This is a genomic window from Rhodoferax sp. OV413 (assembly GCF_945881795.1).
Taxonomy (GTDB): domain Bacteria; phylum Pseudomonadota; class Gammaproteobacteria; order Burkholderiales; family Burkholderiaceae_C; genus Allorhodoferax.
Window position 1 is genome coordinate 1 of the sequence record NZ_CAMCVG010000008.1, and the last position, 45,967, is coordinate 45,967.

Sequence of the window (45,967 nt, forward strand, 5' to 3'; positions counted from 1 at the left end):
GGCAACTATGACCAGAGGCTTGGCCAGCAGATGGCCGGGCAGCAGATCTACCGCGCTCAGGCTGGCCCAGGCGGCGGCTTCTACCGCCAGCACCTCCAGCGCGTGCAGGCCCTGCTGCATGAAGCGGCCCAGGGCCCAGACCGCGGCAAACAGGCCTGTGGCATAGAGGGCAGCATCGGCAAAAGGCAGGCCGTCGGCCACCCACAAAAAGGCGGCCACCGCGCCCAGCAGGCCCAGAAACTGCACCGACGCGAACCAGCCTTGCGCGGCCGTGAGCGGCGGGTTGAAGGTACGCACCTGCTCCAGCCGGAAGGCGGGGTGGGGCTGCGCCGCCGCCAGATCGGCAGGCTGCCAGCCGGGCGGCATGAACCACACGCGTAGCTTGTCTACCCAGCGGCGCGTGGCCCAGCTCGCGCAGACCAGACTCCAGTACACCTGGGCATTGGCCCATACCGGGTCCCAGCTGTTGAGCGGGCTGCGGGTACCGTAAACGCAGGGCTCGTCCTCTTCGCGGAAGCTGCCGAACAGACGGTCCCACAGCATCAGGATGCCGCCGTAGTTCTTGTCGACGTAGGCGTCGTTCACTGCGTGGTGTACCCGGTGGTTGCTGGGCGAGCAAAACACCCGGTCAAACCAACCGAGTTTGCCCACCTGCTCGGTGTGTACCCAGAACTGGTAGAGCAGGTCAATCAGCGCCACGATGCCGAAAATCAGCGGCGGCACACCGGCCACGGCCATCGGCAGGTAAAAAATCCAGCCGAAAAACGCACCGCTGCTGGTTTGGCGCAGCGCGGTCGACAGGTTGTATTGCTGGCTCTGGTGGTGCACCACATGGGCCGCCCAGAACAACGCCACCTCGTGGCCAGCGCGGTGCAGCCAGTAGTAGCAAAAGTCGTAAAACACCAGCGCCAGCAGCACTCCGTACCAGGTGCTCCAGAACGCCAGGTCCGGCAGGAGCGCCACCGCATGAAATACGGCGGTGTAAATGCCGACAGTCAGCACCTTAGAGAGCACGCCCCCGACCTGGCTCAGGATACCCAGGTTGATGCTGCTGATGGCGTCATTCAGCCGGTAGGCCAGCGTGGCTGGCACCCGCGCGTTGGCGCGCCGGCTCCATGCGAACTCCAGCGCAATCAGCAGGAAGAAAACCGGCGTTGCAAAAACAATGATTTTGCTCATGCGCCAATTTTGCCGACCCAGAGCGCTTTACGCATCGGGGGAACCCTAGGGGCGCTGCCGTAAATGACAGGTCGGATGACAGGTCGGGTTACAGGTTGGATTCGTCGAGCGCCGCACCGTCGAGGTGCCGCACATCGCCCCAGCCCACCAGCGTGAGGGACTCGGGCGTCCACAGCAGGCGGTTAATCGCCGCATTGCCCAGGTGCCAGGTGCGGGGAGCGTGCAGCTCTTGCCGGGTGGCCAGCCGGTAGAGCATGTCCATCACGCCGCCGTGGGCTACCAGAACGATGTGTTCGCCGGCATGGCGCGCCGCAATGTCATTCACCGTGGCCGACACCCGCGCGAGCAGCTCGGTCGGGGTTTCGCCGCCGGGCGGGGCGAAGTGCGGGTCGCGCTGCTTCCAGCGCATGGACTGATCGGGCCACTTCTGGGCGATATCGGCCCATGTCTCGCCTTCAAAGCTGCCGAAGCCCCGCTCGCGGAGGCCCTGGTGCAGCGCCACTTCGCGGGCGGTGATGTTGCGGGCGTGTCGGGCAATGGCCTGTGCGGTGCTTTGGGCGCGCTGCAGGTCGCTGCTGTAAATGCGGTCGATGGATTCTCCGGCCAGCGCCGCGCCCACGCGCTCGGCCTGCCATTGGCCTTGAGCATTAAGGCCGATATCGAGCTGGCCCTGAATGCGGGTGTCCACGTTCCAGGCGGTTTCGCCGTGGCGCACTGCGATGATGCGGGTGACGCTCATTCAGCGTGGTCCGGCGCCGCGGGCGGGCAGTTCGACCCGGACGGTGCGGCTGGCGGTTTGCGGGTAGTCCTTGAGCGCGGCCTCCAGCATGGGGGGCAGCAGGTTGGCCGTGTCGCTCCAGGGGCCGTCAAATACGGCGGTCGTTTCAAACGCCAGTTGACCATTGGTGCTGTCGCGCAGGGTCAGCTGCAGCCGGTGGCGGAACCAGGGCACTTCCATGTCTGTCATGCGGGGCCAGACTTCCATCAACATCCCGTTGTTGCCCATCACAAAGCGCGGGCTCTGAGGGCGGTAGTACGGGTTGCGGATGTTGTCTACCGAAAAACCCACAATCACCAGATAGCGCCCGCCGGCGTCCCTGCGCAGCAGGCCGGCACGCTCAAGCGCCTCCTGGGCCATGGACTCCAGGGCCTCCTGTTGCTGGTTGTTGCGCTCTTGCGAGGGCAGTCGTTCAAACCGGAAGTCCGTTCCAGCTACCGGTGCGCTGGCACCCGCAAAGCTCTGCACCTCGCTGTCAATCATGCGCGGCAGGGCGCACCCCCCCAGGCTCAACATTCCCAGGATGAGGCCCAAGGCCACCAGCACGCGCCCGGTTTGCGAGGCCATGCGGCAGGGGCTCAGCGATTTCATCATTTCAAAGGCTCACCACGTTGACGCCAGCCAGACCTGCCAGTGCGCCAAGGCCCGCCACTGCGGAAGAGGGCAGGTCGTCCGCATCAAACGCCTTGTCACCCTCGTCATCGGCAATACCGGTGGGGCGGATGTTTTTGAAGTCATGGCGCTTGTGGTCCATCAGGTGCGAGGGCACCACGTTTTGCAATGCGGTGAACATGGTCTCGGCGCGGCCGGGGTATTGTTTCTCCCAGTCCCGCAGCATGTTGCCGATTTGCACGCGCTGCAGGTTGGTCTGGCTCCCGCACAGTGTGCAGGGAATGATGGGGAACTGACGGTGCGCTGCCCAACGGATCAGGTCTTTCTCGGCCACATAAGCCAGCGGTCGGATGACTACAAACTCGCCATTGTCGCTGGTGAGCTTCGGTGGCATGCCCTTGAGCTTGCCGCCAAAAAACATGTTCAGAAAAAAGGTCTGCAGCATGTCATCGCGGTGGTGGCCCAGCGCGAGCTTGTTGCACTTGAGCCGCCGCGCCACGCTGTACAAAATGCCCCGCCGCAGCCGGCTGCACAGGCTGCACATGGTCTTGCCTTCGGGGATGTTGCGCTTGACGATGGAGTAGGTGTCCTGCGTCTCGATATGGAACTCCACACCCAGCTTGGCTAAGTATTCGGGCAGGATGTGGTCGGGAAAACCGGGCTGCTTCTGGTCAAGGTTGACGGCCACAATCTCAAAGCGGATCGGCGCGCGCTGCTGCATCTTGAGCAGGATGTCGAGCATGCCGTAGCTGTCTTTTCCGCCCGACATGCAGACCATCACCCGGTCGCCCTCTTCAATCATGTTGAAGTCCACAATTGCCTGCCCCATCTGGCGGCACAGGCGCTTCTCGAGCTTGTGGGCTTCGCGCTCAATCTTGATGCCTTTTTGGCGTTTCGCCTCAGCGTCCGCCACGGTGGTGTCGGTGCTTGCCGGGTCGTCGGTCCATGCCTCGGTGGCGGGGGCTTCTTCTTCAATCCATGTGGCGCTCATGCACTTCTCCTTGTTGCGTTGCTGACGGCTCGGGGGTGGCTTACCACTGCCCCGTCTCCATGCGGATGGCAACTTCACAGTCTTCAAAAATTTCGAGCTTGGCGATCTTGACCCGCACGCCCAGCACGCCGGGCAGCTGCATCAGCCGGTGGGCCAGTTTGCCGATGAGCGTCTCCAACAGGTTCACATGCTCGGCGGTGCATTCGCTGATGATGATCTGGCGCACCTTGCGGTAGTCGAGCACGTGGTTGATGTCGTCATCGCTGGGAAGCAAAGGCTGGGTGCCCAGGCTCAGCTCTGCATCTACCTGAATCGGTTGGGGCGCTTTTTTCTCTGACTCCAGAATGCCGAGGCTGGCATCGAAGCGCAGGCCGGTGAGCGTGAGGGTCTGGTAGCCTGTGGTGGCTTTCATGCTGTCCTCTGTGGAGTCTTTAAGCATTGACGCCTTTCATGCGGAATACCTCAACGCCCACGCCCGCGCAGTCGGGGTACACATCGGGCTTCTGTGTGGACAGGCGCACCGCGCGCACCTGCGGGTGCGCCAGCAGTTGCTCGATGAGCTCGTCGCACAATGTTTCTTGCAGCTCCACATGGCCGCGGGCAATGCGCCGGGCAATCAGCTCGCGCACGAAGTCGTAGTCCACCACCTCCGACAGGCTGTCGGCCTGCGGCGTGGTGCTGGCCAAAGGCACAAACAGTTCCACATTGAAGATGAGCCGCTGGGTGACGCCCTTCTCGAAGTCGTGGGCGCCGATGCGCACCTGCACCACATGGTCGCGCAGAAAAAGGCGGCGGCATTCGAGTGCCAGAAGGTTGAAGGGGTCTGTGGTCATGAGGGGGCTCTCATAGCGGCGGCGTCCACCGCAAACATCACATCGCGTGCCAAGGGCACCAGATGCTGGCCGTTATCCACGCACAGCGTGCTGCCGGTGATGCAGGGGTTCTCGGCCAGAAACAGGCAGGTGGCGGCCACCTGTGCGGGGTCTATGGCGCGCTGCAGGAGGTTCACCCGCGCGGCCTTGTCAAAGTTTTCCTGCGTTTGCGGACCGCTCAGGAACATCAGGCCCGGCGCCACACCACACACCCGCACCCTAGGTGCCAGCGCCTGCGCTTGCAGGGCCACTGCGCGCTCGAGCGCCAGCTTGCTGACGGTGTAGGAGAAGTAGTCGGGGTTGAGGTTGAAGACCTTCTGGTCCAGTATGTGGATGATGCTGTGCTCGCCGGGCAGCGCGTCTGCGCCCAGGCTGTTGGCCATCCAGCGCGAGAGTGAGAGCGGCGCCAACAGGTTGACTTCGAGTTGCTGGCGTGCGCCTTCGGTGTCGATGGCGGTGCCGCTGTCGGGCTCGAAGCTGGAGGCGTTGTTGACCAGGCAGTGCAGTGGGCCCGACTTGGCCGTGATTTCGGCAATCACATCGCGCCGGCTGATTTCGTCGGAGAGGTTGGCGTGAATCGCGTGGGCTTCATGGCCCTGCGCACGAAGCGTGGCGCACAGGGCCTGCGCCGCATCCGCGCTGCGCCCATAGTGACACCACACCTCCCAACCCGCTGCCGCAAAGCGGGCGCAAAGGAGCGCACCCAATCGATGGGCACCGCCGGTCACGAGTACGCGCTTCAACACAAATGCATCCTGAGAGGGGAGGGGTGTGGGGGAAAGATAATCCTTGGCTAGACGCACCACGAGACCCATGTCCATGCACACGACGCAAAGCGTTCCAGCCCAACTAAACCCAATTATCGCGGATGCCATTGCGCAGGCCGACGGCTGGCTGGGCTTTGACGCCTTTATGCGCCTGGCCTTGTACGAACCCGGGCTGGGTTACTACGCCAACGGCTCCACCAAATTCGGGCAGATGCCGCAGGGGCTGATGGATGCGGCCGGGCAGCTGCAGGGGCAGGGAAGCGATTTTGTGACCGCGCCCGAGATGAGCCCCCTGTTCGGGCAGGCGTTGGCTCGGCAGGTGGCGCAGGTGCTGGACGCCACTGGCACCGGCGAGGTGATTGAGTTTGGCGCCGGCACCGGCGCGCTGGCCCTGCAGGTGCTGGATGCGCTCCACGCGCTGGGGCAGCCCTTGCGCAGCTACACGATTGTGGACGTGTCGGATTCTCTGAAAGACCGGCAGCGCGAGCGGCTGGCGGCCTATGGCGAGCGCGTGCGCTGGGTGGCGGAGCTTCCCGTCCAGATGCGCGGCGTGGTGCTGGGCAACGAGGTACTCGACGCCATGCCGGTGCAGCTGTTGGCGCGGGTGGGCGGGGTATGGCATGAGCGGGGTGTGGCGTGGGAGGCTGGCCGTTTGGTGTGGGCCGATCGCCCGACCAGCCTACGCCCGCCGGTGGAGCTGGAAGGCGGGCACGATTACCTGACCGAGATCCACCCGCAGGGTGAGGCTTTCATCCGCACGCTGTCAGACCGCTTGGAGGCCGGTGCGGCGTTCTTTCTGGACTATGGCTTTCCCGAACATGAGTACTACCACCCGCAGCGCCACATGGGCACCGTAATGTGCCACCAGGCCCACCGCGCAGACGCCGATCCCTTGAGTGACGTGGGCTTGAAAGACATCACCGCCCATGTGAACTTCACCGGCATTGCTGTGGCCGCGCAAGAGGCTGGTCTGGATGTGCTGGGCTACACCAACCAGGCGCATTTCCTGATGAACTGCGGCCTGGTCGAGGCCATGCAAACCCAGCCGCTGCCGGAGCGGGTGGCGGCGCAAAAACTGCTGATGGAGCACGAAATGGGTGAGCTCTTCAAAGTCATCGCGCTGGGGCGGGGGGTGGATGTGCCGCTCATGGGGTTTGTGCGGGGCGACCGCACCCACCGGTTGTGACTGCGGTGTCCGATCCTCTGTCGTCTCCGGTCTCTTGCGTAACAGGCTGGTAACGCCGCGGCGCTGCCCGCCGCTACCATTGGCCCCTTGAACTCCACTGAATTCTCGTTATGACGTCTGCAACCAGCGCCCCTGCCGTACAACTTCCGCCCTCCATGGCGACCGTGGCGTGCGTGGACATCGGCGGCACCAAGGTGGCCGTCAGCATTGCGGATGCCCGTGGCGTGCGTGGCAAGGTGGCCGAGCCCACCGCCAAAGAAGGTGACAACACGGCCCTGGCGCGGCAAATCATCCGCATGGTCGGCCAAAGCTGCGATGCCGCCGGCGTGCCGCTGGCGCAGGTGGCCTCGGTGGGCGTGGCGTCCTGCGGGCCATTTGTGATGCGCGAGGGCCTGATCGAGCTGTCCTCGCCCAACATCTGCGGCGGCATGGCCGGGCGCGGGCGCGGCCTGCCCAATGACTGGACGACCGCCCTGCTCGAAGCGCCCCTGCGCGCCGCCTTTGCCAATGTGCGCGTCGAAAACGACGGCGTGAGCGCGCTGGAGGCGGAGCGCCGCTGGGGTGCGCTGCAGGGTGTGCGCAACTGCGCCTACGTGACCTGGAGCACTGGCATCGGTATGGGGCTGTGCGTGGACGGGCACATTTTGCGCGGCAAGAACGGCAACGCCGGCCATGCGGGCCACACCTTTGTGAGCGATAACGACGCCGCCTTGTGCGGCTGCGGCAACATCGGCGACGTAGAGGCGCTGGTGGCGGGCAACGCCATCCCGCGCCGCTTCGGTGCGGACGGTTTTGCCGACGCTGCTATGCTTTTTGAAGCAGCTCACGCAGGCAGCGTGAGCGCAAACGCCATTATTGATGACCTTTGCAGGGTCATGGGTCGGGCGTTGTACAACATGGTGGTTACGCTGGATTTAGAGCGCATCAGCCTGGGCGGCAGCGTGTTCTGGCACCACCGTGACTTCTTGTTGCCCAAGATCCGCTCGCACGTGGAGGGCAAACTTTCCGCCCTGACCGCCGGCGTGGAACTGGTGCCCGCCGGTCTGGGTGAGCGGGTGGGCGACTACGCGGCTCTCGCGCTGGTGGTGGGAGAAACCCCGCGCTAAGCGTGGTCCGTTGAACCCGCGCCTCAGGGCTTGAACTTCAGCGCCAGCACCTTGTTGGCCACGCACAGGCCCTGCGGTTTGCCGCCCTCGGACGAGAATCGGTAGTGGATGCCGCCGTACACGCGTGACATGGCGGCCTCGTCGGCTGCCGCTTGAAAGCTCTTAAAAGTGCGAGGGCCCCAGCCGCGGTCGTTGTGGGTGTTGTCCACAAACTCGGTATTCGCACCAAACACCCGGCTGAGCACCGCCTGCGCCGAGCTCGATTGCACCGCATGGCCCGAAGGGTAGTCGGGGAACGGTGGGGTGGGCAGCAGGGTAGGCGCCCAGTTGCTGTCGATCACCAGCTGGACGTAGGTCACCGGGCGGATCACGCTGAGCGAATACTTGGTGGCCCAGGCCGCCACAAACGCGTCCGACATGGCGACATTGAGCCGCGCAAAGGTTTCGGCTGCGGTACCCAGGTCGGCCTTTCGGGCCCTCAGCAGGTCGTTGGCGATGTAGGCCCAGTGGCCGGCCGGCGTGGGTGTCTTTCCGGCATCGTCCGCCCAGTACAGGGCAAACTGGCGCTGTTCCTGGGTGGCTGCTTTAGCGATCTGGTACACCTCCAAGCCGTCCTTGTAAAAGCCGGATCCCGGATCTTCCGAGTAGGGCGGCGGCGGTGGCGCGGGGCAGTCGGCCGCGGACTTCAGCACGATGGGGCGGTTCTGGCCCCAGTACGGCAGCAGCGGCGCGGCAAAGGCGGGTGGCGTCGCCGTCCATTTGCCCGTTCCGCTGGGCGGAACATAAATAGCGCGTGAGCGGCGCAACGGCCCCCAGGCTTCGTGCCCGCCATCGGTACGGGCCCAGGTCATGATGGCCATCGCCATCAGCTTGCCGAAGGTTTCCGACCGGTTGGAGATGTCGGCGGTGATGCTGTTGGGATCAAAGTCCTGCGTGTACTTGAGCGGCAGGCTGCGCTCGAGCAGGTCAATGCGGGCCTTGTTGTCGGCACTGGCGGTGGGAAACATCATGCGCACCATGGTCGCCATCGACGCATTGGCCACGGTGGGCCAGTGCAGCGGCTCGTCAGGCTGTGCCCACGGCAGGGAGCTCAGGTCGTTGAGCTGGCCAGCCAAGCTCTGGTAGCCGGGCATGCCGGGCACCACCGACTCATACAGGCTCAACGAAATGTACGCCATGGCGCGCGCCGCCACCGGCGGGCTGAACCCCGGCGTCTGCTGGATCAGCTGCAAGGTCAGCGCGTACCAGTCGTACACCACACCGGAGCTGTAACCCGACGCCGGCTGGGCTGCCACCACGCCTTCAGGCTGGGCTGTGGCAGGCAGAGGCGCCGCTGCCATACAAGCAGCTGCGATCAGGGTCATCAGGCCGCGGAACCAACACGGCGTACACGAAAAAAAATGGGTGCTCATGGTGCCTTCCAAGGACTGGTGCCAGCCTCTTTGTTGACGGTGTAAAAGTTGTTGGCCGCAACCGTCTGCCACTCGCCCCATCCGCTGTGCGGCCAATGCACACGCAGTCTTACTTCGGTGGCCTGGCCCAGGCCGAAGTGCATCCATCCCAGCTGCCCGCTGGCATGGCCGCCGCCGATGGTGAGCTCTTCGCGGATGATCTTGCCCCCCAGGTCCACCTCTACCCAGGCGCCTATGGCGTCACGGTTGCCGCCGGCCTGCTGCAGGCGCAGCTGCAGCCAGCGGCCCATGGGGGCGGGCCTGGCCGCGGTGCCGGAGCCCACATGGCGCCAGAGCTGGGCCTTGTCCCAGCGGTTGACGACGATCATGTCGAGCAGGCCGTCGCCGTTGAGGTCGGCCATCATGCCGCCGCGGCCCCGCTTGTAGCTGGCCACATTGGCGAGCTGGCCGGCCTCAAAAAAACGGCCGTCGGTTTGTTGCAGCAGCAGGTTGTTGGGGTCCAGCGTTGCAAAGTCTGGCATGGTGGAGACATTGCCTTTGACGATAAAGAGGTCCGCCATCCCGTCGTTGTTGGCGTCGGCAAACTGAGCATGCCAAGCGGTAGAGGGGTGGATATCGCCGCCCACATAGGGCCGATGCGCGGTGATACCGCGTTTGTAGGCTTGGTCGATGAAGCTGGGGCGCGCAGCACCGCTTTCGAGCTTCTGGAACTTGTTGTCCGCCATGCTGGTGAGGAACACATCGGGGTAGCCGTCGCCGTCCACATCGTGGCTGGCAATACCCATGCCCCAGATTTGCAGGCGCTTCCAGCCTTCTTCGGTGGTGTACTGCCGGGCCGCCTCACCCGGGGGCACCTTCCAGAGCTGCTCCTGGCCGCCCTGGTAGTACTCGCGGTCGTTGCTTACGCGCAGCGAGGCCTGGCCACTGCGGTTCCAGTCCGAAAACAGCATGGACAGCGCGCAGTAGCTCGGTTTGAGCAACTCGGGCGCTGCGTATTTTTTGCCCGATGCGTCAGGCCGCAAGAGCCAGGCCGGGGTGCAGGTACCCCATGGAAAGTCCGGGCGGCTGCGGTCGTAGTAGGTGCCAAAGGCCAGGGTGGGCATGGTCTGGCCCTTCTCCCAGGTGGCCGAGAACGCGGTGTGCCAGTCGTTGTTGTTGGGAATATTCCAGAGGCTGTTTGCCCGCTCGAACTTGCAGCCGCCCAGCCCCCTGAACACCTCAATCTCGCCCACCCTAAGCACCACCAAGTCAGCATGGCTGTCGCCATCAATATCAATGGGGTAGGCGCCGGTTGCCAGCGTCAGCTCCAGCCCGGAGCGCTCCTCTTGCAGCTTGAGTGGGCCGCCGCGGGTGCTCTTGTTGCGGTAAAACTTGGCCTTGTTCTGCCCGCCGGTGACGTACAACTCGGGCAGACCATCGTTGTCGCAGTCAAACACGGCCACGCCGCCGCCGACCATGAACTCGTCCTGCCCCTCAAAGCGGCTCTGCAGCCCGGCGGTGTCGGTTTCTTCCGAAAAACGGGGAACGGGCGGCGTAGGCGCAAGCCGCGCGCTTGGCGCATCCGCTGCATGGAGGGCTTGCACCACCGGTAGCGCGAGGCCGGCAATGAGCGCCCAGGGAACAACTTTCATCTGCAACTCCAAGTTCCTTAAATGGTGACCCAGGCCCCGGTTTTCTCGGACTCAAACAGGGCGTCAATCACCCGCATATTGCGGATGGCGTCCTCCACACCATAAGGCAGGCTGATCTCGCCGCGCACCACGCGCGAAAACACATCGCCCTGCAGGGTGTACTGGTTGCAGGCCCCAATGGTCTCTGTGGTGGTGGACTGGCCGTCAAGGTGCGAGCCATCGTCGCTGTATACCTCGCAAGACCCGCCCAGCGGAGCGTTGAAAGGGATCTGGATTTCGATGCGCTTCTTGGTGCCGCACACCTGCACCCGCTGGTAGGGCACGGATTGGGTGGACACGGTGAAGTCCAACCGGCGGCCCTCGCCAAAGTCCACCAGCGCGCTGACCATGCGGTCGGTCTTGAAATCGGGGTCGCGGTCCACCAGCGCAATCACCCGCTTGGGCTCTGCGCCAAACAAAAAACGGCCGGTCACGATGGGGTAGCAGCCGATGTCATACAGCGCACCGCCGCCCATGTCGGCCTGGTTGCGGATGTTGTCCGGGTCGCGGTTGAAGTAAGAAAAATACGTCTGCACCGCACGCAGGTCGCCCAGTTCGCCGCGCTGCACTCGCTCGCGCACCGCAATCCACTGCGGGTGAAACCTCACCATAAAGGCTTCCATGATGTGCACCTGGCCGGCGACTTCGCGCAACTCTGCGGCCTGTGTGGCGGTCAGCGCCACCGGCTTTTCGCACAGCACATGCTTGCCGGCGCGGGCCGCAGCCAGGGTGAGTGGCACATGCTGGTCGTTGGGCAGTGGGTTGTAGATGGCCTCGATCTCGGGGTCGGCGAGCAGCGCTTCGTAGCTGCCATAGGCTTTGGGAATGCCCAGCTTGTCGGCCCAGGCGCGGCCTTTTTCGAGGTTGCGTGAGGCGATCGCCCGAATCTCACAGTGCTCGCCTTTTTGCATGGCGGGGATGACTTTTTCCCAGCCGATCTTGGCGGTGCTGAGCACGCCCCAAACAACTTTTTTCATAGGTACCTTGCTCAGATGAAGGAGTTCAACAAGTTCTCGAGGTGTTCCTGGCGGCCCGATACCGGCTTGATGTCGGTGTTACGCGCCAGCACGTGTTGGGCCACCTCATCGAGCGACAGCCTGCCGCCCAGTACCTCTTTGCCAAAGCCGCTGTTCCAGCCGGCATAGCGGTCTTCGGTGTGTTTGGCAAAGCGGCCGTCTTGGATCATGGCTTCTGCAATCAGGAGCGCGCGGGCTGTCACGTCCATGCCGCCAATGTGGCCGTAAAACATGTCTTCGGGGTCGATGGACTGGCGTCGCACTTTGCTGTCGAAGTTGACGCCACCGGTGGTGAAGCCGCCACCCTTGACGATGAGGTACATGGCCAGGGCGGTCTCGGGAATGCTGTTGGGGAACTGGTCGGTGTCCCACTGGCACTGCATGTCGCCACGGTTCATGTCAATGGAGCCGAAGATGCCCAAATCCACGGCGCTGGCGATTTCGTGCTCGAAACTGTGGCCGGCCAAGGTGGCGTGGTTGGCCTCGATGTTGACCTTGATTTCCTTGTCCAGGCCGTGCTTAAGCAGGAAGCCGTGCACGGTGGCTACATCAAAGTCGTACTGGTGCTTGGAGGGCTCGCGCGGCTTGGGCTCGAGCAGGATGGTGCCTTGGAAGCCGATCTTGTGTTTGTGGTCCACTACCATGTGCAGGAAGCGACCCATCTGGTCGAGCTCGTGGCCCATTTTGGTGTTGAGCAGGGTCTCGTAGCCTTCGCGGCCACCCCACAGCACGTAGTTGGCGCCGCCGAGTTGGAGGGTGGCGTCCATGGCTTCTTTGACCTGCAGGGCGCCCATCGCAAAAATTTCGGGATCGGGGTTGGTTGCTGCGCCACCCATGTAGCGGCGGTGGTTGAACAGGTTGGCGGTTCCCCACAGCAGCTTCATGCCGGTCTCTTGTTGCTTGGCGGCCAGATAGTCCACCATCGCGTGCAGGTTGGACACACTCTCGCGCGGGGTGGCGCCTTCGGGGGCGACGTCGCGGTCGTGAAAGCAATAAAAAGGCGCGCCCAATTTGCTGAAAAACTCAAACGCCACATCGGCCTTGGCCTTGGCTGCCGCCATCGGGTCGGCAATGCGCTGCCAGGGGCGCTCGAAGGTGCCGTCGTAGCCGAAGGGGTCAAACCCGTTCCAGCAGAAGCTGTGCCAGTAGCAGACCGCAAAGCGCAGATGGTCCTCCATGCGCTTGCCCAGCACCAGCCGGTCTTTGTCGTACCACTTGAAGGCCAGCGGGTTCTGGGACTGGGGCCCCTCAAAGGCAATGGGCGCGATGGCGTGAAAGTAGATGCTCATGGGTCAAATCCTCGGGTTGGTCAATCAGTGAATGTTTTTCAGGGCGTGGTACAGGGCGCGGAAGCGGGCGTAGCGCGGGGCGAGCAGGGCCTGCTCTGCGGGGTCGGGTCGGTACAGGGCGTGGGTGGCGGGGGGGATGCACACCTGCGCCTCAGTGCCCCCGGTGGCCAGCCACGCCAAGCGCGCAGCACCCAGCGCGCCGCCGGCCGTGGACTCGGCATGCGTCACGATTTCAATGCCCAGCGAAGACGCCAGCTGCTGCGCCCAGAAGGCACTGCGCGCGCCGCCGCCCACCAGCGACAGGCGCTGAATGGTGCAGCCCGCCTCATGGAGCGCTTTCAGCCCGTCGGTCAGGCCGAAGCTCACGCCTTCGATGACGGCATAGGCCAGCGCGGCCGGGTCGGTGCTGCCGCTCAGGCCGTGAAAGCTGCCGCGAATGTGGGCGTCGTTGTGGGGCGTGCGCTCGCCGCTCAGGTAGGGCAGGAACAGCGGCGCCTGTGCTTGTTGCGTGCGGCTCAGGCTGCTGGCCAATGCTTCGAGCGCGCCGGCAGACGCCAGGCCCAAGGCGCCAGCCGCCCACTGCAGGCAGCTCGCGGCAGACAGCATCACGCTCATCTGATGCCAGCGTCCCGGTATGGCGTGGCAGAAGGCGTGGGTAGCGCTGGCCGCGTTGGGCTGGTAACTGGGCGTCACCACAAACAGAACGCCGCTGGTGCCTAAGGACAAAAAACCTTGCCCGGCCTCTACCGAGCCCATGCCGATAGCGCTGGCCGCGTTGTCGCCCCCGCCGCCTGCCACCACGATGCCGGGGCGCAATCCCAAAACCGCTGCAGCACCCGCGCTCAACAGCCCACCCTCGGCGCTGCCTTCAATCAGGCGCGGCATGTGCGATTCGTTCAGTCCGGTCAAAGCAAGCAGTTCGGGAGACCAGGCGCGGCGCGCCACATCGAGCCACATGGTGCCGCTCGCATCGGACAGGTCGGTCACGCATTCGCCGGTCAGCATCAGGCGCACATAGTCTTTGGGCAGGAGCACCTTGTAAACCTTGGCAAACACATCCGGCTCGTGGGTGGCCAGCCAGCGCAGCTTGGGCGCGGTAAAGCCGGGCATGGCCAGGCTGCCGGCGAGATGGGGCAGGGCGGGCAGCGCGTCCATCATCTCGGTGCACTCCGCGGCGCTGCGCACGTCGTTCCACAACATCGCGGGCCGCAACACGGCGAGGTCTTTGTCGAGCAGCACCGCACCGTGCATTTGGCCCGAGAGGCCGATGGCCGATACCTCAGCAAAGGCTTCGGGGTGGCGCGCGCGCAAGGTTGCCAGGGCCGCTTGCGTGCCGGCCCACCAGCTGGAGGGCGCTTGCTCGCTATGACCCGGGGCGGGGAGGGAGACTTCCAGCGGGCTGCCCGCCACACCAACGACCTCATGCGCGTCGTTGAGCAAGAGCGCCTTTACTTCGGAGGTGCCGATATCAATGCCTAAGAACATGGGTGCTTTCAGGGGTTGGCCGGCGCGTTTGCGCCGGAGTCAATGCTCGCGCCCAGGAGCATGGGGCGAAGGAAGCGGTGCAGCACCAGGGCGGCCGCGCCCACCGCGGCGGCCTGCAAGCCGTAGCGCGCCGGGCGTACCTGCGGTGCCGGCAGGCCCGCACCCTTTGCATAGGCCACGAGCGTCTGGCGCGCAGTTTCTACGAGCGAGGGGTTATTCACACACGACCGTCCGCCCAGCACCAGCACGCGGGGGTTGAACATGGCGTCCAGGTTTTGGATGAGCACGCCCAAGTACTGCCCGGCAGCCTGCATATCGGCCTTCCTGCGCAAAAAGCGTGACCCGATGAAGGTCTCAGCACAGCCCTTTCGCCCGCAGGAGCACAGCGGTCCGTTGATTTGCAAAATCGTATGACCGATTTCGCCAGCCGTGCCGACCGAGCCGGTGAACAGCCGGTCGTTGAGCACAATGCCGGCCCCTACGCCCACATCGCAGTTGATGAAGATGAGCGGGTCCTCTCCGTCTTTGGAGCCGAACTCGTATTCGCTCAGGGCGGCGGCATCGGCGTCGTTTTGCAAGTGGATCTGCGTAGCCGGAACGCCCGCTACCCGGAAGGCTTCTGCAATCAGGGGCAAGAAAGCAACGTCGCGCCATTCCAAATTAGGGGCCAGACGCACGAGGCCGGTGTCGTCATTGATGGCGCCGGGCAGGCACACGCCCACGCCAGATAGCAGCAGTCCTTGGGTCTCCAATTGCCCGCACAGCTTTTGCACCATGCCGGCCACCTGGGTGCATACACGCTGCGGCTGCCGGTCTATCAGCGGTGCCTCGGTCTGGGACAAGATATTGCCCTGAATCGTCACGCACACCAGGCGCAGGCATTCCACCGCAACTTCAATACCAATGAGCACGCGCGTGCTGCTGTCGACATGCAGCGGCGTCGAAGGCCGGCCCATTCCCTCGGCGGCCACGGTCGAGTCCGCCTCCACCAGCCAGCGTTCGTCGATGAGCTCCCGCACCAGGCCGCTCACGGTGGATTTGGTCAGCCCGCTCATGCTGGCCAACCGGGCACGCGAGAGCCCGGGGCTGACCAGCATTAAGCGCAGCAGGACGCTGCGGTTGATGCGCTTGAGTAGCTGCAAATCGCCCGTCGTTTTCATGGCATCCGCCGTTGAGGTAAGGGGACCAAGAGGGGCGCGAATCAGCGCGGGCTGCGCGCGGTCTCGGGCTTTCCGTCGGGTTTTTTGCCCAGAATAATCATGCCCAGCACCTCATCTTCGGTGACGTCACCGGTGCGGTAGGTGCCAACTACCTTGCCGTTTTTCATCACCGCCAGCCGGTCGCTCAGTGCAAACACATCGTGCATATCGTGGCTGATCAGGAAGATGCCTACGCCTTCGGCCTTGAGTTGCTCAATGAGCTTGGCCACCATCGCGGTTTCCTCGGGGCCGAGCGCCGCGGTGGGCTCGTCCATGATGAGAATCTGGGCATTGAAATAAATGGCGCGCGAAATCGCCACTACCTGCCGCTGTCCGCCCGAGAGGCGTCGAACGGGGGTGTGGTAGTTCTTGAAGTTCTTGTTCAGGCGCTGAAACACCTTGCGCGCGTCCGCATCCATGCGGTGGTCGTCCAGCGTTTTCCAGGCGGTGAGCAGCTCGCGCCCGAGAAACAGGTTGGCCACCGAATCCAGGTTATCGGCCAAAGCCAGGGTCTGGTAAATCGACTCGATGCCCGCGGCTTGCGCGTCTGCCGGGGTGCGGATGTTGGCCTTGGCTCCGTTGATGATGACCTCTCCGCTGTCAATCGGGTAGGCGCCCGCGAGCATTTTCATCAGGGTGGATTTGCCGGCCCCGTTATGGCCCAGCACTGCAACCACTTCGCCCGGATAGAGGTTGATGCTGACGTTTTCTACGGCATGCACGCCACCAAAAGACTTGTTGATATTGCGCATTTCCACCAGGCATTTGCTGGGGTCCAGCGCGGATTTGCTTTTCGGGGCTTCCATGTTGGCGCTCACAGTACATCTCCAGTCCATTTGCGGTAGGCCACATCGAACACCACTGCGGCAATCAGCACCTGGCCGATGATGACGTAGCGTGTACCGATAGACACATCCAGCAGCAGCATGCCGCTGTCAATGCACTGCATGATCAAGGCGCCTAAAACCGAGCCCAGAATCGTGCCGCTGCCGCCTGCGAGGGCGGTGCCGCCAATCACGGTCGCGGCAATCACCAGCAGCTCCTGGTTGTTGCCCAACGAGTTGGTACCGGCATTGAGGCGGGAGATCGCCACGATCGCCGCAATGGTGGTGAGGACGGCCAGCAACACAAACAGCATCATGGTGACGCGCTTGACCGGAATACCGACCAGAGCGGCTGCGTCAGGGTTGCCGCCCATGGCGAATACATAGCGGCCAAAACGGGTGCGGTGCACGATAAAGGCCATGAGCAACGCCACCGCGCCCCAGATGAGCACAGGAATGGGGATCCCTTGCGCGTCGTCTTTGCCGGGAATTTGGTAGGCGTTCATGACGGCGACAAAGCCCAGCACGAGAACGATGGGAATCATTGCCAGCAACAGATCCAAACCCAGTGAATTGGTCGGCACGTCATAGCGCTGCTTGGAGCGGCGTTTGGCGAACATGGACAACACAATACACAGAGAAATCAGGCCGCCCACAACCCAGCTGGCAGAGGTGCCGATGCCGCCATTGAAGCCACCGCCCAGAGTCAGGAAAAAGGGGTCGGACAGGGGCTGCGTCTTGCCGTCCGCCACCAGATAGGCTGCGCCGCGGAAGGACATTAACCCGCCCAGGGTGACAACAAAGGAGGGCACGCCGACATAGGCCGTCAAAGCGCCCTGGTACATGGCCACCAGAATGGACGCGGCAAGACCTGCGAGGCAGGCGCTGGGCCAGGACCAGTCAAGGGTGTACATCAAAAACGCAATCAACACACCCACAAACCCCATCACCGAACCGACAGAGAGGTCGATGTGGCGGGCCACAATAATGAGCACCATGACGGTCGCCAGAATGCCGACCACCGCCGTTTGTTGCGCGATGTTGTAGAGGTTCTCGGCAGAGAAAAATATGCCTTCGGACAGGACATTAAAAACAACGGTGGTGAGCACCAACACTGCGGTCATCAGCACCATGCGCCAATCGATGGCCGAATGCTTCAAGTTTTTTAAGGCTTGATTCATTGACTTCCCCTAAACGAAACCGGAAAAACGGAGTTTCAAAACGACACCGCGGGCCCCAAGCACAAGCCCGGCCCGCGGTGAGTGACTAAGCTAAGTTAGAAAAGCGCTTACTTGCAGGCAGCCACTTTAGCTGCGCTCACGCCCTTGCAGAGCACGTCTTTCTTGATGTAGCCGGCCTTCAGGACTACGTCCAGGTTGGCCTGGGTCACGGGGATGGGCTTCAGGAAGATGGACTTCAGAGTCATCTTCTTGGGGCCGTTGGCCCAGTCAGCAGCGCCTGTCACGGGCTTGCCGGCTCCCAGTTCCACCGCAGCCTTGGCAGCAGCAGTTCCGAGGTCCTGCGAGTTCTTCCAGACCGACACGGTTTGGGTACCCAGAGCCACGCGGTTCAGTGCAGCGTGGTCACCGTCCTGGCCGGACACGGGAATGCCTTGCAGGCCTTTGGCGGTCAGAGCAGCCACCACACCGCCGGCCATGCCGTCGTTTTGTGCCACAACCGCGTCAACCTTGTTGCCGTTCTTGGTCAGGATCTGTTCCATGTTCTTTTGGGCGTTTTGCGGGTTCCAGCCGGCGGTGAATTCTTCACCGACGATCTTCACATCGCCGCTCTTGATCGCTGCTTCCAGAACTTCGCCTTGACCTTCGCGCAGGAAAGCGGCGTTGTTGTCACCTGGGTCGCCCTTGATGATGGCGTAGTTGCCCTTGGGCTTGACAGCCAGGATGGCGCGGGCAGTCATGCGGCCGACTTCCTTGTTGTCGAAGGTGATGTAGGTGGTGCCGGGAGCTTCGAACAGGCGGTCATACGCGATCACCGGGATCTTCAGTTGGGCAGCCTTGTTGACGGCCGGCAGGATGGCGTCCTTGTCGCGGGCCAGAATGATCAGAACCTTGGCGCCCTTGGCGATCAGGCTGTCGATGTCTGTCAATTGCTTCTCGGTGGAAGAGCCGGCGTCCGACATGATGTACTTGGCACCGGACTTGGCGAGCTCAGCCTTGATGGCGGCTTCGTCAGTCTTCCAGCGTTCTTCCTGGTACGCATCGAAGCTCACGCCGACGGTCAATTGGGCGAAAGAAGAACCCGCTGCCATGGCCAAAGCCAATGCGGTCAGTTGACGTTGATATTTCATACTTGTCTCCAGTTATTGAGAGCCCGGAATGGGCATCGAGTTAGTTTCCTGCCGCGCTCTCCGGTGCGTTGCACCATTTAGTTCGGACGGAAAACCAAGTATCACTGATTGATATCCGCCGGGCACTAGGGAAAACGATTAGTACCCTATTGGTAACCACTCAGATGCTTTGGGGCGCAAGCATCCACTCGTGGGCGGGGTCGTTTTTGAAGACCCAGAACCGGTTGGGCCCGGCCATGACATTGAGGTAATACAGGTCGTAGCCATGGGGTGCGACCACCGGGTGGTAACCCTTGGGCACCATGACGACGTCGTGGTTCTCCACCGCGCAGGCTTCGTCCAGCGAGCGGTCGTCGGTATAGACCCGTTGAAAACCGAAGCCCTGCGGCGGGTTGATGCGGTGGTAATAGGTTTCTTCCAGTTGCGTCTCAACAGGCGGCTGCTCCCTGTCGTGTTTGTGCGGCGGGTAGCTCGACGAATGACCGGCAGGCGTCATCACTTCCACCACCAGAAGGTGCGCCGCAGTGGGGTCATCGTGGGGCAGGATGTCGCAGATGTAGCGGGTGTTGCTGCCCTTGCCCCGGGTGCTGCGGCGCATGGTGCCGGGGTCGATGACCCGCACCTCACGTGCTTGCCTGTCGCAGGGTGCGGTGCACAGCGCAAGCTCGGCAGAGGTGTCAGCCACCACCTCGACATGCTTGCCGCCGGGCACGTAGACTGCCGCAGGCGACTGCGGATCAAACACGCTGTTGCGCGTGCCCATGGGGCCGTAGCGCACGCCATCCACCGTAACAGTGACCGTGCCGGTGAGCACCACCAGGCACAGCTCGCGCGCGCCGGTGTCGACGGTCTCGGACTCCTGCGCCTGCAGGCGCAGCGCCTGAAAGCCCACATACGTCCAGCCCGCGCGCTCGGGCGTGACCGACACAATTTCGCGCCCTTCTGGGGCAGCTTTGGCAAGCAGGCGGCTGACCATGTCAGGCTCCCCGGCTCAGGCGCTGCACGATGCCCGACAGAGTGTCAAAGCCCTTCTTGGCGTATTGGTAGCTGGGGGCGACCGCCGGGTCCTGCTCGGCTTCCACCACCAGCCAGCCTTCGTAACCGGCCGCTTTCAGCGTAGTCAGCACGGCGTCGAAGTTGATGACGCCATCACCCGGCACCGTGAAGGTGCCGTTGATCACGCCATTCAGAAAACTCCAGCCATCGTTGCGGGCCTGCGCAATCACGCTGGGCCGCACGTCTTTACAGTGCACATGGACCACCCGGGCCAGGTGCTTGCGCAGCAGTGCCTCGGGGTTGGTGGCGCCGCCGTAGTAGGCGTGTCCGGTGTCAAACAGCAGACCCACAGATTGCGCGTCGGTCACTTGCATCAGGTGGTCGATGTCGGCGGGGGACTCCACATAGGCGCCCATGTGGTGGTGGTAGGCAAGGGTGATGCCGTAAGTGGCTTGAAGGTGCGCGCCAAAGGCATTGAGGCGCCGGCCATAGGCCTGCCACTGCGCATCCGTCTGAAAGCGCGGGCGCTTGGCCAGCGGGGTGTCGATGTTGCCCTGGATGGTGCCTGCGCATTCGCCGTACACCACCACCTTCACCTTGTTGTATTGCAGGCGGCTCATATGCGCCTTGCAGCGTTCTATCTCTGCGGCTAGCGCATCGGCTTCGCTTTGGCCCTCTGGCACCTCAGCCAGAAAGCCGGAGTACCAGCCCGACACGCAGGCGAGGTTGTATTCGTCGAGCTTGGCCTTGAGGGCCGGGCCGTCTTTGGGGAACTTGTTACCCAGCTCGAAACCGGCGTAGCCGATCTCTTTGCCTTCTGAGAGCGCGGTTTCCAGCGGTGTCTCGCCGCCCAGGGAGGGCAGGTCGTCGTTCATCCAGCTGATCGGGTTGATGCCGATTCGTACATTCCAGGTCATGGCAGATCCTTGTTGGTTCAGAGCGTTTGGTTTTTCTTGGCCTCGGTGTAGCGCGCAAAAGCAGCATTCACCTCGGGGCGATCAGAGACTTCGGGAATAGCCACCTCCCACCACCAGCCGCCGTCATCGGTGGTGCGGGTGTGGGTGGTGTCGATGACCAGCACCTGCGTGGTGGTGGCTGCGCGTGCTCGCACCATGGCGGCTTTGAGCTCGGCGATGTTGGCTACATGCTCCGCGCCGGCGCCCATGCTGCGGGCGTGCATGGCAAAGTCAATGGTGCTGGATGCGCCGCCCTCGGGCACGCAGTTGTCGAGCATGTTGTTGAAATGCGGGCTACCGGTGGCAAGCTGCAGCCGCTGGATGCAGCCATAACCGCGGTTGTCCAGCACCACGATGATGAGCTTTTTGCCCAGCATCACCGAGGTGGCGATTTCCGAGTTCATCATCATGTAGGAGCCGTCTCCCACCATGACGATGACCTCCTGCTCAGGCCGCGCCATTTTCACGCCCAGCCCGCCGGCAATCTCGTATCCCATGCAACTGAAGCCGTACTCCATGTGGTAGTTGCCCGGCTTGCCGGCGCGCCAGAGCTTGTGCAGCTCGGCGGGCAGGGTACCGGCTGCGCACACAACCACGTCGTGCTCGGGGCTGCTCAAGGGCGCAGGCGCGGAGTCGCGCACCGCGCCAATGACCTCGGCGTCATAGGGCAGCTGTGGGGTCGGTACGTTGGTGGGGGGTGTCGTGAGGGTGGTGACACGCTCAACCCAAGCCAGCGCCAACGTTTGGGCGCGCGCGGTCCATGCCGCATCCGCCGCCCATCCGTGCAAGGCGCCGTGGAGCTGCTCCAGCCCGGTGCGTGCGTCGGCCACCAGCGGCGTGCCGTGCTGCTTGCCGGCATCAAAAGCCTGCACGTTGAGGCTCAGAATGCGGGCTCGCGCAAACAGGCTGTGCGAGCCGGTGGTGAAGTCTTGCAGGCGCGTGCCCACCGCCAGCACCAGGTCAGCGTGGGCTGCTATCTCGTTGGCGGCGGGTGAGCCGGTGACGCCCACAGCGCCCAGGTTGAGCGGGTGGTCCCAAGGCAGGCTGCTCTTGCCGGCCTGCGACTCTACGACAGGAACACCGTACGCCTGGGCGAAGTTGCGCAGCGCGTCCCAGGCCAGGCTGTAAAGCACGCCGCCGCCGGCCACGATGACCGGATGCCTGGACGCCCGCAGCAGGGCCACAGCACGGGCGAGTTCGCCGGTATCAGGGACGGGGCGGCGTATGCGCAGCACCTCTGGTTCCATAAAGCTGAGCGGGCAGTCAAACGCAAAGGTTTGCACGTCCTGCGGCAGCGACAGGCACACCGGACCGCACTGCGCGGGGTCGGTCATGACCTGAATGGCGCGCGGCAGGGCGCTGAGGATTTGATGAGGCGCGGTGATGCGGTCGAAGTAGCGCGTGACCGGGCGGAAGGCGTCGTTCACGCTCAGGTCGCCCTGGGAGAAGTCTTCGAGCTGTTGCAGCACCGGGTCGGGCGCTCGGCTGTTAAAGCTGTCGCCGGGCAGCAGCAGCACCGGCAAGCGGTTCACATGCGCCAGCGCCGCAGCGGTTACGAGGTTGGTCGCTCCGGGGCCGATGGAGCTGGTGACCGCCATGATGCGCTGGCGGAACTGCGCCTTGCTGTAGGCGATGGCCGCGTGCGCCATGGCCTGCTCGTTGTGCGCGCGGTAGGTGCTGATGTGGGCGCGGCTGGCCCACAGGGCTTCGCCCAGACCCGCCACATTGCCGTGCCCGAAGATGGAGAACACGCCGCCGCAATACGGCACCAGGCTGCCATCGGCCAGTTCGATCCGCAGGGCTGCAAGGTGGCGCACCAGCGCCTGCGAGGTGGTGAGTCGGATGGTTTTCATGCGGCTTCCTTGGTGAGGGTGGCGCTGTGCCGTGCGTTGCCGTGGCGCGTGCGCCAGGCCTGCACCAGCATCGCAAAATTAGCGGCTACCTCGGCAATGAAGGCCGCGTCGTCCATCTGGTTGGCCAGCCAGCGCTGGGAGGCATTGACCCACAGACTGCGCCCGACCATGAAGCCCTTCACCACCGGGTTGGTGGCCTGGGCAAAGCTCTCCGCCAGCACCTGCAACGGCTGATTGAGGCCCAGAATGACGGCGCCGCGGCAATGCGGGTCGCGCTCTTCAATGAGCGCCTGTAGAGACTCCCATCCCTGCGCCTGCAGTGGAGCGAGCTTCCACCACTCGGGCTTGACGCCGAGGTTGTAGAAGCGCTTGACCGCGCGCAAGACCGCAGCGTCCTGGGTGCCGGCGGGCGTCAGGGCGGGCGGGCAAATGATTTCCAGCAGCAGCTCGTTGCCGCTGTGGCGGGTGGCTTCCCAGAGTTCGAGCACCTTTTGTTCTTGCTCGAGACGCAGGGCAAAGGCGTCGTCGGGGTGGTAATGCACCAGGCACTTGACCACCTGTTCGGTGGGCCAATGGATCAAGGCAGTACCAATCGATCGGGTGCCGTCAAATCGCAGCGGGCGTGAGCCCGGCAATTCCACCGGACGGCCTACCCACCAGCCGCGGCCGGTGGCGCCGGCCAGCGCGTCGGCGCCGTAGCTGCCGCCGTCAATCAGCACCCCCATCTGGCCCTGGAGTTGGTGGCTTTGCTCGACCTGCGCGGCAGCCTGCACCAGCAGGCGCTTGAGCGGTGCAATGCGCGACTCGGGCGCGCCGGCCTCGCGGGCCAGGTCATAGAACTGGCTGCGGTGGTCGAACGCCATGACACACAGCTCGCCCCACGGTGCACGCTTTGCGGTAACGCGATGCAGGTGCGCCAGTTGGGCGTCGGCATCTACCTGCGGGTTGCGGCTGCCGCCAAACCAGTGCGCCAATTCGGCGGGGGTGGGCATGGCGGCCGAGCAGGCGTGGCGCGAGACCACAATGGCGCCACACGCATTGGCCACGCGGGTGGACTCGGCCCAGTCTTTGCCCTGCAGCAGGCTGGCCATCAGGCCGGAGAGGAAAGCATCGCCGGCACCCAGCACATTGAGCACCTCGACCCGCTCCCCTTGGTAGGTGGGCGCCTGGTTGATGTCGTCAGGGATATCGCCTTCGATCACGCAGCATCCCAAAGCGCCGCGCTTGACCACCAGCGTGGCGCGGCTTAGCGCACGCACTGCCCGCAGGCTGGCCACCATGTCGCCGGCCACACCGCCGGCAATGTAGAACTCTTCTTCGGTGCCCACCAGCAGGTCAAATTCGGGCAGCATGTCCTGCAGCTGGCGCGTGACGCTGGCGTCAGCCACATAGCGGTTTTCGCCGGCGCCGCGCGAGGTCAGGCCCCACAGCACGGGGCGGTAATCAATGTCCAGCACCCGCACCACGCCGTGGGCTTTGGCATGGGCCAGGGCGGTTTGTGCGGCCAGGCGGGTGACAGGGGTAGAGAGGTGGGTGCCGGTGATGGCCAGCGCGCTGCACTGGGCGATGAAGTGGCCGTCAATCAGGTTGGCGTCCAGCGCCATGTCGGCGCAGTTCTCGCGCACAAACAGCAGCGGGAAGGTGTCGCGGTCTTTGATGCCGAGCAGCACCAGCGCGGTCAGTCGCTCGGGGTCGACTTGTACCTGGCTGGTGTCGCAGCCTTCCTGCTGTAGGGTTTGCAGCAAAAAGCGGCCCATTTGCTCGTTGCCCACCCGCGAAATCATGGCGCTTTTCAGGCCCAGACGCGCCACACCAAAGGCCAGATTGGCCGAGCTGCCGCCCAGGTACTTGGACATGCTGCGGGCGTCTTCGAGCGTGCTGCCGAACTGCTCGGCATACAAGTCCACCGCCAGCCGACCCAGGCAGGCCAGGTCGAACTTGCGGCCTGCCGGAAAGGACAGCGCCGGCATCAAAAAACGACCGGTTGCCCGCTGGCTGCGCTGTGGGCTGCGGCATCGGCCAGCACTTGCGCGCGCACGCCGTCTTCGACTGTGGTCTTGAACGCGCCGCCGCTCTGCAACTGCGTGAAAAAGTGCTCGATCTCGATGCGGTAGGCAGCGGCATAGCGCTGGAGGAAGAAGGCCTCGGGGTTGTCGTAATGGGTGTTGGCGGCGCCGGCCTGGGTGACTTCGGTGGGGCGGTGGTTGCCGCACTGCAGCATGCCCAGCGAGCCGATGACTTCAAAGCGCTGGTCGTAGCCGTAAGCAGCGCGGCGGGTGGTGTTGATCTGGCAGAGGCGGCCCTTGCGGGTTTTGATGGTGACGGCGGTGCTGTCCATGTCGCCGGCTTCTCCGATGGCCGGGTCGGTCAGGCAGGAGCCGCTGGCAATCAGCCAGGCGGCTTCGTCGCCGTCGCCGCACAAAATCCAGCGGAAGACGTCGAAGTCGTGGATCAGCATGTCGCGGAAGATGCCGCCGGAGTTTTTGATGTATTCCACTGGCGGGGCGCCGGGGTCACGGCTGGTGATGATCAGCATTTCAGGGTTGCCGATGTCACCGCGGTCGAGGCGGGACTTGGCTTCGTTAAAGGTTGGATCGAAGCGGCGCTGAAAGGCGATCATGCAGGCCACATTGGCCCGGGCCACTGCCTCGGCGCAGGTGCGGGCGCGCTCGGCAGACAGGTCCACCGGCTTTTCGCAAAAAATGTGTTTGCCGGCCTGGGCGGCGCGGGTGATGAGGTCGGTGTGGGTGGTGGTGGGGCTGCCGATGACCACGGCGTCGATGCTGGCGTCGGCAAAAATGCCTTCCACGCTGTCGACCCGCGCGCCGTGCCGGGCGGCGAGCTCGGAGCAGGCGCTGGTGAGCGGGTCGCTCACGGCGACTAGCTCAATGCCGGGCATGGCGCACAGGTTGGCGGCGTGGATGCGGCCGATGCGACCGGCTCCGAACAGGGCTACTTTTTTCATGACTTGCTTTCTTTAATGTTCAAACCGCATTGGTGCGGGTGGGTTGGTAATCGAGTTCGAGGCGGTACGCCAGCGCCAGAAACAGACTCTGGGCGACCGCCATGGTGTTGGTGAGCGCGCGAAAGCCGAACACGCTGGTTTCCTGCACCTGCAGCACGCAGTCCGACAAGCGCGCCAGCGGGCTCAGGCTGCTGTCAATGATGGAGATGATGCGCGCGCCCTTCGCATGGGCCTGCCGCACGATGCTTACGGTTTCTTCGGCGTAGGGGGCGAACGAGATGGCAATCATCACGTCGCCGGCCCGCAGGCCGCGCAGTTGGCCGTCCTGCATGCTGCCCATGGCGCTGATGTGCTGCACCTGCTTGTCGGTGTGATGCAGGGCGTAGGCCAGGTAAGTCGAAACAGCGTACGACCTGCGGGATGCGATGAGCCAGATGGTGTCGGCCTGCGTGAGCAGGCTTACCGCGTCGTCAAAGGTCTGGGTCCTGAAGGTGGCGGGAAGCTCCTCCATGCCGGCCATGCTGCTCTCTACCAGGGCCTGGGCGATATCGGCACTGCGCAGGTCGCGCGCCCCCGATTCCATGGCTTGGCGGATGCGGGTCTGGTAGCTGCGGGCGGGTGAAATGTGCTGCGCCAGCTGGTCGCGGAATACGCGCTGCAAGGCGGTGTAGCCCTCAAATCCAAAGTGCTTGGCAAAGCGCACCACCGCCGACGGCTGCACGCCGCAGTGCTGCGCGACCTCTTGCACCGACTGAATGCTCAACTGCGCCCGGTGCTGCTCCACATGCGTGGCAATCAGCTTGAGTTGCCGGCTCAACCGGTCAAAGTCCCGCGCAATCGCCTGCAGCAGCGCTTCCTCGGTGGCTGGTGTGACGTTGGGTGTGGGGGAGCGCATGAGGCTTAGAAAATTTATGCTGAATGAATTGTAAACAGAATAAATTTTCTAAAAGGGTGGGTTTTTTGGCTTCGATGCCGATGCACTCGAAGCCTTCAAAGCAACGGGGGCGGGCTGGCAAGCCCGCATCAACGCGGCGCTGGGGGCTGGGCCCATTGCCGGCCGCTCACTGGGCGCTTTCTCTTAACCCCGCAGCAATAGCAGCAGCCCGTGCCCCTTGAATGATTTGGCCTATTTTTGGGCCGCTCGCGCCCGCGGCTATTGCGCTGGCAGCTATCGAATCCGTAGCAACTGCCAAGGCCAAATCCAGCGCCTGCGTCAAACGTTGGGCTTGGGGGTAGGGCGCGTCGTTCAGGCCCAAGCGGCCTTGGGCGTCGCACTGGCAGGCTAGCAGGGCGGCGCGAAAACGGGCGGGTTTGCGGATGGCGTCGCAGCGCTCCAAGAGGCGCAGCAGGGCGTCGGCCTTCAGGCTCGCGCTGCGGTGAATGTTGCCGTGTTCGCGCGCCACCACGTCGGCGAGTTCCGCACAATCAGCCGGCACGCGCAGGCGCTGGCACACCGCTTTGAGCAGGCGGGCGCTGCGTTCTTCGTGGCCGATATGGCGGGGCAGCACATCGGCCGGCGTGGTGCCTTTGCCCAGGTCGTGGCCGAGGCAGGCAAAGCGCACCTCCAGCGGCGCTCTCAGAGCCGCAGCGCGGTCGAGCACCATCATCACGTGCACGCCGGTGTCGATTTCGGGGTGGTGCTCGGGGCTTTGGGGCACGCCCCAGAGCCGGTCCAGCTCGGGCAACAGGCGCTGCAGCGCGCCGCAGCTGCGCAGCACCTCGAACATCCGTGAGGGGCGGGCCTCCATCAGGCCTTTGGCTAGTTCTTGCCACACCCGCTCGGGCACCAGATGGTCTACCTCTCCGGCGTGCACCATCTCCTGCATCAGGGCGGTGGTCTCGGGGGCCACAGAAAAATCGGTGAAGCGTGCGGCAAAGCGCGCCACCCGCAGGATGCGCACAGGGTCTTCGCGAAAAGACGGCGTCACATGCCGCAGTAACCGGGCCTGAATATCGGCCCGCCCGCCATAGGGGTCGACGACCGTTTGGGCATCAAAAAGACCGTTGGGGCTTGTAGTGTCTGCGCGGGCAGCTATGGAATTGATAGTGAGATCGCGCCGGGCCAGGTCTTCCTCCAGCGTCACATCGGGCGCTGCGTGCACCGCGAAGCCGCGGTAGCCCGGCGCGGTTTTTCTCTCGGTGCGGGCGAGGGCGTATTCCTCGTGTGTCCGCGGGTGCAGGAACACCGGGAAATCTTTACCCACCGCCACAAAGCCGGCGTCTTGCATCTGCTGCGGGCTGCTGCCCACCACCACCCAGTCGCGGTCCTGAACCGGCAGGCCCAAAAGCGCATCGCGCACCGCGCCGCCGACCAAAAAGGTGCCGGTGTGCTGCGCAGCAGGTTCGGGCGGGGCGCGCATGAAAACCTGCAGTGCTCAGGGTTTGAGCCGGTGGGGCTCTTCAAAGTCCAGAAAGTCTTTCTCGGCCACAGCGGCGTCGCACCAGGCTTTGACGCCGGGCAAGGCCAGCACCCGTTCCACATAAGCGCGTACCGCCGGGCTCAGCGGCAGGTCGTAGGTGACCAGCCGGGTGCAGACGGGTGCGAAGTAGGCGTCTGCAATCGTGAAATGCCCGAACAGCATGGGCCCGCCGTGCTGGGCCAACAGTTCTTCCCACATGGTGTGCAGGCGGGCCACATCAGCACGCACGGCGGGCTTGTCGCGCCAGATCAGGGCACCCGTCTCGGGGAGGCGGGCCTCGATGTTCATCGGGCACTGGCTGCGAAGGCCGGTGAAGCCGGAGTGCATTTCGGCGCAAATGCTTCGGGCGCGCGCCCGCGCAGCCTTCTGGGCCGGCCAGAGCTGCACATTGGGAAACTCTTCGGCCACGTATTCAGCAATAGCCAGCGTGTCCCAGACGGCGAGCTCGCCATCCAGCAGCAGCGGCACCTTGCCGGTGGGGCCAAGCTTGGTCATGGTGGTCTTGAACTGCGATTGGCTGTGAAACGAGTCAAACCGCACCATGATTTCCTCAAAATCAATCCCCGCCTGCTTGAGCAGCACCCAGGGGCGCATCGACCAGGAGGAGTAATTCTTGTTGCCAATAAAGAGCTTGAGCATGGGCGCCTCCGGGTTGGGGGTGTTCAAGGGGAGTTCAAGAATTCACGGCAGGTCTAGCCCCGCCTCCGGCATGGTCGCATCACGCGGGCCTACGCTGCCCAGCCGCGCCTTGAGCGATTGAGGCTGGCCGGTAATGAGTGCCGCATACAGGGTGGTGTTGGCCAGAACCTTTTTTACGTAGTCGCGCGTTTCTGCAAAGGGCACGTTCTCCGCCCATACCGCGCCTTCCAGCACCGGCCCTCCGCTCTGGCCGCGCCAGATGCGCGGGCGACCGGGGCCGGCGTTGTAGGCGGCCGCGGCCAGGGGCATGGATCCGTTAAAGCTGTCGAGCACCAGCTTCAGGTAGCCGGTGCCGATGGCGATATTGGTATCGCGTTCGGTGATCTGGTGGGCCTGGAAATCGGTGAGACCGATTTTCTTGGCGGTCCATTTGGCGGTGGCGGGCATCACCTGCATCAGGCCCGCGGCGCCCACGACCGACCGCGCGTCGGTAATAAAGCGGCTCTCCTGCCGGATCAGCCCGTAGACATAGGCCGGGTCCAGGCTGATTTGCTGGGTCCGCGCCAGCACCGATGCCTTGTGCGGCATGGGGTAGCGCTGTTCCATGTCGACCAGTCCCTTGGTGCGTTCGCTGGTGTTGATGCAGCGGTCCCAGACCTCGGCGCGGCATGCCAGGTCGGCAGCAGCCAGCAGTGCGCGGTCGTCGAGGCCCCCGCGGTTGTGCAGGTTGGTGCTGTAGTTCCACTCGCGCACGCCATCGGTGCGCAGGCCGATGGAGATGGCGTGCAAGGCGCGGGCCAGCCCCGGGTTCTTTTTGGCCTGCTCTCTTTCGTCCGCCGTCAACGGGGCCGGGCGCGACGGCGCTACGATTTTCTGGCCCAGCTCCTCGAGGGCCAGCATTTCATAAAAACCCTTGGTGCCGGCAATGGACTCGAGCAGCGCCTGGCTCTCCATGCGTGCGGTCTCGAGGTTGCTGCGTTGAGCCAATGCCCGGGCACGCCAGTAGACCCAGACCGGTTCATCGCGCATTGCCTCGGGCATGGCGGCAATGGCCTCGGCCACCTGGCCCCAGCGGCCCGCGCGAAGGGCCGCCCTCGCGGCCCAGACGAGGTGGTCTTCGTGCATCTGGGCGAAGTTACCCCGGGCAAAGTAGCCGGATGCGTCGTCCGAGAGCTTTTGCGCAGCCCGCTTGCCGATCACACCCCATATCCAGCTGCGTTCTTCCTGGTTGAGCTGGGCCTTCCAGCGCAGCTTGTCCAGCTCCTCGGCCGCGTCCTGCGGGTCGAGGTAGGCCAACCGGATCAGTGCCAGCGACACCAGTTCGCGGGTTTGCGGGCGCAGGGCGGTCAGTTTGTCGTTCAGGTACTTGCCGGGGTTGCTGTAGATTGTGTTGAGGGTCCTGGCGTAACCCTCATCAAGCACGCCGGCGGCCTGGGCTGCCACCCGTGGGCGGTCGTTTTCCACGCCCAGACGCGCGCGCACCCAGACGCTGTGTTTGCTCAGCTTGCCGTCTTTGACGAGCTGGCCGGCCAGTCCGCCGCAGGCGTCTTCGGCGTCTTTCATACCCCACCACACCGGCTCCAGCGCGGCGGTCACATCAGTGCCGCGCAGCATGTAGTCGGTCCAGAGCGCGTAGCAGCGTACCGACTTGTCGTCGTTCATGCGGTACGCCGCGTGTTCGCGGGCAAAGGTTTCCCAGTCGCGCGCACGGCCGAGCTGCTGCAGCCATTCGACCCGCAAGCGGTCTTCCTGGTAGGTGCCGCTGTAGCGCTGCAGGAAGCCCTGGATTTCGGTCTTGCCCGCGTCGTCCAGCCGCACCGACAGCTCCCAGTAGGCGACCCATGGTTCGAGAATGTAGCCCCGCACCGAGGGAAGGGCCGCGCTCAGGCGCTTGCGGTCACGGTTCTTGTAGGCCTGGGCGAGGTCGAGGGTGAGGTCGTCGAGGCGGGCAACATCGCGCCCTTGGGCGCGGGCCGCGGTGGCGGGCAAGGACAGCAGGGCGCCGATGAGGGCCAGTGCTGTCAGAATGGCTGAAAACTGCATGTGGGGATTATGGACAACTCGGACGAAAGCAAAGCCTTACAAAAGAAGGCACTTCGCAAGGGCCTACTAGAGCAACGTATGGCCATGCCGGACCGCCTACAACGCGCCGATTTATTGCAGCGCGTGATGCGAATCTGGCTGGTAGGCCGCCCCGATGCAGTGATCGGGGCTTATTGGCCGATCAAGGGCGAGTTTGACCCCCTGCCGGCCCTGCACCGCTGGAAAGAAGATGGAGAGCTCATCGAGCAGCCGCAGCCGCGCCGCATCGGGCTGCCGGTGGTCAACCGCGAGCACAAGACCATGACCTTCCACGCCTGGTACCCAGGCTGCCCGATGGAAGAAGATGCCTACGGAATTCCCAAGCCCAAAGACACCGAGCTGATCGTGCCGACTTTGCTGTTTGTGCCCTGTGTGGGCTACGGGCCGGGCGGCTACCGGCTGGGCTATGGCGGCGGTTTTTACGATCGCATGCTCGCCAGCTTGACCCCCAGGCCCTTCACCGTGGGGCTGGGCTATGCGCCTGGCTTTGTGGACGACCTCGAGCCCGAACCGCACGACATGCCTCTGGATGCCATCCTCAACGACAACGGCGTAGTCTGGCCTGTTTAAACCGGCCCCGCGCCGCCACAGTTGCGGTGCACTAAGGGTGCAGCACCGGTGCGTTACCGGTGCTTTGCCGCGGTGTCAGCGCTGCATCAGGGCGCGCACATCGCCCTCATAGCCCTGCAGCGTTTGTTGTAGTTTGACCCGCTGGGCCGCGCTGGTGGTGTTGTGCAGCTCGGCGGCAAAACCGCAGAAGTGGCTGCGGGCCCGCTCGGTGTATTGCACAAATGCAGCGTCGGGTGACTGCAAGCTTCGCATCAGCAGGGCCCGCATGTCGGCCTGCGTTTGCGCCTCGCCGGGGGCGCCGGCCTTGAGCGAGCGCAGGGTTTGCAATGCGTCCTTTTGGCGTCGCACGACTTCCTTGTATTGGGTGGCCGGGTCAAATGGCGAGTTCTCCAGCTGGCTGCGAATCAAAGTCTTCTGGCTGTCGCTGAGCCGGCCGTAAAACCCCTCGGCCCGCTCGATGGCGTTTTTCACCCGCCGGTCCAGCCGTTCTTGCGGAGTGCCGTCCAGCCACTCTTCTCTCCACACCCCGTTGCGTTTGTCCCAGGCGCGCGCCAAGTGGTCCAGCTGCTCGTTACTCAGGGTGGGCCCGATGGCGATGGCCGTCGGCGTTGCCCGCTCCAGCACGGCTTGAAAACGGCCCTCAAGCGCGCGCGACCACAGGCACATCTGTTCGGCAGCCACGGGTTGGGGGGCGGCCGCCTGCAGGGTCTTGAGCAACTCTGCGACGGCGGGCAGCTCCTCCTTGCGATGCCAGGTTTGCAAGGCATTGAGGTCGCTGCGCAGGCGAGCGCTTTGCGGGCTGTCGAGGTCCAGAAAACTGTCGAGCCACCAATGGGTGAGCTCGGGCGCATTGTTGTAGGCCAGCCGCACCGTGCCGCATCCCGTCAGGGCCAGACCCGCTGCCAGCAGGCCGATAATGGCGCACCAGCGTCGGCTGGCGGCCCACGCGTACGCTACCGCTCCGGACATCAAAAAAAGGCATGGCATTGACTTCAAACTCCCCTCTCTCCAGTAGCGCTCCGGCACAGGCCGGGGTGGACGTGGTCATTATGGCGGCCGGCAAGGGCACGCGCATGCGCAGCAAGATCCCTAAGGTCCTGCAGCGTTTGGCCGGGCGGCCCCTGCTGCAGCATGTGGTGGAAACCGCGGGCGACTTGCAGGCCCGCCGTGTGGTGGTGATTACCGGCCACGCTGCTACAGAAGTGGAAGCAGCCTGCGCAGTATTCACGGGTGCTAGCGCCGGTTTTGAGCTTAATTTTGTGCGCCAGGAGCCGCAGCTGGGCACCGGCCATGCAGTTCAGCAGGCAGTGCCCGTGCTGCCCGACGACGGGGTGGTGGTGGTGCTCTCGGGCGATGTGCCGCTCACCCAGCCCGACACCTTGTTTCACCTCATCCAGGCCTGCGGCGGCGACAAGCTGGCCTTGCTGACCTTGGAGCAGGACAACCCCGCCGGTTACGGGCGCATCGTGCGTGATGCGGAGGGCGCGGTGCAGGCCATCGTGGAGCACAAAGACGCCAGCGACGCGCAGCGCGCCATCACCGAAATCTACAGCGGCATCATGGCCGTGCCCGCGGCCCGCCTGAAGGCCTGGCTGGCCCGGTTGGATAACCGCAACGCCCAGCAGGAGTACTACCTGACCGACGTGGTGAAGTTCGCCGTGGCTGACGGCGTGGCGGTGGTCGGCCACAAGATCAGCGACGCGGTACAGGTGGCTGGCGTCAACAGCCCGGTGCAGCTCGCAGAGTTGGAGCGCGCGTTCCAGTTGCAGCAGGCCCACCGGCTGATGGAAGAGGGCGTGCGCCTGGCGGACCCCGCCCGGATCGATATTCGTGGCGACCTGCTGTGCGCGCACGATGTGAGCATCGATGTGAACTGCGTGTTTTACGGCCAGGTAAGCCTGGGCGAGGGCGTATCCATTGGCGCGAACTGCGTGATTGCCAACGCCGTTGTCGAGGCGGGCGCCATCATCCACCCCTTCACCCATATCGACGGCGAGCGCCAGGGCGTGACCGTGGGCGCGGGCTCGCTGGTTGGCCCGTTTGCCCGCTTGCGCCCCGGAGCGCAGCTGGGCGCCGAGGTACATATCGGCAATTTTGTGGAGGTTAAAAACTCTACGCTGGCGGCCGGCGCCAAGGCCAACCACCTGGCCTACCTGGGCGACGCGACCGTGGGCGAGCGGGTGAATTACGGCGCGGGCAGCATCACCGCCAACTACGACGGCGCCAACAAACACCGCACCGTCATCGAGGCCGATGTGCACGTGGGCAGCAACAGCGTGCTGGTGGCGCCGGTCACGATTGGTGCCGGCGGCACCATCGCCGGCGGCTCCACCATCACCAAAGACACCGCGCCCGGCGCACTGAGCGTGGCGCGCGGCAAGCAGGTCAGCATTGCCAACTGGAGTCGCCCGCAAAAGGCGCCGAAGGCGTGACGCTGTTCTGAAACAACTCCTGAATCAAAGCCGCCGCATTCCGACCATGGCCTTGCCCGACACCCATTCGCAGCAACCCGACATGAAGCAACCTAGCTTGGAGCAGCGCCTGGCCCAGCTCGAAGCCGCGCTAGCCGCCAGCCGCGCCGAGTTGCAGGAGTTCACCTACACCGTGTCCCACGACCTGCGCGCTCCGCTGCGGCATCTGGTGTCGTTCACCCGGCTGCTGGAAGAAGAGGCCGGCCCGCAACTCAGCGGCGACAGCTCGGATTTTTTGCGCACCATCTCGGAGTCTGCTGCGCACTTAGGGCTCATGCTCGATGCGCTGGCTGCGCTCTCGCGCCTGCAAGGCACCCCGGTCCATCGGGCAGAACTTGACTTTGCGGCGCTGGCCCGCGAATGCCTGCGTGAAGTGCAAGCCGCCTACCCCGGCCGAGCGGTGGATGTGAAGATGTTGGTGCCAGAAGGCCTGCGCCTGCTCACCGATGCGGCCATCCTGCACAAAGCGCTGGTACTGCTGCTGGACAACGCATTTAAGTTCACCGCCCGGGTGCCCGCGGCCAGCGTCGCTCTGCGGGCCTTGGCGCTGGAGGATGGCGGTTGGCAGATCGTGATTGAAGACAACGGGGCCGGATTCAACTCCGCGCAGCAGGACAAGCTCTTTAAGGTGTTTGGCCGGCTGCATTCCGCGAAGCAATTCCCCGGGCTGGGCATGGGGCTGCTCACTGCAAAGCGCTTGCTCGCCATGGTGGACGCCCGCCTCACCCTGGCCCCGCGCGAGGGTGGCGGCGCGGTGGCGGTGGTGCGTTGTGGGCCGGGCGAGGTTTAGGCCGCGGCGGTCAGAGTTCTTCTGCCGAATATCCCGATTCGCGCTGGTGCCGGATGCGGGCCACTAGCACCCGATTGCGTCCCTCATCCAATTCGTAGCGCGCCAGGTAACCGCTCCTGCGGCGCGAAATAATGAGCTCGCGCAGACCGCCCTCCACGGGCCGGCCGATGCCTGGCTGATGCGAGAGCACCTGCAGGGCGTCGAGAATGAAGTCCAGTAAGTCGCCCGCCATCGGGTCGTCCGACCCGGCAAGAAACTCCTCCAGCCGCAGCAGGTCGGCAAATGCAGCCTGGCTGAGGAAAACCCTTGGCATCAAGAGATCTTGGTGGGGGACAGTGGCCTAGGGGTAGGCGCCTGTCCTTTGCGGTGGCTTGCGAGTTCAGAGAAGTACGCCCGCACATCACCCAGTTCGTAGCCCAGGCCGGTGGCCTTCATGTCGTCCAGCGCAGCCGCGGAATCTTGTGCAAAGGCTTCGCGAAGGCGGGCGCGCCGCGCCGAATCGGCTAATGTCTGCACCATGTGCGCGTGCAGGCTGAGGCCGGCCTTTTGGGCATCGTCTTCGAGTTGCGCTTTAAGGGCTTCGGGCAGCTTCAGGCTGGTGGGTTTGCTGGTGATGCTACGGGGTTGCATATTGGGCGCCTTCAAGTGCAGTAGTCATATGTTACTACCCGACTCAAGTTTCGGAGGGAGGCTTTCAGCTAAGGCCTCCAGCGAGGACCGCCGAATGGCTGCGACTCTCAGTCCAGAGGCAGCTCAGCCCCGAACTTGCTGCGCTTGATGCTGAAAAACGCCTTCACGTTGCGCACATTGGCGTCGCTGGTGAACAGGCGTTGGGTCAGGGCGTGGTAGTCGGGCATGTTGCGGGCGTGGACGACGAGGCAAAAATCCGGGCCCGGTGATACGCGGTAACACTGCTGCACGCGCGGCTCAGCGGCAACCCGGGCCTCAAAAGCTTCGAGGGCGGCGCTGTCCTGCCTGTCGAGCGTGATTTCCACCACCGCGGTGAGCCCGTGACCCAGCACCCGGGCCATGCGCTCGGGGTTGAGCACCGCCACCTGCTTGTCAATCAGCCCCGCATCCCGCAGGCGCTTAACCCGCCGCAGACAGGTAGGCGGCGAGACATGAGCCCGCTCCGCCAGCGCCTGGTTGCTGAGGCTGGCGTCTTGTTGCAGCTGGGCGAGGAGCTGCAGATCGGTGGCGTCTATGTCCATTTATTCCTCAAAAATTCAATTTATGAACTTTAATTCCATATTGCTTGTGCTTTGAAATTTTATTTCGTAAGTATCAAAAAATAGATCATTAATTTTCTACCGAAACTCTACCATGCCGCCATCGATTGACAAGGAGTGTTTCTATGTGTGGCATCGTCGGCGCGGTATCTGCGCGCAACATCGTTCCCGTGTTGGTGCAAGGCCTGGAGCGGCTGGAATACCGGGGGTATGACTCCTGCGGGGTGGCGGTGTATGCGCATGGCGATGCGGCCGCGCCCGCCGGCACTGGCGGCGGTTTGCGCCGCGCCCGTAGCACTTCGCGCGTGGCCGAGCTGATGGAGCAAGTCGCCAGCGGCAGCCTGCAAGGCACCCTGGGCATTGCCCACACCCGCTGGGCCACCCACGGCGCGCCAGCAGTGCACAACGCCCACCCCCATTTCAGCCACGGCCCCGGCGCCGATGCCGATTCCAAACCCGGCCGCGTGGCGCTGGTTCACAACGGCATCATTGAGAACCACGACGAACTGCGTGCGGCCCTGCAAGCCCGCGGCTATGTGTTTCACAGCCAGACGGATACCGAGGTCATCGCCCACCTGATCGACAGCCTCTACGACGGCGATGTGTTTGAGGCCGTTCAGGCTGCGGTGCAGCAATTGCAGGGCGCCTATGCGATAGCCGTGTTCTGCAAAGACGAGCCGCATCGCCTAATTGGCGCGCGCGCCGGCTCGCCGCTGATTCTGGGTGTAGGCAAAGACGGGCAGGAGCATTTTCTGGCCAGCGACGCCATGGCCCTGGCCGGCGTGACCGATCAGATTGTTTACCTTGAAGAGGGCGACCTGGTGGACCTGCAGTTGGGCAAATACTGGCTGCTCGATAAGGCGCACAAGCCCGTGCCGCCGGCGCAGCGGCCGGTCAAAACCGTGCTGGCGCACAGTGGTGCTGCCGAGCTGGGCCCCTACCGGCATTACATGCAAAAGGAAATTTTCGAGCAGCCCCGCGCCATTGCCGACACGCTCGAGGGCGTGGAAGGCATCGTCCCCGAGCTGTTTGACCAGCAGGCCAACCACGCCCCCGGCGCCAATGCGGCGCGGGTGTTCCAGCAGATTGACAGCGTGCTCATCCTCGCCTGCGGCACCAGCTACTACAGCGGCTGCGCTGCCAAGTATTGGATCGAGAGCATCGCCAAAATTCCCTGCAACGTGGAGGTGGCCAGCGAATACCGCTACCGCGAGTCGGTGCCCAACCCCAACACTTTGGTCGTAACCATCACCCAGAGCGGCGAAACCGCCGACACACTGGCCGCCCTGCGCCACGCGCAAAGCCTGGGCATGCGCCACACCCTCACTATTTGCAATGTGGCCACCAGCGCCATGGTGCGCGAGTGCAGCCTGGCTTACGTGACCCGTGCGGGGGTTGAAATCGGCGTGGCGTCTACCAAAGCATTCACCACCCAGCTGGCGGGCCTGTTTTTGCTCACGCTGTGCCTGGCGCAAGCTAAAGGGCGCTTAAGTGAAGCCGAAGAAGCTCGCCACCTGAAAGCCATGCGCCACCTGCCCGCAGCGCTGCAAGCCGTGCTGGCGCTAGAGCCGCAAATCATGGCCTGGGCCGATGATTTTGCGAAGAAGGAAAACGCGCTCTTCCTGGGCCGCGGACTGCATTACCCGATTGCCATGGAAGGCGCGCTCAAGCTCAAAGAGATTACCTACATCCACGCCGAAGCCTACGCCGCCGGCGAGCTCAAGCACGGGCCGCTGGCGCTGGTTACCAGCGACATGCCGGTGGTGACTGTGGCGCCCAACGACGCGTTGCTCGAAAAGCTCAAAAGCAATATGCACGAAGTCCGCGCCCGCGGCGGCGTGTTGTATGTGTTGGCCGACTCCGACACCCATATTGAAAGCGGCGAAGGCCTGCACGTCATCCGCATGCCAGAGCACTACGGAGAACTCTCGCCCCTGCTGCACGTTGTGCCTTTGCAGCTGCTGGCGTACCACACGGCGTGCGCGCGCGGCACGGATGTGGACAAGCCGAGGAATTTGGCGAAGTCGGTGACGGTGGAGTAGGGCGGCGCAGATTTCCGCTGCACGAGAAAGTGGTTGAACTTTCGGCTTGGGTCGGCGCTCAAGCACTCAGGAGTACCAACTCAAGCCCGCGCGGTACGAAGTTGTTGAAGTCTTTATCCAGCGTGACCAATCGCAATCCAGCTGCCAGGGCGAATGCTGCAAGGTAAGCATCCATCCAGACCTTTGGCGAAGCACTATCCAAAGCGGCCAGACTTCGCCATAGATTAAAAGCACCGGGGGCCTCGTCGCGCCAAGCCACTTGTGGCAAGGCTTGCAGGTTGTCCAGAGTGAGCAGCGCGTCGCGGTTGCTGAGCGGCTCAACGCCATACGCCTTCGTCAGTGCAGCCGTGGACAGCAGGCGCAAAAAACTTTGTTGGGTGGCGCGGCAAAGAACTGCAGCCTCGGCGGCAGTTGCTTGCCGCAGTGCCTGTCTGGCTGGGTTGTGCGCGGGATGTTGATCAAACGTGGCGGCAAGCCAGACACTGGTGTCAAACAGAGAGGCCGGCACGATGCATGTCATCCTGGGTTTGTGAATCTTGTTCGAGCGCTAGCAATGCCTCGATATTCATGAGGCGAGCGGGTGCATCGGCTGTTCCGCGGATGATGGGCAGGCCGTCGGCGCCGGTCTCAACTGCAGAGCCCGGAGGCGGCGTTGTGGGGCGGGGCGCCCCCATACCCAGCCCTTGGCGTAAAAAATCTGCGGTCAGGTCCCGCAGGGTTCGCCCCTGCATCAGCGCCCGCAGCTTCATCTCACGCACCAGTTCGTCAGGTAAGTCGAGTGTGGTTTTCATGAAGGCAAGCTTACCAGTTAGCTGGTAAGCTGTAAAACAATCGCGAACACGGCAATTGAAGGTTGGACGGAGGCCCCAAGCATTGGCAACGGCACTCCCGAAACACCCGCCTAGGGGTACATTGCAAGCATTGCCGTCCACAACACCCAAGGACCCTGAATGCCCGCAGAGCTCCCCCTCAAGAACCAAGTCGCCCTCATCACCGGTGGCAATGTCGGCATCGGGCGGGTTACCGCGATGGAGCTGGCCAGGTCCGGGGTGCAGGTGGTGATTGCCGGGCGGTCGCGGGAACGCACGCAGCCGGTGTTGGACGCGATGGCGGCACTCCCAGGGGCGCCAGCGCCCTTGTTTTTGCCGCTGGATTTGGCGAGTCTTCATTCCGTGCGGGCCTGCGCTGCACAATTTTTGGCGCTGAGCCTGCCCTTACACCTGTTGATTAACAACGCGGGGCTGGCCGGTGCGCGCGGGCTCACCGAGGATGGTTTTGAGATGGCGTTTGGTGTGAACCATCTCGGGCATTTTTTGCTGACTCAGTTGCTGCTGCCCACCTTGCAGCAAGCGCCGGCTGCGCGCGTGGTTACTGTCTCGAGCCGCGCCCATAAGCGCACCCCGGGTATTGATTGGGATGCCCTTCGCCGACCCACGCAGACGCGCACCGGAATCCGCGAATATGCGGTGTCCAAGCTGGCAAATCTGCTGTTTAGCGCGGAGCTGGGGCGCCGGCTGGCGGGCACGAAGGTGTCGACTTATTCCTTACACCCCGGTGTGGTGGACACCGAAATCTGGCGGGTAGTGCCCCAGTGGGTGCGGCCCTTGCTGCGACTTCGCGGCTTAATCACACCGGAAGAGGGCGCCCAAACCACTTTGCATTGCGCCTTGCGCGCGCCTGCGAGCGAAAGCGGTTTGTATTACGCCGACTGCCGGCCCACCAGGCCCGCGCGCAACGGCCGCGACATGGCGCTGGCGCAGGAGTTGTGGCAGCGTAGCGAGGCCTGGACACGCTAGGGTCGCTCGGGCCCGCCATACAAGAACAGAACCATGCAACCTACCTTCGTTGCTCTGTGCGTAGCCCTCGGCATTGGCTTGCTGGTGGGGGCGGAGCGAGAGCGGCGCAAGGACAGCAGCCCGGACCGCGGTTCGGCCGGCATTCGTACCTTTGCCATCGTCTCCCTGTTGGGGGCGGTAGGTATGTTGGTGGGGGGTGTTGCGGTGCTGGCGCTCGTCGTTTTCATTACCGGGCTGGCTGCCATGGCCGCCTATGTGAGCAACCACCGGGAAGACAAAGGCATCACCACGGAGATGGCGCTGGTGCTCAACGGTTTGCTGGGTGGCTTGGCCGTGGTGGATGCGCTGTTGGCGGCGGAGGTCGGGGTGCTGCTGGCGCTCTTGCTGTTTGCGCGCAAGGCGATTCATCACTTTGTACGTGCCCTGTTAACCGAGCAAGACTTGCAGGACGCTCTGGTATTTGCCGGCATAGCGCTCATCGTGCTGCCTTTGGCGCCGGATGCGTTTATGGGCCCGCTGAATGCGCTTAACCCGCGCCATCTGGTGCTTCTGGTGGTGGTGATGCTAGCAATCAGCGCCTGCGGTTATGTGGGCTCCCGCTGGTTGGGGCCGCGCTACGGGCTCCCGCTGGCGGGTTTTTCGTCGGGTTTTGTGTCCAGTGTGGCCACTACTTATTCCATGGGTCAGCGCGGGCAGGTGAATGGGGTTGTCAGCGGCCCGGCGGTGGCGGGGGCCGCGTTGTCGTCCATTGCGACTTTTGTGCAAATGTCGGTGCTTATCGGGCTGGTGGCGCCGCAACTCTTGCGCTTGATGGCGCTGCCCTTGCTCTTGGGCGGGGCCGCCGCCCTGTCATACGGGCTGTGGTGCCTTTACGGATCCGACTCCGGCTCCAGCACCCCAGCAACCGCCCACCCCGAGGGCGCGCCCGATGTCGGTCGTGCCTTTGACCTGCAATCCGCGGTCGCCTTTGCCGGGGTGCTGACGCTGGTGATGATGGTGTCGGCGGGCCTCAACGCCTGGCTGGGCGAGCGGGGCGTGGCCTTGGCTGCCATGGTGGCCGGCTTGGCGGACGCGCACGCCACCGCCGCGTCCACCGCTAGCCTGATAGCGGCCGGAGAAATTAAAGCGCAGCAGGCTGTGCTGCCGATATTGCTAGGGCTAAGCGCCAACACACTGACCAAAGCGGTGGTGGCCTATCAGGCCGGGGGAGTCGCTTATCTGTGCCGCATGGCCCCGGGCCTGGCGCTGATGATGGTCGCGGTATGGGCCGGGTACGGCGTGTTGTGGTTGAGCAGTTAACGCACTTGAGCGCCATTTGCACCAATTTGGTGCAAATTCTGGGGGCGGATAGCTGGATGGCTTCGGATCCCGATTTTTTCGAAGTTTTTTGAAAAAAGGCCTAAATAACCCCCTAAATCTGCCGTTAAGAATCGTACGTCAACTCCTCACTCTCACCGGAGGGGCCGAAAGGCCAACCCACAATGCAACTGCCAACCATTGATCGAAACCAGCAAATACGCCCCGCCGGCGTAGACGCTGCTTCGTCTGGGGCAAATCGGGTTATCCCAGTTGCTCCGGTCAACCCGTCTGTCGCGCAGTCCAAGCCGATCGAGTCCGGCCCCGACGTGATTGACAAGGTAAACCCCGCGCTCAAGGCCCAGTCTGCGGGTGAGGCCCCTTACCAAAGCGTGTCCGACCCGGTGCAGCGCGGCTCCGAGGCGTCTATGCAGCACGACTGGACGATTCACCGCCCTTCGCAGGAAAAGGTGGAGAACCCTCCGCCCAAGCCCATGGCCCAGGTCTTGATGGACCACCTCAAGACCGTGTGGACGGCCAGCGCCAGCGCGGTGCAAATCGAGCAGGTCAAAAACCAGATCAACCCCCAGCCGCCTGTGGCGCCCACCGAAATGCCCGGCCAGCTGGCCAAGCAGTCCATGGTGTTTGTGCCCAGCAAGATCAATAAAGTCGATAAAACCTGAGCCAGCGCGGTGCAGCTGCATCGCCCCCCGCTTGCTACCTGCGCTGTGGTCTAACATCGCGCCCATGCACACCTCTGCGCTTGTTCTGTTCTCCGGCGGGCAGGATTCCACCACCTGCCTCGCCCACGCCCTCTCCAAGTACGAGCGCGTAGAAACCATCGCATTTGATTACGGCCAGCGCCACCATGTGGAGCTGCAGGCGCGGCTGAATGTGCTTGCCGCCATCAAGGCCGGCTTTCCGGCATGGGCCGCCCAGCTGGGGGAAGACCACCTGCTGGATTTGGCGGTGTTGGGCGAATTGAGCGAGACCTCACTCACCCGCGACATGGGTTTTCAGATGGAATCCAGCGGCCTGCCCAACACCTTTGTGCCCGGCCGCAACCTGCTGTTCATGACGTTGGCAGCCGCCTTGGCCTACCGGCGCGGTCTGCAGGTGATAGTGACCGGGGTGTGCGAGACCGATTTTTCGGGCTACCCCGATTGCCGCGACGACACCATGAAAGCCTTGCAACTCGCGCTGTCGCTGGGCATGGACAGGCGCTTTCTGATCGAAACCCCGCTGATGTGGATTGATAAGGCCCAGACCTGGGAGCTGGCTCACACGCTGGGCGCGCAGTCCGGCGTGCCGGGCGGCGGGCAGGCGATGGTGGATTTGGTGGTGGAACACACCCACACCTGCTACCAAGGGGACCGCACGCACCGCCACGCCTGGGGCTACGGCTGCGGCAGCTGCCCCGCCTGCGAGCTCCGGGCCAAGGGCTACGCCGGCTTTACCACCAAGGTAAACAGCGCCGCGACCTGAGCCGGGGCGCCCGCGTTGGCGGCCTCTGAACCAGCTTCGCCGGCTGACGCCGCCGGCTCCATGATCCAGCGCCGGGTGTGAAATGCCGCCAGTGCAGGGCGGTGCGCAATCGACACCAGAGCCCCGCCCCGCGCGCTCACCCCGTCGCACAGGCGCTGGTAAAGCGTGGCTTCGGCGGCCTCGTCCAGCGCGCTGGTGGCCTCATCGGCAAACAGCCACAGCGGTTTTTTAAGAAACACCCGTGCAATCGCCAGGCGCTGCTGCTCGCCGCCCGAGAGCTTTTGGCCCCAGGCGCCGCTCGTGTCCAGCGCACCCGCCAGATCGGGCAACAGGGCGTCGCGCAGGGCTTGTTGCAGGGCGGAGTCGCTGTAATAGCTGGCGGCTTCGGGGTAGGCCAGCGCATCACGCAACGGGCCGTTGGGGAAATACGCCCGCTGCGGCAAAAACATGCTGTCGGCGGGCAGGCCGACCGGCCCCTGCGCATAGGGCCAGATGCCGGCGAGCGTGCGAAACAGCGTGGACTTGCCGCTGCCCGAGGGGCCTTGCAGCAGGATGCGGTCGCCCGGCCCGGCTCTCAGGCGCAGCGCATCAAGCAGGGTGCTGCCGTCGGGCAGGCCAATGCGCAGCGGGCCTGCGTCCAAGTTGGCGGCGTCTGAGGCCGTGGCACGGGCTTCCCCGCTCACAATTTCCGCATCAGATGCTACGTTTTTGATAGCTATATGCGCATATCCCGCCTGCGCTAAACCTTGAAACGATGCTTCAAAACCGGTCAGCCGGTCGGTCGTGGCGCGCCAACTGGCGAGGTTGCTGTAGGTGTCTACAAACCAGCTCAAGGCGCCTTGCACCTGGCCGAAGGCGCCGGCAATCTGGGTGAGCTGCCCGAGCTGGATGGCCCCGCTGAAAAAGCGCGGCGCCGCCACGACAAACGGAAAAATCACCGCTGCCTGCCCGAAAAAACTGGTGAACCAGATCAGCCCCTTTTGAGCCTGAATGAGCGCGAGGTTGTTGGCCAGCACGCGGGAAAAACGCTGCGTCAGCTGCTCCTGCACAACGGCCTCGCCCCGGTCTAATGCAATCGACTCGCTGTATTCGCGGGCGCGAATCAGGTGGTGCCGGAAGTCCGCCTCCAGCCGCTGCTGAGTGAAATTCAGCGGAATTTGCTTGCGCCCGATGTAGTGGGTGATCACGCTGCCCACCGCGCAGTAAAGCACCGCCATCCAGACCATGAAGCCGGGAATGCTGTACTCCTCGCCCCCCAGCGAGAACGCAAATGCGCCCGAGAGCGACCACAAGATGCCTACAAAACTGACCAGGGTGACGACCGAATTCAGCAGGCCCATGCTCAGCGAGATGGTGAAGCTGGTGAACTGGTTGATGTCTTCCTGAATGCGCTGGTCGGGGTTGTCCGGGTTGGGGGCAAGCGCCTGGCCCTCGTTCGGGATTGCGGGGGATGCAGCGGGGGTAACTAACGCAGCCGGGCCGTAGCGGGCCAGTTCCATGCGGTAGAAGGCCTGATTCGACATCCACTTGTGCAGGTAGTGGCGCGTCATCCAGGCGCGCCAGCGCATCTCCAGCAGCTGGGTCAGGTAAAACTTGTACACCGCCAGCACAATGAAGCCGAACGCCAGGTAGCAAAAACGGCCCAGCTGTTCCCAGAACACGGCGGCGTTTTTGTCCTGCAGCGCGTCGTAAAACAGGCGGTTCCAGTCGTTAAAAACCACCGCCATGTAGACGAGCGCCAGATTCAGCGCCACGATGCCGGCCAGCATGCCGCGCGCCTTCCCTTTGGCGTCCGACGAGAAATATGGCGTCGACAGGGCCACCGCCCGAGCGATGAAGGCCCCCAGCGCAGACCATTTGCCCTCAGCGGTCGTGATTGCTGCCATGGGGCGCTCCATTAATTGCGCACGCCGCTGGCCACATGGCCGCTGGGTACATGGCGGGCGGCGGACTCGATGTGGCCGGTCTGGTCATCAAAAAAGAAGTCCGGCTCAAACTCGCGCAGGAACTCGCCCTTGTCCAACCCGCCCAAAAACATGGCCTCGTCCACCTCGATGTTCCAGTCCATCAGGGTGCGGATGGCGCGCTCGTGGGCCGGCGCGCTGCGGGCGGTGACCAGCGCGGTGCGAATCCGCATATGCGGAATGGCCGCCTGCTGCATCCGGTGCAGCGCCACCAGCAGCGGCTTGAAGGGCCCGTCCGGCAGGGGCTGGGCCACCTTGTCGATCTCGTGCTGCTGAAAGGCCGACAGCCCGCTTTGCTGGAAGACTTGTTCGGCCTCGTCGCTGAAGAGCACCGCATCGCCGTCAAAGGCAATGCGCACTTCGCCGGGGTGCGACTCACTGGCATGCGCGCTGTGGGGGTAGACCTGTGCCGCTGGCACACCGGCCGCCAGCGCGTCGCGCACATCGGTGAGGTGGGTGCTTAAAAACAGGTTGGCCCGCAGCGGCTTGAGGTAGCGCCAGGGCGACTCGCCACGGGTAAACGAGCAGCGGATGATGGGCAGCGCGTAGTGCGCCGCGCTGCGCATGACGCGCAGCCCGCTGACCGGATCGTTGCGCGAGAGGATGACCACCTCCACCCGCTGCGAAGGCGTTTCGTTAAACGCCAGCAGCTTCTTGACCAGCGAAAACGCCACGCCGGGCTTGGCCGGCACGTCCAGCCGCGCGCGCTGCAGCTGCATGTAGGCGTGGTCGTCGTTTTGCTCGAAGACCTGGTTTTCTTCCTCAAAGTTAAACAAAGCCCGGCTGGAGATGGCCACCACCAGCTTGCCGTCTAGCGTTACTGCCATGGTCTTGGTTTCCTATTTCACTAACTGGTTGAGCTGGATGATAGGCATCAGCACGGCCAGCACGATCAGCATCACCACCAGACCCATGGCCACAATCAGTAGCGGCTCGAGCAGAGTGGCAAGTTGCAGGGCACGGCGCTGGACTTCGGTGCGCAGTTGCTCGGCAGCGCGGTCCAGCATCTGGGGCAGGCGACCGGTTTGTTCGCCCAGGCGCGCAAACATGCTGAGCAGCGCCGGAAAGCGCCGGTTGCGGGCCAGCGCGCTGGCCAGCGGAGCGCCCTCGCGCACCAGCGCCAGCGCCTCCAGGGCGTCGTCGCGCATGGCGCGGTTGTTCAGGGTTTCTGCGGCGGCCTGCAGGGCCTTCAAAATTGGCACGCCGGCCGAAGCCAGCATCGCCAGCGTGCCGGCAAAGCGCGCCGCGTTGTAGCTGCGGGTCATGCGCCCGAGCACCGGCAGGCGCAGCCATGCAGCGTCTACTTTGGAGCGAAAAACGGCCCCAGCCCACGCCAAACGTGCGCCACCAGCTAGCAAAATAAGAGCAGACAGCGCTACCAGGCCATAGCTGCGCACCGCATCGCTCACGGCCAGCATGATGCGCGTGAGCAAGGGCAGCGCCTGCTTGGAGCCGGCAAAAACGGCCGCGATTTGCGGCACCACATAGGCCAGCAAAAACAAGACAATGGCCAGCGCCACCACGCTCACGATGGCCGGATAAAGCGCTGCGCCCAGCAGCTTGGCAGCCAGGTTCTGCTGCTCTTCCAGATCGTCGGCAAGCCGCTCGAGCACCAGCCCCAGCTGCCCGCTGTGCTCTCCGGCTGCGACCACCGCCACGTAAATCTCAGAAAACTCGCGCGGATGCTGCGCCAATGCGGTGCCCAGCGGGGCGCCCCCG

Annotated in this window: 44 protein-coding genes and 1 pseudogene; 11 read left to right on the forward strand and 34 right to left on the reverse strand. The window is 64.0% G+C overall.

The genetic code is table 11. The annotated features are described in order from the left end of the window. From Q0O05_RS02005 to Q0O05_RS02035, 7 genes are all read right to left on the reverse strand, one after another. On the reverse strand, window positions 1–1,179 hold a 1,179-nt coding region (locus Q0O05_RS02005), incomplete at its 3' end, for a sterol desaturase family protein (protein ID WP_293660192.1). An 88-nt stretch (window positions 1,180–1,267) separates the two neighbouring features. Continuing rightward, complete coding sequence (locus tag Q0O05_RS02010; RefSeq protein ID WP_293660194.1) at window positions 1,268–1,918, reverse strand: histidine phosphatase family protein; 651 nt, start codon at window positions 1,916–1,918, stop codon at window positions 1,268–1,270. Continuing rightward, window positions 1,919–2,551 (reverse strand): DUF4136 domain-containing protein, encoded by a 633-nt coding sequence (locus Q0O05_RS02015; RefSeq protein ID WP_293660195.1) that lies wholly within the window; start codon window positions 2,549–2,551, stop codon window positions 1,919–1,921. Between the two features lies 1 nt (window position 2,552). After that, entirely contained in the window at window positions 2,553–3,560 is a 1,008-nt protein-coding gene (gene ttcA / locus Q0O05_RS02020; protein ID WP_293660197.1) for a tRNA 2-thiocytidine(32) synthetase TtcA, read from the reverse strand. Window positions 3,561–3,600: 40 nt separating this feature from the next. Further along, the gene (locus tag Q0O05_RS02025) at window positions 3,601–3,972 is read right to left on the reverse strand and encodes a dihydroneopterin aldolase (RefSeq protein ID WP_293660199.1); all 372 of its coding nucleotides are present in this window, start codon (window positions 3,970–3,972) and stop codon (window positions 3,601–3,603) included. A gap of 19 nt (window positions 3,973–3,991) precedes the next feature. After that, on the reverse strand, window positions 3,992–4,393 hold the full coding sequence (locus Q0O05_RS02030) for a dihydroneopterin aldolase (protein WP_293660201.1): 402 nt from the start codon (window positions 4,391–4,393) through the stop codon (window positions 3,992–3,994). Next, entirely contained in the window at window positions 4,390–5,178 is a 789-nt protein-coding gene (locus tag Q0O05_RS02035) for an SDR family oxidoreductase (RefSeq protein ID WP_293660202.1), read from the reverse strand. The genes Q0O05_RS02030 and Q0O05_RS02035 overlap by 4 nt, the downstream gene beginning before the upstream one ends. 67 nt (window positions 5,179–5,245) lie before the next feature. On the opposite strand from Q0O05_RS02035, the gene Q0O05_RS02040 reads away from it, so the two are divergent. Both Q0O05_RS02040 and Q0O05_RS02045 read left to right on the forward strand, forming a co-directional pair. Next, window positions 5,246–6,385 (forward strand): SAM-dependent methyltransferase, encoded by a 1,140-nt coding sequence (locus Q0O05_RS02040; protein WP_293660203.1) that lies wholly within the window; start codon window positions 5,246–5,248, stop codon window positions 6,383–6,385. A gap of 110 nt (window positions 6,386–6,495) precedes the next feature. Beyond that, window positions 6,496–7,491: an ROK family protein gene (locus Q0O05_RS02045; RefSeq protein WP_293660204.1), complete on the forward strand. Its 996-nt coding sequence runs from the start codon at window positions 6,496–6,498 to the stop codon at window positions 7,489–7,491. Between the two features lie 23 nt (window positions 7,492–7,514). Here Q0O05_RS02045 and Q0O05_RS02050 read toward each other — a convergent pair whose 3' ends face one another. From Q0O05_RS02050 to Q0O05_RS02120, 15 genes are all read right to left on the reverse strand, one after another. Further along, window positions 7,515–8,903, reverse strand: coding sequence for a vanadium-dependent haloperoxidase (locus tag Q0O05_RS02050; protein WP_293660205.1), 1,389 nt, complete (start codon window positions 8,901–8,903; stop codon window positions 7,515–7,517). Continuing rightward, entirely contained in the window at window positions 8,900–10,534 is a 1,635-nt protein-coding gene (locus Q0O05_RS02055; RefSeq protein WP_293660206.1) for a CRTAC1 family protein, read from the reverse strand. The genes Q0O05_RS02050 and Q0O05_RS02055 overlap by 4 nt, the downstream gene beginning before the upstream one ends. Window positions 10,535–10,551: 17 nt before the next feature. Next, window positions 10,552–11,550: a Gfo/Idh/MocA family oxidoreductase gene (locus Q0O05_RS02060; RefSeq protein ID WP_293660207.1), complete on the reverse strand. Its 999-nt coding sequence runs from the start codon at window positions 11,548–11,550 to the stop codon at window positions 10,552–10,554. An 11-nt stretch (window positions 11,551–11,561) separates the two neighbouring features. Continuing rightward, on the reverse strand, window positions 11,562–12,878 hold the full coding sequence (xylA, locus tag Q0O05_RS02065; protein WP_293660208.1) for a xylose isomerase: 1,317 nt from the start codon (window positions 12,876–12,878) through the stop codon (window positions 11,562–11,564). 24 nt (window positions 12,879–12,902) lie between these two features. Continuing rightward, the gene (xylB, locus tag Q0O05_RS02070; protein ID WP_293660209.1) at window positions 12,903–14,363 is read right to left on the reverse strand and encodes a xylulokinase; all 1,461 of its coding nucleotides are present in this window, start codon (window positions 14,361–14,363) and stop codon (window positions 12,903–12,905) included. A gap of 8 nt (window positions 14,364–14,371) precedes the next feature. After that, window positions 14,372–15,523, reverse strand: a complete 1,152-nt coding sequence (locus tag Q0O05_RS02075) for an ROK family transcriptional regulator (protein ID WP_293660211.1) — start codon at window positions 15,521–15,523, stop codon at window positions 14,372–14,374. Between the two features lie 41 nt (window positions 15,524–15,564). Beyond that, window positions 15,565–16,368 (reverse strand): ATP-binding cassette domain-containing protein, encoded by an 804-nt coding sequence (locus Q0O05_RS02080; protein ID WP_293660244.1) that lies wholly within the window; start codon window positions 16,366–16,368, stop codon window positions 15,565–15,567. A gap of 8 nt (window positions 16,369–16,376) precedes the next feature. Further along, window positions 16,377–17,567 (reverse strand): ABC transporter permease, encoded by a 1,191-nt coding sequence (locus tag Q0O05_RS02085; protein ID WP_293660212.1) that lies wholly within the window; start codon window positions 17,565–17,567, stop codon window positions 16,377–16,379. A gap of 107 nt (window positions 17,568–17,674) precedes the next feature. Then, the gene (locus tag Q0O05_RS02090) at window positions 17,675–18,694 is read right to left on the reverse strand and encodes a substrate-binding domain-containing protein (RefSeq protein WP_293660213.1); all 1,020 of its coding nucleotides are present in this window, start codon (window positions 18,692–18,694) and stop codon (window positions 17,675–17,677) included. 160 nt (window positions 18,695–18,854) lie between these two features. Further along, entirely contained in the window at window positions 18,855–19,670 is an 816-nt protein-coding gene (gene iolB / locus Q0O05_RS02095) for a 5-deoxy-glucuronate isomerase (RefSeq protein ID WP_293660214.1), read from the reverse strand. Between the two features lies 1 nt (window position 19,671). Next, window positions 19,672–20,607 carry a myo-inosose-2 dehydratase gene (gene iolE, locus Q0O05_RS02100; RefSeq protein WP_293660216.1) on the reverse strand — a complete coding sequence of 312 codons (936 nt, stop codon included), beginning with the start codon at window positions 20,605–20,607 and terminating at the stop codon, window positions 19,672–19,674. A gap of 17 nt (window positions 20,608–20,624) precedes the next feature. Continuing rightward, window positions 20,625–22,499, reverse strand: a complete 1,875-nt coding sequence (gene iolD, locus Q0O05_RS02105; protein WP_293660217.1) for a 3D-(3,5/4)-trihydroxycyclohexane-1,2-dione acylhydrolase (decyclizing) — start codon at window positions 22,497–22,499, stop codon at window positions 20,625–20,627. Next, window positions 22,496–24,469 carry a 5-dehydro-2-deoxygluconokinase gene (iolC, locus tag Q0O05_RS02110; protein WP_293660218.1) on the reverse strand — a complete coding sequence of 658 codons (1,974 nt, stop codon included), beginning with the start codon at window positions 24,467–24,469 and terminating at the stop codon, window positions 22,496–22,498. Before iolC ends, iolD begins: the two co-directional genes overlap by 4 nt. Then, window positions 24,469–25,464, reverse strand: coding sequence for an inositol 2-dehydrogenase (gene iolG, locus Q0O05_RS02115; RefSeq protein WP_293660219.1), 996 nt, complete (start codon window positions 25,462–25,464; stop codon window positions 24,469–24,471). Before iolG ends, iolC begins: the two co-directional genes overlap by 1 nt. A 19-nt stretch (window positions 25,465–25,483) precedes the next feature. Continuing rightward, window positions 25,484–26,359, reverse strand: a complete 876-nt coding sequence (locus tag Q0O05_RS02120; protein WP_293660221.1) for a MurR/RpiR family transcriptional regulator — start codon at window positions 26,357–26,359, stop codon at window positions 25,484–25,486. Between the two features lie 79 nt (window positions 26,360–26,438). Between Q0O05_RS02120 and Q0O05_RS11905 the strand changes: the two are divergent. After that, a pseudogene (locus Q0O05_RS11905) lies at window positions 26,439–26,546 on the forward strand (BrnA antitoxin family protein); the annotation flags it as partial. Here Q0O05_RS11905 and Q0O05_RS02125 read toward each other — a convergent pair. Genes Q0O05_RS02125 through Q0O05_RS02135 form a run of 3 tightly spaced genes read right to left on the reverse strand, consistent with a single transcriptional unit; the run spans window position 26,526 to window position 30,566 of the window. Then, entirely contained in the window at window positions 26,526–27,824 is a 1,299-nt protein-coding gene (locus Q0O05_RS02125; protein ID WP_293660222.1) for a multifunctional CCA addition/repair protein, read from the reverse strand. The pseudogene Q0O05_RS11905 and the gene Q0O05_RS02125 overlap by 21 nt on opposite strands. Before the next feature lie 15 nt (window positions 27,825–27,839). Then, the gene (locus Q0O05_RS02130) at window positions 27,840–28,523 is read right to left on the reverse strand and encodes a glutathione S-transferase family protein (protein WP_293660245.1); all 684 of its coding nucleotides are present in this window, start codon (window positions 28,521–28,523) and stop codon (window positions 27,840–27,842) included. A 42-nt stretch (window positions 28,524–28,565) separates the two neighbouring features. After that, window positions 28,566–30,566 (reverse strand): lytic transglycosylase domain-containing protein, encoded by a 2,001-nt coding sequence (locus Q0O05_RS02135; RefSeq protein WP_293660223.1) that lies wholly within the window; start codon window positions 30,564–30,566, stop codon window positions 28,566–28,568. Between the two features lie 9 nt (window positions 30,567–30,575). On the opposite strand from Q0O05_RS02135, the gene Q0O05_RS02140 reads away from it, so the two are divergent. After that, complete coding sequence (locus Q0O05_RS02140; protein ID WP_293660224.1) at window positions 30,576–31,175, forward strand: 5-formyltetrahydrofolate cyclo-ligase; 600 nt, start codon at window positions 30,576–30,578, stop codon at window positions 31,173–31,175. A gap of 75 nt (window positions 31,176–31,250) precedes the next feature. Here Q0O05_RS02140 and Q0O05_RS02145 read toward each other — a convergent pair whose 3' ends face one another. Then, window positions 31,251–32,144: a DUF6279 family lipoprotein gene (locus tag Q0O05_RS02145; protein WP_293660225.1), complete on the reverse strand. Its 894-nt coding sequence runs from the start codon at window positions 32,142–32,144 to the stop codon at window positions 31,251–31,253. 11 nt (window positions 32,145–32,155) lie between these two features. On the opposite strand from Q0O05_RS02145, the gene glmU reads away from it, so the two are divergent. Beyond that, the gene (gene glmU / locus Q0O05_RS02150) at window positions 32,156–33,607 is read left to right on the forward strand and encodes a bifunctional UDP-N-acetylglucosamine diphosphorylase/glucosamine-1-phosphate N-acetyltransferase GlmU (RefSeq protein ID WP_293660226.1); all 1,452 of its coding nucleotides are present in this window, start codon (window positions 32,156–32,158) and stop codon (window positions 33,605–33,607) included. An 82-nt stretch (window positions 33,608–33,689) separates the two neighbouring features. Further along, the gene (locus Q0O05_RS02155) at window positions 33,690–34,436 is read left to right on the forward strand and encodes a HAMP domain-containing sensor histidine kinase (protein WP_293660227.1); all 747 of its coding nucleotides are present in this window, start codon (window positions 33,690–33,692) and stop codon (window positions 34,434–34,436) included. Between the two features lie 10 nt (window positions 34,437–34,446). Here Q0O05_RS02155 and Q0O05_RS02160 read toward each other — a convergent pair whose 3' ends face one another. The 3 genes from Q0O05_RS02160 to Q0O05_RS02170 form a co-directional block, all read right to left on the reverse strand. Beyond that, window positions 34,447–34,749, reverse strand: a complete 303-nt coding sequence (locus tag Q0O05_RS02160) for a type II toxin-antitoxin system RelE/ParE family toxin (RefSeq protein ID WP_293660228.1) — start codon at window positions 34,747–34,749, stop codon at window positions 34,447–34,449. Continuing rightward, window positions 34,749–35,066 carry a hypothetical protein gene (locus Q0O05_RS02165; RefSeq protein WP_293660229.1) on the reverse strand — a complete coding sequence of 106 codons (318 nt, stop codon included), beginning with the start codon at window positions 35,064–35,066 and terminating at the stop codon, window positions 34,749–34,751. The genes Q0O05_RS02160 and Q0O05_RS02165 overlap by 1 nt, the downstream gene beginning before the upstream one ends. A 107-nt stretch (window positions 35,067–35,173) precedes the next feature. Further along, complete coding sequence (locus tag Q0O05_RS02170; RefSeq protein ID WP_293660230.1) at window positions 35,174–35,647, reverse strand: Lrp/AsnC family transcriptional regulator; 474 nt, start codon at window positions 35,645–35,647, stop codon at window positions 35,174–35,176. A 143-nt stretch (window positions 35,648–35,790) separates the two neighbouring features. Here Q0O05_RS02170 and glmS point away from each other — a divergent pair, with 143 nt between their 5' ends. After that, on the forward strand, window positions 35,791–37,707 hold the full coding sequence (glmS, locus tag Q0O05_RS02175; RefSeq protein ID WP_293660231.1) for a glutamine--fructose-6-phosphate transaminase (isomerizing): 1,917 nt from the start codon (window positions 35,791–35,793) through the stop codon (window positions 37,705–37,707). Between the two features lie 58 nt (window positions 37,708–37,765). On the opposite strand, the gene Q0O05_RS02180 is transcribed toward glmS, so the two are convergent. Both Q0O05_RS02180 and Q0O05_RS02185 read right to left on the reverse strand, forming a co-directional pair. After that, entirely contained in the window at window positions 37,766–38,227 is a 462-nt protein-coding gene (locus Q0O05_RS02180; RefSeq protein ID WP_293660232.1) for a TA system VapC family ribonuclease toxin, read from the reverse strand. Further along, window positions 38,196–38,498: a hypothetical protein gene (locus Q0O05_RS02185; protein ID WP_293660233.1), complete on the reverse strand. Its 303-nt coding sequence runs from the start codon at window positions 38,496–38,498 to the stop codon at window positions 38,196–38,198. The genes Q0O05_RS02180 and Q0O05_RS02185 overlap by 32 nt, the downstream gene beginning before the upstream one ends. A gap of 159 nt (window positions 38,499–38,657) precedes the next feature. On the opposite strand from Q0O05_RS02185, the gene Q0O05_RS02190 reads away from it, so the two are divergent. From Q0O05_RS02190 to queC, 4 genes are all read left to right on the forward strand, one after another. After that, window positions 38,658–39,503 (forward strand): SDR family NAD(P)-dependent oxidoreductase, encoded by an 846-nt coding sequence (locus Q0O05_RS02190; RefSeq protein WP_293660235.1) that lies wholly within the window; start codon window positions 38,658–38,660, stop codon window positions 39,501–39,503. 33 nt (window positions 39,504–39,536) lie between these two features. Then, window positions 39,537–40,802 carry a DUF4010 domain-containing protein gene (locus Q0O05_RS02195; protein WP_293660236.1) on the forward strand — a complete coding sequence of 422 codons (1,266 nt, stop codon included), beginning with the start codon at window positions 39,537–39,539 and terminating at the stop codon, window positions 40,800–40,802. A 182-nt stretch (window positions 40,803–40,984) separates the two neighbouring features. Continuing rightward, entirely contained in the window at window positions 40,985–41,482 is a 498-nt protein-coding gene (locus tag Q0O05_RS02200; RefSeq protein WP_293660238.1) for a hypothetical protein, read from the forward strand. A gap of 64 nt (window positions 41,483–41,546) precedes the next feature. Beyond that, window positions 41,547–42,284 carry a 7-cyano-7-deazaguanine synthase QueC gene (gene queC, locus Q0O05_RS02205; protein WP_293660240.1) on the forward strand — a complete coding sequence of 246 codons (738 nt, stop codon included), beginning with the start codon at window positions 41,547–41,549 and terminating at the stop codon, window positions 42,282–42,284. Here the strand turns inward: queC and Q0O05_RS02210 are convergent. From Q0O05_RS02210 to Q0O05_RS02220, 3 genes are all read right to left on the reverse strand, one after another. Then, window positions 42,242–44,170 carry an ABC transporter ATP-binding protein/permease gene (locus tag Q0O05_RS02210; protein WP_293660241.1) on the reverse strand — a complete coding sequence of 643 codons (1,929 nt, stop codon included), beginning with the start codon at window positions 44,168–44,170 and terminating at the stop codon, window positions 42,242–42,244. The genes queC and Q0O05_RS02210 overlap by 43 nt on opposite strands. An 11-nt stretch (window positions 44,171–44,181) precedes the next feature. Further along, window positions 44,182–45,075: a 5'-nucleotidase gene (locus Q0O05_RS02215; RefSeq protein WP_293660242.1), complete on the reverse strand. Its 894-nt coding sequence runs from the start codon at window positions 45,073–45,075 to the stop codon at window positions 44,182–44,184. Window positions 45,076–45,087: 12 nt separating this feature from the next. Continuing rightward, window positions 45,088–45,967, reverse strand: an 880-nt coding sequence (locus Q0O05_RS02220; protein WP_293660243.1) for a type II secretion system F family protein, incomplete at its 5' end; no start/stop codon positions are given.

Coding starts and splice junctions, on each gene's coding strand:
- Q0O05_RS02075 (WP_293660211.1), bottom strand. CDS start 15,523: ATGAAAACGACGGGCGATTTGCAGCTACTCAAGCGCATCAACCGCAGC.
- Q0O05_RS02180 (WP_293660232.1), bottom strand. CDS start 38,227: ATGACATGCATCGTGCCGGCCTCTCTGTTTGACACCAGTGTCTGGCTT.
- Q0O05_RS02050 (WP_293660205.1), bottom strand. CDS start 8,903: ATGAGCACCCATTTTTTTTCGTGTACGCCGTGTTGGTTCCGCGGCCTG.
- Q0O05_RS02160 (WP_293660228.1), bottom strand. CDS start 34,749: ATGCCAAGGGTTTTCCTCAGCCAGGCTGCATTTGCCGACCTGCTGCGG.
- Q0O05_RS02135 (WP_293660223.1), bottom strand. CDS start 30,566: ATGCAGTTTTCAGCCATTCTGACAGCACTGGCCCTCATCGGCGCCCTG.
- xylA (WP_293660208.1), bottom strand. CDS start 12,878: ATGAGCATCTACTTTCACGCCATCGCGCCCATTGCCTTTGAGGGGCCC.
- Q0O05_RS02120 (WP_293660221.1), bottom strand. CDS start 26,359: ATGCGCTCCCCCACACCCAACGTCACACCAGCCACCGAGGAAGCGCTG.
- Q0O05_RS02155 (WP_293660227.1), top strand. CDS start 33,690: ATGAAGCAACCTAGCTTGGAGCAGCGCCTGGCCCAGCTCGAAGCCGCG.
- Q0O05_RS02170 (WP_293660230.1), bottom strand. CDS start 35,647: ATGGACATAGACGCCACCGATCTGCAGCTCCTCGCCCAGCTGCAACAA.
- glmU (WP_293660226.1), top strand. CDS start 32,156: ATGGCATTGACTTCAAACTCCCCTCTCTCCAGTAGCGCTCCGGCACAG.
- Q0O05_RS02215 (WP_293660242.1), bottom strand. CDS start 45,075: ATGGCAGTAACGCTAGACGGCAAGCTGGTGGTGGCCATCTCCAGCCGG.
- Q0O05_RS02085 (WP_293660212.1), bottom strand. CDS start 17,567: ATGAATCAAGCCTTAAAAAACTTGAAGCATTCGGCCATCGATTGGCGC.
- Q0O05_RS02030 (WP_293660201.1), bottom strand. CDS start 4,393: ATGACCACAGACCCCTTCAACCTTCTGGCACTCGAATGCCGCCGCCTT.
- Q0O05_RS02090 (WP_293660213.1), bottom strand. CDS start 18,694: ATGAAATATCAACGTCAACTGACCGCATTGGCTTTGGCCATGGCAGCG.
- iolC (WP_293660218.1), bottom strand. CDS start 24,469: ATGCCGGCGCTGTCCTTTCCGGCAGGCCGCAAGTTCGACCTGGCCTGC.
- ttcA (WP_293660197.1), bottom strand. CDS start 3,560: ATGAGCGCCACATGGATTGAAGAAGAAGCCCCCGCCACCGAGGCATGG.
- Q0O05_RS02080 (WP_293660244.1), bottom strand. CDS start 16,368: ATGGAAGCCCCGAAAAGCAAATCCGCGCTGGACCCCAGCAAATGCCTG.
- Q0O05_RS02140 (WP_293660224.1), top strand. CDS start 30,576: ATGGACAACTCGGACGAAAGCAAAGCCTTACAAAAGAAGGCACTTCGC.
- Q0O05_RS02130 (WP_293660245.1), bottom strand. CDS start 28,523: ATGCTCAAGCTCTTTATTGGCAACAAGAATTACTCCTCCTGGTCGATG.
- xylB (WP_293660209.1), bottom strand. CDS start 14,363: ATGTTCTTAGGCATTGATATCGGCACCTCCGAAGTAAAGGCGCTCTTG.
- iolD (WP_293660217.1), bottom strand. CDS start 22,499: ATGAAAACCATCCGACTCACCACCTCGCAGGCGCTGGTGCGCCACCTT.
- Q0O05_RS02125 (WP_293660222.1), bottom strand. CDS start 27,824: ATGCGCGCCCCGCCCGAACCTGCTGCGCAGCACACCGGCACCTTTTTG.
- queC (WP_293660240.1), top strand. CDS start 41,547: ATGCACACCTCTGCGCTTGTTCTGTTCTCCGGCGGGCAGGATTCCACC.
- Q0O05_RS02025 (WP_293660199.1), bottom strand. CDS start 3,972: ATGAAAGCCACCACAGGCTACCAGACCCTCACGCTCACCGGCCTGCGC.
- Q0O05_RS02045 (WP_293660204.1), top strand. CDS start 6,496: ATGACGTCTGCAACCAGCGCCCCTGCCGTACAACTTCCGCCCTCCATG.
- Q0O05_RS02195 (WP_293660236.1), top strand. CDS start 39,537: ATGCAACCTACCTTCGTTGCTCTGTGCGTAGCCCTCGGCATTGGCTTG.
- iolE (WP_293660216.1), bottom strand. CDS start 20,607: ATGACCTGGAATGTACGAATCGGCATCAACCCGATCAGCTGGATGAAC.
- iolB (WP_293660214.1), bottom strand. CDS start 19,670: ATGGTCAGCCGCCTGCTTGCCAAAGCTGCCCCAGAAGGGCGCGAAATT.
- Q0O05_RS02165 (WP_293660229.1), bottom strand. CDS start 35,066: ATGCAACCCCGTAGCATCACCAGCAAACCCACCAGCCTGAAGCTGCCC.
- Q0O05_RS02185 (WP_293660233.1), bottom strand. CDS start 38,498: ATGAAAACCACACTCGACTTACCTGACGAACTGGTGCGTGAGATGAAG.
- Q0O05_RS02010 (WP_293660194.1), bottom strand. CDS start 1,918: ATGAGCGTCACCCGCATCATCGCAGTGCGCCACGGCGAAACCGCCTGG.
- Q0O05_RS02055 (WP_293660206.1), bottom strand. CDS start 10,534: ATGAAAGTTGTTCCCTGGGCGCTCATTGCCGGCCTCGCGCTACCGGTG.
- iolG (WP_293660219.1), bottom strand. CDS start 25,464: ATGAAAAAAGTAGCCCTGTTCGGAGCCGGTCGCATCGGCCGCATCCAC.
- Q0O05_RS02200 (WP_293660238.1), top strand. CDS start 40,985: ATGCAACTGCCAACCATTGATCGAAACCAGCAAATACGCCCCGCCGGC.
- Q0O05_RS02060 (WP_293660207.1), bottom strand. CDS start 11,550: ATGAAAAAAGTTGTTTGGGGCGTGCTCAGCACCGCCAAGATCGGCTGG.
- Q0O05_RS02145 (WP_293660225.1), bottom strand. CDS start 32,144: ATGTCCGGAGCGGTAGCGTACGCGTGGGCCGCCAGCCGACGCTGGTGC.
- glmS (WP_293660231.1), top strand. CDS start 35,791: ATGTGTGGCATCGTCGGCGCGGTATCTGCGCGCAACATCGTTCCCGTG.
- Q0O05_RS02040 (WP_293660203.1), top strand. CDS start 5,246: ATGTCCATGCACACGACGCAAAGCGTTCCAGCCCAACTAAACCCAATT.
- Q0O05_RS02210 (WP_293660241.1), bottom strand. CDS start 44,170: ATGGCAGCAATCACGACCGCTGAGGGCAAATGGTCTGCGCTGGGGGCC.
- Q0O05_RS02015 (WP_293660195.1), bottom strand. CDS start 2,551: ATGATGAAATCGCTGAGCCCCTGCCGCATGGCCTCGCAAACCGGGCGC.
- Q0O05_RS02190 (WP_293660235.1), top strand. CDS start 38,658: ATGCCCGCAGAGCTCCCCCTCAAGAACCAAGTCGCCCTCATCACCGGT.